The organism is Jutongia huaianensis (assembly GCF_014384985.1).
GTDB classification, from domain to species: domain Bacteria; phylum Bacillota; class Clostridia; order Lachnospirales; family Lachnospiraceae; genus Jutongia; species Jutongia huaianensis.
Genome location: NZ_JACRSX010000014.1, coordinates 1 through 57,671 on the forward strand (window position 1 = coordinate 1; position 57,671 = coordinate 57,671).

A 57,671-nucleotide genomic window follows, 5' to 3' on the forward strand; every position below is an offset into this window, starting at 1 on the left:
AAAAAGATTTTTAGATGCAAAGTTGATTACACCATATAATTTTCAATGGTTATTGGAAAGGTTATATCCAATCGGTTTTACTTGTCCTCATTCTAGTTATTTAATTAATTTGAGGTATGTAACAGAGTTTAATATAAAAAAAGAATATATATGTGTGGATGGAAAAATGTTATCAGTATCAAGGGGAAAATTAGACGAGTTTTCAAAAGATTTCACACAATATATTAATTTAAAATACAGGGAGAAACTAAAATGACTTACATAGAAGTTTATAAAATATGTATAGTAATATCATGTATGCTCGAAATTTATTTAGCATTTAACTTTTATAAAGCGTTTTATAAAATTCGATATTATTTTCAGTCAAAATATAAATTATATATTGGATATTTTATTATAGTTTTAGTTAATGTTGCGATGAATCTGCGACAAAGTAATATTATAAATATATTTATTGCAGCTTTTTTATATCTGCTGATTGTTTTGGTGTTTTTTCATGGGAAATTATGGGATAAAATAATTCATTGGTTGATGATTTTTTTTCTTGCTGCAAGTGCGGAAATGATTTTTTCATTATTGCAGAAGTTATCGGTTGATGTTCCGGTAGATAAAGCTTTTGAAAATGAGTTTTCAATGATCAGTAGTATATTGACTATAAAAATTATTTATTTCTTGATGTTGTCAATAGTGAAAGAGTTTTCTAAATACTCAACAGAAAAATTGGAAATCAAACTATTTATTCATTACATTATAGTACCTATCGCCAGCATAGGTATTATGTTTGCGATTCCGTATGTCAGAGGAGAAAAAGTAAATTCTGGAATGGATATCCTTCTTATCTTCTTTTATATTCTATTACTTATTGGAAATGTTAGTTTGTTTTATGTGTTTAGCAAATATAGTAAAATAAAGGGATATCAAATGATGCAGGAAATTAGTAAGGTGAAGTATATGGAGGTGAAGAAACACTATGAAAGTATAGAAAGACTGGATCAAAAATATAAAGAAATAATTCATGATATGAATTATTATTTGAAACAGATATGGATATATACAGAAAGTAATGAGACAGAAAAAATTAAGGATGTTTTGTTGGAATTACAGATTGAGTTTGCAAAAGGGAAGAAAGAGAGAATATGTGCCAACGATTTTTTGAATGCACTTTTGATAGAATTTAAAGAAAGATCGGCGAAAGAACAGGTAGATGTAGAGATATTTGTAGAAAATGGTTATAAGATTGAATTTTTAAAAGAAATGGAATTGACGGTTCTTTTAGGCAACTTATTTGATAATGCGTTAGAGGCCTCGAAATGTTGTAAAGTGAGAAAAGTGTATGTTACTATGTTTATGCAAAATCAAGGTCTGTTTTCTGTAATTAGAATTGAAAATACTTATGAAGGTGTACCTCATAAGAAAAATGGTTTATTGTTATCAACAAAAAAAGATATGGAAAAACCACATGGTATAGGTCTTCAAAATGTTAAAGCAATCATAGAAAAGCACAATGGATATATGCAACAGGAATATTCTGATGGGGTATTCGAGACGACAGTGATCTTCGGTCGATAATATAATATTACTGACTCAAACTTCCCACACCAGAAAATAAATTGTGCCCAGACTGTTTCGGATGTGGCACGGTTTTCAATATGATTTTTGGCTCCCAAGAAGAATGCACCCGCAAGCCGTTAGTGACAAGGCAATTTCCAGACACAGCTTCGGGTATTCAGGCTCTTAAAAGCCAAAAATCATATTCAATACCCCGGAACATCCGAAACAGTCTGGGCATATTATAGTTCTTGGTGTGGGAAGTTTGAGTTACTGATTTTATATGAAAAAATTAATAGAGTCGAATTGTTGGGCTTTGGTGATTAAAAAAGAACAAAAGATTCCTCTAAAACAACAAAAAATTCTCCTTTTGTTGCGTTTAATTATTGATTGTGTAACAATGATTAAAATATCTTAAGGGAGGTTTTATTAAATGAAGCTCATTATGAAGAAAATAAGAAAAATAGGGATTTTAAATGGACTTGCGTTATTGACTGTGCTGGTAAATGCAAATCAAGCATGTGTTTGGTTTTATCACCAACCTGAGTTTCCTGAGAAAGCAGAAAAATTCAAGAAAAATTTATAATTGAATATATGATTGAAAGATGGATAAATGATATTGTGAATTATCAGATACATAATAAGAGGATTTCAGTATCCGATAGAGAAATTTATCAATACGGATATTACATATTGTTTGAAAAAATCATTGCTGTTATTTTAACAATATGCATTGCGGCATTAATGGATGCATGGTGGGAAATCATGGGGTTTTGTATTAGTTTTATACCGTTGAGAGTGTACTCTGGGGGGGGGTCATGCGAAACGGTATGTAAACTGCATGTTACTTTCAAGTGGTTTGTTGGTCGGTGTTGTATTTTTGGTACGAGAGTCTATTTCAATTCATATAGACGGGCAATCATATATGGTAGCTTTAGAATTTATTATGTTTATTGCTTTATTAGCTCTTTCACCGGTTGAAACGCAAACTCGTAAAATTGAGAAAAAAGAAAATAAATATTTTCGTATGATGGTTTGTAGAATATATGTTATTCAAATATTCATAGAAATATTTTTTTTATTGTTTAAACTAAAAAAAATTCTTATAGCATTCATAATTGCACATGGAATTAGTTTGTTAAATGTTTTGATAGAAATATTGAGAAAAAGATTAAAGAATGGATATACATAGTGGATGGAATGCTATTCAAGAATAATTAAAATTATCTGATTAGGAGCTTCCTGTATAACCCTCTAGCGTAGGGGAGTTGTCACCCACCTCCCAAGCTGATATGATAAGTATCAGAAGGACAGGTGATTGCTATGAGTTATAACAAATATCCAAAGGAAATGAAGGAAGCCATAATAGCAAGAATGCTTGAAGGCGATGAAACAGTAACAGACATCCAGCGAGATACAGGAGTAGGGATCAATACTCTGTACAGATGGAGAGATCAGGCTAAGCATCAAAAGGGCTTATCAGCAACAACAAAATATAAGAATGCAGATAAATGGAGCAGTCAGGATAAGTTCATGGTTGTTCTTGAAACTGCAAATTTAACAGAGATAGAGTTCTCGGAGTATTGCCGTGAAAAAGGTGTTTATCCGGAGCAGGTTAAAGAATGGAAAGAGGCTTGCATAAACGCAAATGATAACGCAAGAGAAAAAAGCACAAAGGCAGGCAAAGAACTCCGTGCAGAACGGAAAGAAAAGGAGAAGTTAGAAAAAGAACTTGCAAGAAAAGAAAAGGCATTGGCTGAAGCAGCCGCATTATTAGTGCTACGAAAAAAAGCAGATGCGATTTGGGGAACGGACGAAGAGGACGAATGATCAACGCTTCAGATCGCAGACAAGCAGTAGAGTTGATCAAAGAAGCAGTAGATTTAGGAGCAGCATTGTATAAAGCATGCGCAGAGCTTGGAATCAGTAAGCGAACATATAACCGCTGGAAGAATACAGACAGTGATTATATAGACAAACGCACGATATGTGCAAGACCAGAGCCGGCGAATAAGCTGACTAAGGAAGAAAGGCAGGAGATATTGGACATATGCAATACAGAAGAGTTTGCATCAAAAACACCAAGTGAGATTGTTCCAATGCTTGCAGACAGAGGAAGCTATATAGCAAGTGAAAGTACATTTTACAAAGTGTTAAAGGAAGCAAAACAGTTGACTCACAGAGGACGGGAGCAGCGGAAACATAAGAGACCAATATCAACGCACAAAGCAACGAGAGCCAATCAGGTGTGGATGTGGGATATCACATACTTAAACGGACCGATCAAAGGAATACATTATTATTTATATATGTTTTCTGATTTATACAGCAGGAAGATTGTTGGCTGGGAAGTTTGGGAAAGTGAAGATGCAAAGCATGCGAGTGAATTGGTGAAACGAATTTATCGGGATGAAAAGATATATATCAGAAATATGGAGAAAGAACCATTGGTGCTGCATTCTGATAATGGAAGTCCGATGAAGGGAACGACAATGTTGGAAACATTGTATGCACTGGGAATTACGCCATCGAAAAGTAGACCACGGGTAAGTAATGATAATCCATATGCAGAGAGTTTATTTAAGACATTAAAATATGTGCCGAATTTTCAACCGCAAGGATTTGCCACACTGACAGAAGCAAGATTGTGGGTAAAGCGATTTGTGGAATGGTACAATAACGAACATCGTCATAGTGGGATAAACTATGTGACACCATCACAGAGACATATGGGATTGGATCAGGAAGTTTTAAGGAAGCGAAAAGAGGTTTACGAAAAAGCAAAAGAAAGACATCCGGAAAGATGGGCAAAAGGAACCAGAGCCTGGAGTTTTTCAGAAGAAGAATGGCTAAATCCAAGACAAGAAGCAGAAACAAAAAAGAGGCGAAAGTCTCTTGAAATTAAAAGAAAGGAAAATCGGGTAGGGTGACAACCACCCGAAAAAATTCCGATTAGAAAAAAGGTGGGGATTGGGTAGGTTATCTGCTAATTAAAATAAAAACGTGTAATGGAGAACCATAGGTGGTTTGATAAGAAACAAAAGAGAGGTGATTGATTTGACGGCGGGTGAACGGATTATGATACTTCGTGGGGAAAGAGGATATACTAGAGAACAGTTGGCTGAACTTGCAGATATTTCTGAAAAATTTCTCTATGAGATTGAAATGGGGAAAAAGGGATTTTCAGCAACAACCTTAATGAACATATGTGATGCCTTAGAGGTAAGTTTGGATTATATTATGACTGGTTCAGGAGTAAGAAAATATGAGGACGAGATTGTGGCAACGTTAGAGAAATTTAAACCGCATACGTTGGAAATGATAAACCATTTATTAAAGATAGCATATGATCTTTCTAAGGGAGCATAGTGAAAAAATGTATTACTATTCTTGTTTGCGGAAAATTACTGATGTTTTTTTATGTGTCGTTGACGAGTTACGTAGATGAAAAAGAAATTAATTATTTGGGGAATTTCTTGATATAGTGCGGAATTACCATATCGACAACCCTCCCCGTATGTGGTAAACTTTTACCATACAAAACAACGACAACAGAGGTGATATACAACAATGATAGCTATAATAGACTATGATGCAGGTAATTTAAAGAGCGTGGAAAAGGCACTGGTTTCTCTGGGAGAGGATTGTATTGTAACAAGAGACGCGGAAACCATTCTGGGGGCTGACAAGGTGATCCTGCCGGGTGTCGGTGCATTTGGTGATGCCATGGAGAAGCTTCACCGGTTTGGACTGGTAGAGGTGATCCGGAAAGTGGCGGCAGCAGGCACACCGTTTTTGGGGATCTGTCTGGGACTGCAGCTTCTGTTCCGCAGCAGTGATGAGTCTCCGGGAGTGGAGGGCATAGGTCTTCTGGATGGAGAGATTGTATCCATTCCGCCCAAGGAAGGCTACAAGATTCCTCATATGGGATGGAATTCCATTGAGATCAAAGAGGGCGCCGGATTGTTCCGGGGCATCGAGAATCAGTCATATGTATATTTTGTTCATTCCTATTATCTCAAGGCGGACCATCCGGAGGATGTGGCGGCTACCACGGATTATATTGTGCCGATTCATGCCTCTGTGGAGCACGGAAATGTATTTGCGTGTCAGTTTCATCCGGAAAAGAGCGGTGACGTGGGACTGCAGATCCTGAGAAATTTTTGTGATCTGTAGGCAGTATGACATCAAAGGAAATGACGTAGGATGCCATAGGCGTGGCATCAGAATGGAGGATATATGTTTACAAAGAGAGTAATCCCATGTCTGGATGTTCATGAGGGACGAGTGGTAAAAGGTGTAAATTTTGTGGATCTGAAGGATGCCGGAGATCCGGTAGAGGTTGGCGCAGCATATGGTCGGGAAGGCGCAGATGAACTGGTATTTCTGGATATTACCGCTTCCTCGGATGCCAGAGCAACCAAGATTGATATGGTACGACGGGTGGCAGAGACCGTTTTTATTCCGTTTACCGTGGGCGGAGGAATCCGTACAGTGGAGGATTTTAAGGTGATTCTCAGAGAGGGTGCGGATAAAGTATCGGTGAACACAGCAGCCATTATGAATCCGACGTTGATCTCGGAAGCGGCAATGAAGTTTGGCAGTCAGTGTGTGGTGGTTGCCATTGATGCAAAACGCCGGGAGGACGGAAGCGGATGGAATATATATAAAAACGGCGGCAGAGTCGATATGGGGATCGATGCGGTAGAATGGGCTATGAAGGCAGCTGAGCTTGGAGCGGGTGAGATCCTTTTGACAAGCATGGATTGTGATGGCACAAAGGCGGGATATGATAATGAACTGACCCGGATCATTTCGGATAATGTACCGATTCCGGTGATCGCCTCCGGTGGAGCCGGAAAGCTGGAGCATTTTAAGGATGCTTTTACCGAGGGACATGCAGAGGCAGTGCTTGCCGCATCATTATTTCACTATAAGGAGCTGACGATCCGTCAGGTGAAAGAATATCTCCGGGATGAGGGGATTTCCGTACGTCTGTAATCCTATGGTGAAATCAACAAAGATAAACGAGATAAATGCCACAATAAATAAATTTTTGCAAAAAGAAAGAGTTATTTATCAGACATTTGTAATAAGATTTCAAACATAGAAAAGAGGAACAGAGAATGGCAATGATCACGAATGATTGGCTGGATGCGATCCGGGGAGAGTTTTCCAAGCCATACTACAGAGATTTATTTGATTTTGTGAAAGAGGAGTATAGCCGTGTTGTAGTTTATCCGCCGGCAGATGATATTTTTAATGCATTTCATTTTACACCGTTATCAAAGGTTAAAGTCCTGATTTTGGGACAGGATCCTTATCATAATGTTCATCAGGCTCATGGATTGTCTTTTTCGGTACCGGAGGATCAAAAAGAGATTCCTCCTTCTCTGCAAAATATTTACAAAGAGCTTCATGACGATCTGGGATGCGACATTCCCAATAACGGTTATCTGAAGAAGTGGGCAGATCAGGGTGTTCTGTTGTTAAACACGGTTCTGACCGTGCGGGCACATCAGGCAGCTTCCCATCAGGGGAAAGGCTGGGAGCAGTTTACTGACGCTGTGATCCAGGCAGTCAATGCGCAGGACCGGCCGATTGTTTATATGCTCTGGGGCAGACCGGCACAAAGCAAGATCCCGATGCTGACGAATCCAAAGCATCTGATCCTGAAGGCACCTCATCCAAGTCCGTTGTCGGCATATCGTGGTTTCTTTGGCTGTAAGCATTTCAGTCAGGCCAACGATTTTCTGAAGGCAAATGGAGTGGAGCCGATCGACTGGCAGATTGATAATGTGTAAGATTGTGTATTATATGATTTCAAATATAATAAGTAACGCAAACTTCCCACACCAAGAATTAAACTCAACAGAAAAAGCCATATCTTCTCAAAAGCTGGAAGATATGGCTTTTTAAAATATAGGAAAACTTTTCGTAATATTACAGCTTCTCTGCAATATCATAAATAAGACGCTCAGACTCATCCCAGCCCAGGCAGGCATCTGTGATGGATTTTCCGTAGATATGTTCGGAAATCTTCTGATTGCCCGGTTCAATGTAGCTCTCGATCATGACGCCCTTCACAAGCTTCTTGATATCATCAGAAACATTACGGCTGTGGAGAACTTCAGATACGATACGAGGCTGCTCATAATACTGCTTGTTGGAATTTGCATGGTTTGCATCCACGATGCAGGCAGGATTCTTCAGATTAAGCTCCTGATACATTTCATTCAGCAGTACCAGATCCTCATAATGATAGTTTGGCATAGACTGGTCATGTTTATTGACTGCACCACGCAGGATTGTGTGAGCCAGCGGATTTCCGTCTGTTTTGACCTCCCACTGACGATACATAAAGGTGTGGCTGCTCTGTGCTGCGATGCAGGAGTTAAGCATAATGCTTAAAGTACCGCTGGTAGGGTTTTTCATACCACATGGAATATCAAAGCCGCTGACAGTCAGACGATGCTGCTGATCCTCTACGGAACGTGCGCCGACAGCAACATAGGACAGAATATCTGAGATGTAAGGCCAGTTCTCCGGGTAGAGCATCTCGTCGGCTGCAAATAAATGTGTTTCTGCAATGGCGCGAAGATGCATTTTTCTCATAGCGATGAGACCATCATGAAGGTCAGGCTCTTTCTCTGGATCCGGCTGATGAACGATTCCCTTGTAGCCCTGTCCGGTAGTACGTGGTTTGTTGGTATAGATACGAGGGATGATCAGAATCTTGTCAGAAACCTTATCCTGTACCTTGGCAAGACGATTTATATAATCGCAGACGGAATCTTCGTTATCTGCAGAACATGGTCCGATGATGACCAAAAACTTATCGGATTCACCGGTAAAGACCTTTTTGATCTCGGCATCACGCGCTTCTTTTAATTTCTTGTGCTCTGCTGGAAGTGGGTATGCTTCCAGTAATTCCTCTGGTGACATTACTTCTTTTACATAGGTTACACCCATCTTTATCCTCATTTCTGTGCTACGGGTCTAGTCGCAGGTATGATCCGGACAAAACAGCAGGTTATGCAGATCATACCAGACTGTTTTGTGCAGCACGACAAAACAGTTGTTATGATGCAGGCCTCAGTGCCCACAGTTTTCTATTATAACTATAAATGGACAAAATGGGTAGGGGTTAATTGAAAAAAATGTCATTTTAAGGAAGGTTTAGTCAACGATCACAATGCCGGCATGGTATTCATCAGGAATTACAGTCCCGTTTTTTTGCAGCAGTGTCTGGCGGTAAAGATCAGCGGCAAACAGATCAATGGAAAGAAAATCCTTTGCGTAAGGATATGGGGAATCAGACAAAATATCCCAGGCGTCCGCCATTTTTGTGAGGATGGGGAGTTCTGTGATCCGGCGAAGATAGCCGCTGCTTTGACGGCGCATACCCAGGAGCCGCAGATAGGGAACAGGATGAGAGGTGCCTTTTACAAATTCTGCTGGGATCTCCAACAGAAGCTGGAACAGACAGCGGCAGATCCGGGAATAGGTGATATTCTTTCTTTTTAAAGAAAGGATAAAGGTATCTGCGGTCTGATAGTCTGCGAGAGATTTTATAATCCGGTTGGCAAGCTCCTCATGGATGTCTCCGTAATGGGTCAGAGTGCCTTTTTGGACGGCCCGGCGCAGCGCATAGTAAAGCAAAGCATCAAAATCGGCAGTGTCCATGCCGAGGTGTCCGGATCGTTTTTTCAGCAGGGTCATGATCTCCTCAGGAAGGGCATGGGAAATGTCATTTAGAGAATCCGTATCTTTATAAGAAAAACGGATGGCTGAAGCGGAGGAAAATGTTTCGCCGGAAAGCTCTGTGCTGTGATATCCGGAATCTGTGCGCAGAATGGGAACCGGTGTCATGGTACTGTGTGTGCTTCTTAATGCTTTCAGGTATTCCAATGCCAGAATGTTATTGGCGCCGGAAAGAAAATCCGGTGGGAGCTCAGGCATACTTTGACGCAGGGCGGCTTCTCTGGCGGCAGGATAGGATGCTCCGGATTTTAAATGCTGTTGCAGTGTCTGGCGGTAGTCGTCCGGTTCTTTTTGCAATAATTCCGCAGCAGAATCCAGTAATGGCAGGGACGGGGTTTCACATCCAAAACAGACGCTGTCCATATGAAGTGCATTTAATAAAGAAATTCCTCCAAACGCAAAGTGCTCTGCGCTGGATAATGTATAGACGGTGGGCAGTTCAAATACCAGATCAGCTCCCTGGGAGAGTGCCATTTGTGTCCGGGTATATTTATCAGTCCAGGCAGGTGCTCCCCGCTGGACGAAATCGCCGCTCATTGCCACGGCGATCACCCCGGTACCCAGAGAACGCAGATGTTCGATCTGATGCTTATGGCCATTATGAAATGGATTGTATTCTGCAATGATTCCGGTAAATTTTATCATCTAGCCGCTCCTTTACTGATAAAGATTGTTTCGCTCCGTTTGTGTATCAGTATACCACAGTTACATCATAAAATGCACTAGACAAAGAGGAGGGAATCCATTATACTTAAATCAATTGGGCGATTTTTGATTTATGCCATAGATCGAAGGCAGAAATGGAGGATATCATGAAGTTTATTGACGAGATTAAAGCAAGAGCAAAACAGGATGTAAAGACAATTGTATTGCCGGAAACAAGAGATAAGAGAACCCTTATCGCAGCGGCACAGGTGTTAAAGGAAGGTACCGCCAAAATTGTCATGGTGGGAGACGAGGAGAAGATCAAAGATGGTGCTCACTGGCTGGATGTAGAGCTGGACGGGATTACGGTAGTAAATCCGGAGACATCTCCAAAGCTTGATGAGTATGTAAATCTTTTATATGAGCTTCGTAAGAAAAAGGGAATGACATTAGAGTCTGCAAGAGAGCAGCTTTTGAATAACTATATAATGTTTGGTGTAATGATGGTAAAATGTAAGGATGCCGACGGTATGGTAGCAGGCTGCTGTCATGCCACAGCAGATGTGCTTCGTCCATCCCTGCAGATTTTAAAGACTGCACCGGGCACAGAGTTGGTATCCGGTTTCTTTATTCTGGATGTGCCAAACTGTGAGTATGGTGAGCATGGAACCTTCCTCTTTGCAGACTGCGGTCTGAATCAGGATCCAAATGCTGAGGAGATGGCAGCAATTGCACATTCCAGTTCCAAGAGCTTCCGTAATCTGGTGGGTGGTAATCCGATCATTGCAATGCTTTCCCATTCTACCAAGGGAAGTGCAAAGCATCCATTGGTGGACAAGGTGGTTGAGGCTACCCGGATCGCACATGAGAAGTATCCACAGTTAGTTATTGACGGTGAGCTTCAGACAGATGCAGCGATCGTACCGGAGGTTGCAAAGTCTAAGGCACCGGGCAGTGAAGTGGCAGGTAAGGCAAATGTACTTGTATTTCCGAACCTGGATTGTGGCAATATTTCATATAAGCTGGTACAGCGTCTTGCAAAGGCTGAGGCATACGGACCGATGCTGCAGGGACTTTCCAGTCCTGTAAATGATCTGTCCCGTGGCTGTTCTGCAGAGGATATCACAGGTGTTATTGCTCTGACAGCAGTACAGGCCCAGTTACAGTAAGGTGCGCAGATAAAACGAGCATAATGGCGCACAACGGCTTTTGGTCAAGGATCAATTGCCGTTGTGCGTTATTGTATGAATATACCCCGTAAGCGGGAGATGGAGCTTTGTGCTTCCAAAGTAATATATAATGGAGGAAATATGTTATGAAAATTCTTGTAGTAAACTGTGGTAGTTCATCTTTAAAGTATCAGCTGATCGATTCGGAGTCAGAGGAGGTCAGTGCTTCCGGTCAGTGTGAGAGAATCGGACTTGACGGTATTTTTTCGATTAAGGTGAAGGGCGAGAAACTGGAGAAATCCGTAGACATTCCGGATCATTCCGTAGCGATGAAGACCGTTCTTGATGCTTTGGTAGCTCCGGAGCATGGAATACTGAAATCTCTGGATGAGATCGAAGCCATTGGCCATCGTGTGGTACATGGCGGTGAGAAGTTTTCTTCATCTGTATTGATCGATGAGAATGTGATCAGTGAGATTGAGGAGTGCAGTGCATTAGCACCACTGCATAATCCGGCCAATATTCTTGGCATCCGTGCCTGCCAGAAGATCATGCCGGGTGTACCGAATGTTGCTGTATTTGATACGGCATTCCATCAGACAATGCCTCCAAAGGCATATTTGTATGGAATTCCAAAGAAATATTATGAGCAGTACGGCATCCGTCGTTATGGTTTCCATGGTACAAGTCACAGCTTCGTTTCTGAAAGACTGGCACAGTTAGCAGGTCTTGATATTAACAATTCCAAAATGATCATCTGTCATATTGGAAGCGGTGCGAGTATTTCAGCTGTTGTCAATGGAAAGTCTGTCGATACAAGTATGGGTATGACTCCGCTGGAGGGGCTTGTAATGGGTACCCGTTCCGGTGATATTGATCCGGCGATCGTAGAATTTATTTGTAATAAGGAAAACAAATCAGTCAGTGATGTTCTGACGATGTTAAATAAAGAGTCCGGTGTTCTCGGTATTTCCGGTCTGTCTAACGATTACAGAGATCTTCTGGAAGAGGAGGATGCGGGCAACGAGGCAGCGCACAATGCGTTAGAGGTGCTGGTATACAGAGTGATCAAATATATTGGTGCATATCATACAGCCATCGGTGGTGCCGATGCCATTGCCCTGACGGCAGGTGCCGGCGAGAACAATCTGGTGGTACGTGGACGGATTGTTGAGGGTCTTTCTGCACTGGGCATTAAGCTCAACAAAGAGGCAAATACGGTCAGAGGAGAAGAACTTCTTCTTTCTACGGCTGACAGCAGCATTCCGGTATGGGTTGTTCCAACGAATGAGGAATTAAAAATTGCCAGAGAAACGGCTGCAGTTGTTGAAAAATAATGGTTGACAAACAATACAGCAATTGATATAATCGAGAAAGTGTTGTAAAAAGCAAAGTAGGATAACAGTAGGAGGTGTAAGAAAATGTCTATCTGTCCAAAGAATAAATCTTCTAAGGGAAGAAGAGATCGTAGAAGAGCAAACTGGAAAATGACTGCTCCAAATCTTGTAAAGTGCAGCAAGTGTGGTGCTTTAATGATGCCACATAGAGTATGCAAGGCATGCGGAAGCTACAACAAGAAAGAGATTCTTGCAAACGCAGAATAATATCATTTTCACGAACATAAAAAGGCATCGCCCTCAGGGCGGTGTCTTTTTTGCATGAAAGCAAAGATTTCCCGCATCCTGATCATATGATAAAAGTTCGATATGACAAAATAATTACAAGTTATTAGACATTTGGGGCGGTGTGCATATAATGAAAAAAGTGGCAAAAATATGGCAAAGGTCAGGGAAGGAAGTGAGTACTACGGAGGAATTAACAAAGGAGCTGTTATCGGAATTAAATTGCAATACAGCATTTAAGATTCCTGTATCCGGTGGGATCGCAGTTCCGGAATCGGTCGTTGTAACATGGCTGATCATGGCAGTTTTGATCATTGTCTCCATATTATTAACAAGAAATCTGAGTGTTGAACATCCGGGAAAGGTACAGCTTGCGTTGGAAGCGGGATATCAGACAGCACAAAATTTCTTTGGAGAATTGCTGGGAGAAAAGGGAACAGCCTATCTGCCATATCTGATCAGTGTGCTGCTCTACATAGCCGTTGCAAATCTGATCGGTCTTGTGGGACTGAAGCCGCCAACGAAGGATATGGGTGTGACAGCAGGAATGGCGATCATGAGTATTCTGATCGTAGAGTTTGCAGGAATTCGTGCAAAAGGAGGAAAAGGCTGGCTGAAAGGTTTTGCCGAGCCTATCTGGATCGTTGCACCGATCAATCTGCTGGAGGTGTTTACCAGACCATTATCGCTTTGTATGCGATTGTTTGGTAATGTGCTTGGTTCCTATGTGGTAATGGAGCTGATCAAGCTTGTTGTTCCGGCGGTGCTGCCGGCAGTATTTAGTTGTTACTTTGATATATTTGATGGTCTGATACAGGCATTTGTCTTTGTATTTCTGACTTCCTTATATATTGGAGAAGCAACAGCAGTGGAATGATAAAAGAGAAAGAAAATAAGAGAAAAGAGGAGAATAATTATGACACAGTTAATCGCAATTGGAGCAGGAATCGCAGTTTTGACAGGTATTGGAGCAGGAATCGGTATTGGACTGGCTACATCAAAGGCAGTGGATGCGATTGCAAGACAGCCGGAGGCTGAGCCAAAGATTAAGATCAACCTGGTACTTGGTTGTGCATTGGCAGAGGCAACTGCTATTTACGGTTTTGTTATCGCATTGCTGATCATTTTATTATTAAAGTAATTAGTAATAACCGGTACTGCAGGCCGAAATCATTCACAGAGGCTGCAGTACACAAAATCAGAGAAAGGCTGGCGATGTGATATGTTACGTTTAGACGGAATCGTCTTTACATTGATCAACCTGCTGATACTTTATGTGGCATTGCGTCATTTTCTGATCGGTCCGATCCAGTCGGTATTGGAGCAGAGGAAACAGTTGATCGACGGACAGTTTGCTTCAGCGGCAGGCAAAGAAGAACAGGCACTGCAGTTGAAGGAACAGTATGAAGGACTGCTGGCAGACGCAAAGGATCAGTCCCGGAAGATATTAGAGGACTCCAGGGTACGTGCCCAGAAGGAATATGAAAGCAGAGTGATGGAAGCAGAAAAGCAGGCGGGTCATATTATGGAAAAAGCCCGGAAGGATGTAGAGACAGAAAAAGAAAGGGCGATGGATGGTATGCAGAAACAGGTGGCGCAGGTGGCCATGGCAGCGGCAGAAAAAATCCTTACCCAGAATGCCACAGCTGCATCCAATGGATCCATTTATGACAGTTACATAGCAGGAGCAGGTGAGTCCCATGAATCAGACAGCAATTAATTATGGAAAGGTATTATTTCTATTGGGCGTAGACCGGCAGATCGTAGCAGAGGCGGCAGATATATGGGAGGAGTCAGAGCCTTTGCGGGAAGCGATGGAGAGTCCGGTTGTCGGAGCCGGAGAGAAGCACAGACTCATCGAGAGGATTTTTCCAAAGGAGATACAGGCGTTTCTGAAGGTAGTATGTGACAACCGGGAGGTGGACCTGCTGCCGGATATGTTTCAGGCATATGGAAAATGGTATGATGAGAGTGAGAAGATCCGGAGGGGCATTTTGTATTATGTAGAAAAGCCCGCAGAGGAACAGCTTACCCGGATAGAAAAGAAATTATGCAGTCAGTTGAAATGCAATGAGGTGAAGCTTGCATTGGAGCCGTTGCCGGAGCTGATCGGAGGCTTTGTGATCCGTATCGGCGATCTGGAGATTGACCGGAGCCTGCGGGGCAGTATCAACTGTATGAAAGAAAAATTAGTTACTGGTACGCCAAAGGTGTAAGCAGTAAAAGGCTAGGAGATGATAATGTGAGTGCGATCAGCTCAGAAAATATAATTTCAATATTAAAAAGTGAGATTGAAAACTATGAGACAGAAAGCCGGGAACACGAAGTAGGAACCGTGATCTGGGTTGGTGACGGGATTGCAACGATCTATGGGATGGAGCATGCCATGTACGGTGAGATTGTGATCTTTGAAAACGGGATCAAGGGAATGGTTCAGGATATACAGCGTACCCAGATTGGCTGTATTGTGCTGGGAAAGGACAATGGAATCCGTGAGGGGATGAAAGTGACCCGTACTAAAAAACGTGCCGGTATTCCCGTAGGAGAAAAGTATCTGGGACGTGTGGTAAATGCTCTGGGAGCACCTATCGACGGAAAAGGAGATATCGAGGCTTCCGGTTATCGTGCGATCGAGTGTGAAGCACCGGGGATTATTGACCGAAAATCGGTTACAGAGCCGTTAGAGACCGGTATTCTCGCAATTGACTCGATGTTTCCCATCGGACGCGGGCAGCGTGAATTGATCATTGGAGACCGGCAGACCGGTAAAACCTCTATCGCTATGGATGCGATATTGAACCAGAAAGGCAAGGATGTGATCTGCATCTATGTGGCCATTGGACAGAAGGCTTCTACTGTGGCGAAGCTGGTAAACACTTTAGAGAAAAATGATGCGATGGAATATTCTATCGTGCTGTCGGCAACGGCAAGTGAATCGGCATCTCTGGAATATATTGCGCCATACTCAGGAACAGCGCTGGCAGAGTATTTTATGTATCAGGGAAAGGATGTATTGATCGTATATGATGATCTGTCAAAGCATGCGGTGGCATACCGTGCTCTTTCCCTGTTGTTAGAGCGTTCACCGGGACGTGAGGCTTATCCGGGAGATGTGTTCTATCTGCATTCCCGTCTGCTGGAGCGTTCCAGCAGGCTCAGTGATGAACTGGGTGGAGGCTCTATCACGGCACTTCCGATTATTGAGACACAGGCAGGAGATGTATCTGCGTATATTCCGACGAATGTAATTTCTATTACGGACGGTCAGATTTTTCTGGAAAGTGATCTGTTCTTCTCCGGTATGCGTCCGGCAGTTAATGTTGGTCTTTCCGTATCCCGTGTGGGTGGAGCGGCACAGACGAAGGCTATGAAGAAGGCGTCCGGCACGATCCGTATTGATCTGGCACAGTTCCGTGAGATGGAAGTGTTTACACAGTTTAGTTCAGACCTGGATGACGAGACAAAGAAACAGCTTGCATATGGTAATGGCCTGATGGAGCTTCTGAAGCAGCCGTTGGGTCATCCGATGTCTCTGGCAGAGCAGGTGATCACACTGGTTGTGGCGACAGGAAAGTTGTTTCTCGATATTCCGAAGGAGCAGATTAAGGAGACACAGGGAAAGCTTTTGGCGTATTTTCATGATCTGCATCCGGAGATTGCAGAAAAGATCCAGACAGACAAGGTGCTGGAGGATGATCTGAGAGAACAGATCCTGTCTGTGGCAGAGGAGTTCCTTGGACAGAATAAATAGCAGCAGGTCTGTGTCTGGCCGGTAATGTCCGGTGGGAGGCACAGAGAATGGAGACGAGCATGGCAAATACGAAGGAAATACAGAAGCGTATGAAAAGTATCAAGGATACCATGAAGATCACGAATGCGATGTATATGATCTCTTCTACAAAGCTGCAGAAGGCAAAGAAAAAACTGGCAGATACCGAACCGTATTTTTATACGCTGCAGCAGGCATTCCAGCGTATTCTTCGTCATACGCCTGATCTGGAAAGCATTTATTTCCGCGATACAGAGCATATTCCTGTATCGGAAAAGAAAGTCGGTTACATTGTGGTAACGGCAGACAAAGGGCTTGCCGGTGCCTATAACCATAATATATTTAAAATAGCACATTCCCTGTTTGAACAGGGGGGGAAGAACAGTCTCTTTGTGCTTGGAGAACTGGGCAGACAGTATTTTGCCAGAGAGGGACTCCGGGTGCATAAGCATTTTAAGTATACGGTGCAGGACCCAAGCCTGCACAGAGCCCGGATGATCACGGATGATATTGTTGAAAGATATCAGAGGGGAGAACTGGATGAGGTGTATATTTTATACACACGTATGGAAAATGCTGTGACTGCAGAGGCGGAGATGAGAAAGCTTCTGCCTCTGGAAAAGGATAAATTTGCAGCAAAGCTTCCTGTGGATGTGTATCAGGAGACACTGACACCACAGCCGTCATGGGAAAAGATATTAAATCATCTGGTGCCTAATTACGTCAATGGATTTATCTATGGTGCGTTGGTGGAATCCTATGCCAGTGAGCATAATGCCAGAATGATGGCGATGCAGTCGGCAACGGATAGTGCCAGACAGATTCTGGCACAGCTCTCCATTGAATATAACCGTGTGCGTCAGGCGGCGATCACACAGGAAATTACAGAGGTTATCAGTGGTGCAAAGGCACAGAAACGTAAAAAATAGTACATAATGTGCAGAAAGGCATGGTTATGATAATGAAAAAAGGAAAGATAGTTCAGATATCCGGTCCTGTCATTGATGTGGAATTTGAGGACAGCGATCTTCCATATATTAAAGATGCGCTGGAAGTGGACAATGACGGAAAACGCTGTGTGATGGAGGTGGCGCAGCACATTGGGAATAATACGGTGCGCTGTATTATGCTGGCGTCCAGCGAAGGCCTTCACAAAGATATGGAGGTAACAGCTACTGGCAGCGGAATTAAGGTGCCCGTTGGGGAGAAGACTTTGGGACGTTTGTTTAACGTGCTGGGAGATACCATTGACAAGGGAGAAGATCTGAAGGAAGAAAAGCATTGGTGTATTCACCGGGATGCACCGGGATTTGAAGAGCAGAGTCCGGCAGTTGAAGTGCTGGAAACGGGTATTAAGGTCATTGATCTTCTTGCACCGTATGCTAAGGGTGGTAAGATCGGACTTTTTGGAGGTGCCGGTGTTGGTAAAACGGTGCTGATCCAGGAGCTGATCCAGAATGTTGCTACGGAGCATGGCGGCTATTCTATTTTTACCGGTGTTGGTGAGCGTTCCCGTGAGGGAAATGATCTCTGGTCTGAGATGAAGGAATCCGGTGTGCTGAATAAAACCGCGTTAGTGTTCGGGCAGATGAATGAGCCGCCGGGAGCCCGTATGAGAGTGGCCGAGACAGGTCTTACCATGGCAGAATATTTCAGGGATGAAGAGCATCAGGATGTACTTCTGTTTATTGATAATATTTTCCGTTTTGTGCAGGCAGGCTCTGAGGTGTCGGCGTTGTTAGGACGTATGCCTTCAGCGGTAGGTTATCAGCCGACCCTTGCCAATGAGGTTGGTGAGCTGCAGGAGAGAATTGCATCTACGAAAAACGGTTCTGTTACTTCTGTACAGGCTGTCTATGTACCGGCAGATGATCTGACCGATCCTGCCCCGGCAACGACCTTTGCGCATCTGGATGCAACAACGGTGCTTTCCAGAAAGATTGTTGAGCAGGGTATTTATCCGGCAGTAGATCCGCTGGAGTCAAACTCCCGTATTCTGGAGGAGGATATCGTAGGAAAAGAGCATTATGAGACTGCCAGAAGAGTACAGGAGATCCTGCAGAAGTATACAGAGCTTCAGGATATTATTGCAATTCTTGGTATGGAGGAGCTTTCGGAGGAAGATAAGATCACGGTGTACCGTGCCAGAAAGATACAGCGTTTCCTGTCACAGCCGTTCCATGTGGCAGAAACCTTTACCGGTGTGCCGGGAAAATATGTACCTTTAAAGGAAACGGTACGGGGATTTAAGATGATCATTGACGGCGAGATGGATGACTATCCGGAGCAGGCATTTTTTAATGTGGGAACCATCGATGAGGTAATTGAAAAAGGCAGAAAATAGTTTCGATGGCATAAGTGAGGGTTAATTATGGATAATACATTTTTATTAAATGTGACTGCCTGTGACCGTGTGTTCTTTGAAGGACGCTGCCGGCAGGTGGTGATCCCGCTGGAGGATGGCGAAAAGGAGATTCAGGCACATCACGAAAATATGGTCTTTGCAGTGGAAGTGGGAGAACTGCGGATTCAGACAGAGGATGGAGAATGGATCGTTGGAGTTGTTGGAACAGGGTTCGCCCAGGTGATCAATAACCGTGTCAGCATTCTGGTGGACACGGCGGAACATCCGGAGGAGATTGATGTGCGCCGGGCCAGGGAAGCTAAGGAGCGCGCCAGAGAGCAGCTTCGCCAGAAACAGAGTATTCAGGAATATTATATGTCCAAGGCATCTCTTGCGCGGGCAATGTCAAGACTGCGTTACAGCAGTAAGGACGATATGCGTGTCTGAGATTGATATGACAGAGAGGATTTTCGGTGATATAACCACCGAGGTGGTTTTTGGAATATGAAAAGAGCCTGTTATCTGATGGTCACTCAGATAACAGGTTCTTTTGAATCCAGTCGGTAAGATATGTATGAAATTCCATAATTGCCGGATTTTGGGCAGAAGCCTTCGGAATGGAGGCAATCACCTGACGACTGCAGTCAGGATTATTAATGGAAAGCAGCCTGACCTGATCCGGTGACGGTTTTTTCCAGCAGTACTGCGGCCAGAATCCCACGCCGAGCCCGGCGGCGATCAGATCCCGTACGGTTTCGGGATTGTCACTTTCATATACAATATTCGGAGTAAAATGAATGGACTGGCAGAATAGATCGCAAATGGCACGCAGAGGCCGGTTGCTTTCCAGGCTGACATAGGATTCCTTGGCGGTTTTTTCAAGCTTAATGGAGGAGAGGGAGGCCATGCGGGAATTTGCAGGGACTGCCAGATAGAAATCTTCCTGAAACAGAAGGTGTTGTGATGGCAGAAGCTCTGTATCACTCCGAACAGCAGAAATGATATAATCAGCAGTAGGATCATCCGGTTTCTGGGAAAGCTTAAATTTGATTTCCGGATGGATATTACGGTAGGCGATAATGCAATTGGTGATGATCGCAGAAGCTGACCGGAGATTCATATGGATCACAGGCTGTTTCAGGGAAGCTTCTTTGATCTCCTCCGGAAGTCTGTCCAGAGAAGACATAATGGGTAACAACTTGCTCTGCAGCAGTTTTCCGCTGCTGTTTAATGATATATGATGGTTCTCACGGTCAAAAAGAGTCACATCCAGCTCCTCCTCCAAATGACGGATGGCCTGGGATACAGCGGGCTGTGCCACATGCAGACTTTCGGCAGCCTTTGTGACGTGTTCAAACTGAGCAACTGCGAGAAAGTATCTTAATTGAAACAGTTCCATAATTTTCCCCTTTTCATTTGTTGTTTCATCTTAAATCAATAATTTCATATATTACAGTATTCTCCTGTGAAATTCAAGTCGGCATCTCAAAAATTACATATTTCACGAAAAACATAGTCTGTCAAAAAGGAGTCCATTGTCCCGGATTCGGTGTCCGGAAGTAAATAGAACGCAGGTTTTGTTTTGTGGGCATAATAGAAGCAGTCTTCTTTCAGAGCGGGCTCTTTGGTGGAAAGAGAAGGAAGGAAAACGCCCTCCTTTTTGGTGTAACAGTTGGCAGCAGTTGCTTTCTGACGGCAGGAAGTATCTACAAACTGTGCGACACTTTTATGAATCGCCGTATCTTCCTGAGGCAGGTAGTAGTAATCCTTATGATCCGGAAAGAAATATTTGAGAGATCCGCGATACAGAGGGAGTGACAGGGTGGCAGCAGTTTTGTCCAACGTAAGGATTGCATTCTCCGGTTGAGGTCCCGCTGCATCTGTCATCGAAAAGCTGTGTTGCAAAGTGATTTTTCTGGGAATCCGAACCGGCAACTCTAAAGTCAGATTGGTGGAGGTAAGATGCGTAACGGTGACCGGTGCCGGTTCAGTTGGAGAGAAAAAATCCTGATATGCCAGCATACTGCATACATGGATCATACCGGCAATATCATCATGATTGTGGAGCAGGAGCAGCTTTTTCAGCTCGGTTCCTTTTTCTTTGTGAAGGATTTTTTGCTGCATATATTCCGAATAGACCTTGATCAACTGACCGCCATTATAGATATCCTCCCGGTTTAGTCCGACCCAGCGTTCCAGATAGGATTGGTTTGCTTTTTCCAGCCCCAGTCTTTTTTTGAGGGGACGGATTTCCTTTAGCAGATCAATATTAGCCGGGGCGGGTTCTGACGACCGGCTGGAGATGACATTTTTCAGCATGTCAGAAATCTCCTGGGACGGAAGGATTCCGTGTTTTTTGCATTTGGCAGTTATAAATGGAATATCAAATGTGCATCCGTTGAAATGATATAAATAAGAAAAGTCTTTCAAATAAGATAAAAAGGCTTCTAAAATATCAGGCTCGCTCTGATAGTCGTCCGCAAACCATTGTGTCAGTTCCCAGCTGCCCGTCGGACAGTTATAATGCATGGCACCAATGAGATAGATGGATGCTGTTTTGGAGGAAAGACCGGTTGTTTCTATATCAAAAAATGTAATCTGATCTACAGGCTGGTGAAAAATATAACGGCCGGAAGGATCAGGCAAAGTATTATGTATTGTTTTCATATTACAAGCCTCATTTCTAGTGATTGATGTTTGTATTTTATGTTAGGATATCATATAATAGAGGAAATGTGAATTTTTGGAGTTGCTTAGAAAAGGAGTGCGGACAGATGGAGATCGGAGAAAAGAAAATATTCGATAAAGATGCCGCGTATGAGAGATGGGATCAGAAGAATCAACGACGTGGAAATGATAAATATTTTTATGAGGAGGAGAGGGAGGAGAGTTATCTCCGGGAATTAAAGGGAAGGATACAAAATAATACCAGTGGATTTTTGAAGGTAGTGCTGACTGCTCTGATCGTTCTGGCACAGGTATGTATTGTAATGTTTTTTTCGTTACAGGTTATCAAGAATGGAACAACCTGGTACTATATGATTCAGGTTTTTTCGATCGTTGCGATCGTAGCACTTATCAATCGGAATCAGAGTCCGTCTTATCGGATTGCATGGATCTCGATCATTACGCTGCTTCCGGTTACCGGATATCTGCTGTATTTTTTGTGGGGGCGTTCCAGTAAACAAAAAAAGGAACTGGATACCCATATTATGCGGCAGATCAGCTATGGAAATAAATATCTGGTGCAGGATGATGACCTGTGGGTGGATTATGCGGAGGACAATCCTGTTTCCGGCCGGATGGTCAAGTTTATGCTTTCCGAGAATTTTCTGCTGACCCAGGGAAATCAGGTGGAATATTTTCCTATGGGAGAAGACGCCTTTGAATCCATTTTCCGTGAGTTAGAGAAAGCGGAAAAGTTTATTCTGATCGACTTTTTTATTGTGGCAGAGGGTGCTTTGTGGGATAAAATGCATGAAATTCTTAAGCGTAAGATTGAAGAAGGTGTTGAAGTCAAATTCATGTATGACGATTTTGGAGCTGCGATCCGCACCAGAAAGTATTTTAAACAGATTCTGGAGCATGAAGGCTTTGAAGTGCGGGTGTTCAACCCCATTATGAAATATACCAGCCAGTTGTATATGAATTTCCGTTCTCACCAGAAGATTATGGTCATAGACGGAAAAGTTGGTTATACCGGAGGCTTTAATCTTGCGGATGAATATGCCAATCTTGTGGAACGATTTGGTGTCTGGAAGGATACCGGAATCCGGGTACAGGGAGATGCAGTGTGGGGCCTTACGGTAGTGTTCCTGCAGATGTGGGAGGCATGTGGCCATGACAAGGAGCATGTGGATTATCTCAAATATAAAGTGATGTCTGATGTGAATGGAGATACCTGGTGTCAGGTGATCTCGGACGGTCCGGCCAATAATCCCAAGAATCCGATTGAAAGTATTTATAATCAGATGATCATGTACTCGGATCAGTATCTTTATATTACAACGCCGTATCTGATCATTGAGGATTATATGCAGCAGTCTCTGATCGAAGCGGTACGCCGTGGGGTGGATGTGCGCATTGTGACGCCGAATATCCCGGATAAGAAGTATGCCAAGATGCTGACAAACTATAATTACGGAAGTCTGTTGAAGGGCGGTGTGCGGATTTTCGAGTACACACCGGGGTTTATTCATGCCAAGCAGATCCTGACGGAGGATGCGGCCATTGTGGGTACGATCAATATGGATTACCGGAGTTTTTATCTTCATTATGAGAATGGTGTGTGGATGTCCGGAGAAAAAATTCAGAATGATATTCACAAGGATTTTGAAAAGATGTTTGAGGAAAGCAGAGAGATCAAATATGAGGAGTGGTTGAACCGTCCGGTGAGCTGGAAGCTCATCCAGCCGTTATTAAATCTGTTTGCGACACTCTTCTAAAGGAGAAACGAGGATAATCATGTACACAAATGTATGTAAACATTGTCACAAGGTGTTTCATTCCAAGATCAGAACCTGGTGCTGTAAGGAGTGCCGCAATATAGATGATGATCAGTTGGATGACATTGTAAGATATCTCCGGGAATATCCCAACAGTAATGCTTTGCAGATTTCGGAGGAGCTGGGGATCCATCCTTATGTGATCCTGAAATATATGGAAGAGGGATGGCTTGGAAAATCTACGGGTCATTTCAGCAGACTGCCCGACTGGGAGACGGGAGCTGCTATGGATGGCGACAAAATAAAGGACTGAAGTTTTTATAACAGAATGGAGAAATAATGATTCGATATATTAAGGGAACGCTGGAAATGATCGAAGAGGATGCGGTGATCCTGGACAATCAGGGAATCGGCTACCGGATTCTTGTGTCACCGGCGATGATGGACAGACTGCCGGTGATGGGCGGTGAGATGAAGCTTTATACATATCTGAATGTCAGAGAAGATGCTATGCAGCTTTTTGGTTTTGGCAATGTGGACGAGCTGGAGATATTCCAGATGCTGATCACGGTCAGCGGTATTGGCCCGAAAGCGGGATTAAGCATTCTGGGGACTCTGTCAGCGGATGATATCCGGTTTGCGGTTCTCGCAGACGATGCGGCAGCGATCGCCAAGGCTCCCGGAGTGGGAGCCAAGACTGCCAAAAAGGTGATCGTAGAGCTTAAAGATAAGATTGCGGCAAAGGAAACAGTGAATGCTGTGCTGGAAAAGGCGGCCGGAAAAGGTGCCGTGAAAGAAGAAAACGCAGGAGTATCCAAGGCTTCTGCAGAAGCTGTGGAGGCGCTGGCTGCATTGGGATATTCTGCGGCTGAGGCGTTGAAGGCAGTAAAGCAGATCGAAAATGCAGGGGAGCTTACGACAGAGGAGCTGTTAAAACAGGCGTTGAAGCTTATGTAAAGAGTGAAACCTTTAAGGAAGTGGACTAAATTAAGGAGAGATAGATGGAATATGGCAAAAAGGACGATCAGTACAGAATTTACAGAGGAGGATGCAAGACTGGAGCCAACTCTGCGGCCCCAGCATTTATCGGATTATATCGGTCAGCAGAAGATCAAGGATAATCTGTCTGTATATATTCAGGCGGCAAAGCAGAGAGGAGATGCGCTGGATCATGTGCTTTTATATGGACCGCCGGGACTGGGTAAAACCACACTTGCCGGGATTATTGCCAACGAAATGGGCGTGAATATGAAGATTACGGCAGGACCGGCCATTGAGAAGCCGGGAGAAATGGCAGCCATTCTGACGAAGCTGCAGGACGGGGATGTTTTGTTTGTGGATGAGATCCATCGCCTGAACCGTCAGGTGGAGGAAGTGCTTTATCCGGCTATGGAGGATTATGTCATTGACATTGTCATAGGGAAAGGACCTTCTGCAAGGTCGGTCAGACTGGATCTGCCGAAGTTTACCCTGATCGGGGCCACAACCCGCGCTGGTATGCTGTCGGCACCTCTCAGAGACCGCTTTGGCGTGGTGAACCGGATGGAGTTTTATACACCGGAGGAGCTGGCTGATATTGTGGAGCATTCTGCAAGAATCCTTGATGTGGAGATTGATGAGGAAGGAGCCATGGAACTGGCACGCAGATCCAGAGGAACGCCGCGTCTTGCAAACCGTCTGCTGAAACGTGTCCGGGACTTTGCCCAGATCAAATATGATGGCAAGATTGACAAGAAAGTAACAGACTTTGCTCTGGATCTTCTGGAAGTAGACAAATTGGGGCTGGATAACACAGACCGTCAGATCATTGAGACCATGATACACCATTTTGGTGGAGGTCCGGTGGGACTGGAAACCCTTGCGGTTTCCATTGGAGAAGATGCCGGAACTCTGGAAGATGTGTATGAACCGTATCTGGTGCAGAATGGTCTTATCCTGCGAACCCCAAGAGGACGGATGGCATCCGATCTGGCATACCGCCATTTCGGAATCGAAAAGCCGGAAGATTAAAAAACACAATGCATTAAGTATACAATATCAATAGAAATGAGAAAAAACGGTTGCCCTTTACAAAGAATACTGTAGAGGGCAACCATTTTCATTTTGTTCAAATTTTTCAAACAATTTATATATGTGTCCGCTTAGAAGGCTCAACGAACAAAAGTGGGGCGTATTCCCAAAGATATGTCGTAAATTGTGACACAAGTGTGACAAAAATTTTAATAAATTGTGAGAAAAGGGTTGATAAATTCCCAAAAAGCGGTTAAAATAAATTTGAAAGTGGTGAGAAGTGGGGGGAAGTGTCAGAACAAACCCAAAATGTGGAGAGGTGGTGATAGCTATGTTCATGGGTCAGTATGAACATTCGATCGACGCAAAGGGCAGAGCTATCGTACCGGCAAAGTATCGCGAGGAACTGGGCGATGTATTTTATGTCACCTGGGGCGTGGACGGATGCCTGTATCTATATCCACAGCATGACTGGGAGGAGCTGGCACGGAAACTGCAGAGTCTGCCGTCCAATCAGCAGAGCCGTTTGATCCAGAGACAGTTAATGGCATCGGCATCGGAGCTGACCTTGGATAAGCAGGGTAGGATACTGATTCCCGCAAAACTTCGAAAAAGTGCCAGACTGGAAAAGGATCTTGTCTTTGTTGGAATGATCAACCGTGTGGAGATCTGGGACAAGGAGACCTTTGAAGCGCAGACAATGGGTAATGAGATGTCTATGGAAGAGGCAATGGATGCCCTTGGCATTTCGCTGTAAAACCGGTAAGGGGTATAACGGTTTCACAGCCGGAAGGAGACAGACGATATGGAATTTGCTCACAAGTCAGTGCTGTTACAGGAAGTGATTGATTCTTTGAATGTGCAGCCGGATGGAATTTATGTAGATGGCACACTGGGAGGAGCCGGACACGCCTATGAGGTATGCCGCAGACTGGGGCCGGATGGCAGGATGATCGGGATCGATCAGGATGAGGATGCCATTGCGGCGGCGACAAAGAGGCTGGCTGATTTTAAGGATCAGGTTACCATTGTTCGAAGCAATTATGAGGCGATGAAGGATGTTCTTCATGATCTTGGAATTGAAAGAGTCAATGGCATCACATTGGATCTGGGAGTATCCTCTTATCAGCTGGATGCAGCAGAGAGAGGCTTTTCTTATCGGGAAGATGCCCCACTTGATATGCGGATGGATAACCGCCAGGAGGTAACGGCAGCCACTGTTGTAAATGAGTACACAGAAAGCGAATTATTTCAGGTAATTCGCAAGTATGGGGAAGATAAATTTGCCAAAAATATTGCAAAGCATATTGTGCAGGAGCGTCAGAAGGAACCGGTGCTGACCACCGGCAGACTGGCAGAGATTGTAGATCAGTCGATTCCGATGAAGTTTAAGAAACAGGGCGGTCATCCTGCTAAAAGGACATTTCAGGCCATTCGTATTGAGGTGAACCGGGAACTGACGGTACTGGAGGATCATATCAGTGAGATGATCGACCTGCTGGCACCGGGCGGACGTTTTTGTATTATTACGTTCCATTCCCTGGAGGATCGCATTGTGAAAAACGCATTTCGGACGGCGCAGGATCCATGTACCTGTCCACCGGATTTTCCGGTGTGCGTCTGTGGCAAAAAGTCCAAAGGAAAAGTGCTTACGAGAAAACCTGTTCTTCCATCAGAAAAGGAACTGGAGGAAAATTCCCGTTCCAAGAGTGCGAAGCTCAGGGTATTTGAACATATATAAGCCGAATAGTTCGGCACGACAAATTCTTGCGGATTGGGGGATTCGCAGTTTGTTGAATAAGGTCGACGGTGCGGATTACGGGCACCGTCAGAATATTACACAGAAAAATCTGTGATACGATATCCGTTATGCCACAGGGGTATGGCGGCAAAAGAAAGCAGGGAGGAGTGGCAAATTATGGCAGCATCACCAAATTATCGCAGTTCAAACCGTACGGGCGGTTCTTATCGAAGCGGACGCTATCCGAGGGAGAACTACCGACAGGGAAGAAATGGGTATGTGTATGGCAATCTGGCGCATCAGCTGGAGGAGGTGCCGGAGAGAAGAACTCAGCCGGTCAGGAGAAGAAAAGCCAAGGTGTATCCACAGCAGAAGCCGGTGGCACTGCCAGCGTCTATGGAATTGTCCTCTTTTCTGTTCCTTGCGGCGGCAGCAATTGTTGTTGTCGTGGCGGCATTTATCTATCTTCAGGTACAGTCAGGAATTACGCAGATGAAAAATGATGTGATCGCGCTGCAGTCAGAAATTGCTGAAACGAAACAGGAAAACGAGGACACATATCAGAAAATTATGGATTCTGTCGATCTGTCCCAGGTTTATGAGATTGCTACAGGAGAGCTGGGGATGATCCAGCCGGTTGACAATCAGGTTTATAAATATGATAATAAAAAAAGCGATATGGTGAAACAGTATGGAGATATTCCCGGCAGCTCTAAATAACCAATGCTCCGGAAAATAAGGACAGGGATTTGTAATGGCAAAGAGAAGAGCAAGAGATACGCGTTATAAAAATAAACCAAGCACCCGTTCAATGCGAGTACGCATTTTAGTGGTGTTTGGTTTTGTTATTTTAGGATGTATAGGACTGACTTACCAGATTGTCCGTCTGAATAAAGTCAAAGGAGACAACTATACGAAAAGGATGCTGGCACAGCAGAGCCACAGCAGTAATGCGATTCCTTATAAAAGAGGCGACATTTTGGATGTTAACGGCAATAAGCTTGCTACAAGTGTCAAGGTGTATAATCTGTTTCTGGATCCGGCAGCAATCTGTAAAGAAAAGAAATATATCCAGCCCACAAAGGATGCTTTGGAAAATGTATTTGGAATATCAGGAAGCGACGTGGATAAGATTCTTAAAGAAAATCCTGCTTCGAGATATTATCAGATGAAGGACTTTAAAGAACTGGATAAGGAATATGTCAAAAAACTGGAAAAGCTGCAGGACAAGGATGAGAATATCCGGGGGATCCATTTTGAAGAGGAGTACAAGAGAGAATATCCGTATTCTACAATAGCATGTGATGTGATCGGCTTCTGCACCGATACCAATACCGGTACCTGGGGCATAGAAAATACTTATAATGATATGTTAAATGGTACCAATGGACGTCAGTTTGGTTATTATGACTCAGAACTGAATCTGGTCAAAACCATTAAAGCGGCTACAAATGGCTATACAGTCAAATCAACGATCGATGTCAATGTACAGGGTATTATGGAACAGCATATTCAGAAATTTATGAAAAATATGGGAGCCAAAAAAGTGGCTTGTCTTTTAATGAATCCCAATACCGGCGGTATTGTTGCCATGGGTTCCAATGCGCAATACGATCTGAATAATCCAAGAGATCTGACGGTAGCATATACACAGGATGAGATTAATTCCATGTCGGAGGAAGATCAGCTTACTGCATTAAATGAATTATGGAGAAACTACTGCATTAGTGACTCGTATGAGCCGGGATCTACATTTAAGCCGATTACGATCGCGGCATGTCTTGACGAGGGAAAAGCAAGTGCAAACAGCACCTACGTCTGTGATGGTGGACAGCAGGTGGCAGACCGTTATATTAAATGTGTGGCAAATAAATACGGTGGACACGGTGCGCTCTCTCTGGGGCAGGCATTGATGGTATCCTGCAATGATGTTATGATGCAGATCAGCGCAAAGCTTGGAAAAGAAAAATTTCTTGATTATATGGATGCATTTGGACTTGGCAGAAAGACCGGGATCGACCTTCCGGGTGAGGCAACCGGTACGGTATTTAATAACGACACAATGCATTCCACACAGTTGGCGACTTCCAGCTTTGGACAGAGCCAGACAGTAACCATGGTACAGATGGCGGCAGCGTTTTCCGCAATAGTAAATGGAGGAAATTATTATCGCCCCCATGTAGTAGAAGAAGTTTCCAGCGAGTCCGGAGCGGTGATCCAATCGGAGGATGACGCAGTGGAAAGCAAGGTGATCACGGAAAAGACAAGCAGGCTTCTCCGGAAATTCCTTTTGGCGACAGTAGAAGAAGGAACGGCGAATCCGGCATCTGTAAAGGGTTATAAGGTGGCAGGTAAAACAGGTACTGCGGAGAAGATTCCCCGTGGCCATGGAAAATATCTGGTATCCTTTATTGGGTGTGTGCCGGCCAATAATCCCCAGCTGGTGGTTTATGTGGTTATTGATGAGCCAAATGTAGAGGATCAGGCCCACAGTACCTATGCAACAGAGTTTGCAAGCAGTCTGATGAAGGATATTCTGCCGATGCTTGAGATTTATCCTACCGGAAAAAAATCAGACATTACCAAAGCAAGTAAACTTAAACTTCCGTCTACCACGAAAAGCAATCTGGGTCAGGAAGTGCCGGATGGCGGTTATTCCGACAGCAGTTATGGAGTTGCCAAAAACGCAGCGGATAACGAAGAAGGTGATACCGGAATGAATAATTAAGCTGTTTTGCTAATAGATATTAAGGAATGTCAGAAGAAACGGAGTGATCCGGCAGATGACGGAATATCTGAAGCAGAGCAGAACATTACAAAGACAAAAACTGTTGTTTGTCTATGGCATGGTGGTACTTTTTATGATAGGGCTTGCCGGAAGATTGTTATATCTGATGGTAAACAGGGCAGACTATTATGGAGAAAAGGCAAAAGAGGTACATCAGAGGCAGAGAACTGTCAAGGCGGCGAGAGGTATTATCTACGACAGAAATGGTGTGGCGATTGCCTCCAATAAGCCGGTATCCACGATTTCCGTGATTCACAACCAGGTTCAGAATCCCGAAAAGGTGATCCATGTTTTGTCGGAGCTTTTGGAGCTTCCGGAGGAAAAGGTCCGGAAAAGAGTGGAAAAGGTTTCTTCTATCGAAAAGATCAAGTCGAATGTAGATAAGGACATCTCAGACCGGATCCGTGATATGGAGCTTGCAGGCGTGATGGTGGACGAGGACTACAAAAGGTACTATCCTTATTCTGAGTTTGCCTCGAAGGTGATAGGATTTACCGGGGCGGATAATCAGGGAATCATAGGGATGGAGGTGGCTTATGACAAATATCTTCAGGGACAGGATGGAAGCATTCTGACGATGACCACAGCCAGAGGTCTGGAGATTGACGGAAAAGCGGAAGAGCGTATCGAACCCATTGCGGGAACAAATCTTTATACCAGCCTGGATGTCAATATACAGTCTTTTGCACAACAGGCAGCCGGAAAGGTTATGAAGGCGAAGAAGGCTAAAAGTGTCCGGATTGTGATGATGAATCCGCAAAATGGAGAAATCTATGCAATGGTAAATGTTCCGGAGTTTGATCTGAATGATCCGTATACGCTGAATACAACTTCTTCAAAGAATATGTCGGACAAGAAAAAGCAGGAGGCATTGAATGGAATGTGGAGAAATGCCTGCGTCAGTGATACTTATGAGCCGGGTTCCACGTTTAAGGTGATTGTTGCTGCCTCAGCGTTGGAGGCAGGGGTGGTAAAGCTGGAGGATACCTTTCACTGTCCGGGGTTTAAAGTGGTAGAGGATCGCAGGATACGATGCCACAAAACCACAGGCCACGGTTCAGAAACCTTTGTGCAGGGAGTGCAGAATTCCTGTAATCCGGTTTTTATGGAGGTTGGAGCAAGGCTGGGAGTGGATAACATGTTTCACTATCTGCAGCAGCTCGGCATTATGAGCAAGACGGGGATCGATGTACCCGGTGAGGCCTCGACGATCATGCATCGGAAGGAGAATGTAGGTGCAGTGGAGCTTGCAACTATGTCCTTTGGCCAGTCTTTTCAGTTGACGCCGGTCCGCCTTCTTTCTTCTATTAGTATGATACTCAATGGTGGAACCCGGATCACACCTCATTTGGGGGTGGAGCTGGAAAGCAGCGATGGAACCGCTGTGAAAAAGCTGACGTATCCTGCGCAGGAAAATATCATATCTTCCCAGACCTCCGAGACCATGCGGATGATCCTGGAATCTGTTGTATCGGAAGGCTCCGGTAAAAAAGCATATGTGGAAGGATATCAGGTGGGAGCAAAGACGGGAACCTCAGAAAAACTTCCCCGTCACAGTAATAAATATATTGCTTCCTGCATGGGATTCGCTCCGGCAGATCATCCTGTGGTAGCGGCGCTGGTGCTGATTGATGAACCGCAGGGAATTTATTACGGAGGGACGATTGCAGCTCCTGTGATCTCAGAACTGCTGGACAATGCACTGCCATATCTGGGTGTCGAAAGAGGGGAGACCGTGACAGCAGAGCCGGGTTGATTTCTCGTATGGATTGGATTACAATATTCATTACGAATGACAAAATCTCCTATTGAGTATCAAGGTACCGAAAGAATCCGAAATAAGCAAGAGGAGGAATAGCCATGGATTACTTCGATACCGTAATACCGGTACTGCTTTCATTTTCCATCAGCATCATACTCTGTCCGGTGGTGATACCGTTTTTGAAACGGCTCAAATTTGGACAGTATGTGAGAGAGGATGGACCGAGAAGTCATCTGAAAAAGGCAGGAACCCCTACAATGGGAGGACTGATCATACTGATCTCTGTGGCGGTGACATCGTCACTGTATCTGCGGGATTATCCGGAAATTCTTCCGATTCTGTTTTCAACCGTGGGATTTGGATTGATCGGATTTCTGGATGATTATATTAAGGTGGTTATGAGGCGGTCGCTGGGACTTCGTGCGTGGCAGAAGCTGGTATTGCAGTTTGGGGTAACGGTGATATTTGCTTATTATTATACCGAACAGCTGCATTATGAGATGCAGATGCTGATTCCCTTTACCGGTGGGATTGCCACGGGAAGATATATCAGTCTTCCCATAGGACTGTTTCTTCCGTTTTTGTTTTTTGTCATGGTTGGTACGGTGAATGGCACTAATTTTACAGATGGACTGGATGGTCTTGCGTCCAGCGTGACATTATTGGTTGCTGTATTTTTTACGGTAGTGGCGATCGGAACCGGCAGTACGGCAGCTCCGGTGTGTGCGGCGGTAGCAGGAGCGCTTATGGGTTTTCTGGTATTTAACGTATATCCAGCCAGTGTATTTATGGGGGATACCGGATCATTAGCATTAGGAGGTTTTGTTGCATCGACAGCATTATTGTTGAAGATGCCGTTATATATACTGATCGTGGGTGCAATCTATCTGATTGAGGTGTTATCTGTCATTCTTCAGGTAGGATATTTTAAGATCACCCATGGAAAAAGGATTTTTAAAATGGCACCGATCCATCATCATTTCGAACAGAGTGGATGGTCGGAAACCAAGGTGGTAGCTGTTTTTTCGATCGTGACAGCATTGTTCTGTCTGATCGCATTAGCTGCACTGTAAATAAAGGTACAGATGAGATAGGAGGCAATCATGGATTTTACAGACAAAAGAGTTCTTGTAGTGGGAACTGGAGTGAGTGGTGTTGCAGCGATACGGCTTTTGGCTGCCAAGGGAGCAAAGCCGGTGGTATTGGAAGGAAACGAGAAAGCGGACCGGGAGCAGATCCGTGCGAAGATTCCGGAATCGATCACATATGATCTGATCATCGGAAATCTTCCGGAGGAAGTAATGGATACATTGGATCTGGCAGTTTTAAGTCCCGGTGTACCAACAGACCTTCCGTTTGTGATCAAGCTTCAGGACAAAAAGATTCCGGTATGGGGCGAAATTGAGCTGGCCTATGTCTGTGGAAAGGGACGTCTGGCTGCCATTACGGGAACCAATGGCAAAACAACAACGACGGCATTAACCGGTGCGATTATGAGAGAATACTACGACAGTGTATTTGTCGTGGGAAATATCGGTTTACCTTATACAGAGTATGCGCTGGAGATGAAGGATTCTTCTGTGACAGTAGCTGAAGTCAGCAGCTTTCAGTTGGAAACGATTCATTCCTTCCGGCCGGAGGTTAGTGCTATTTTAAATATTACGCCGGATCATCTGAACCGTCATCATACGATGCAGTGTTATATAGATACGAAGGCAAGAATTGCGGAAAACCAGACGAAGGATCAGATCTGTGTGCTGAATTATGAGGATTCGGAGCTGAAAAAGCTGGCAGATAAGATACCTGCGGATATTTTCTGGTTTAGCAGTGCCCGTCCGTTGGAGAGAGGGATCTGGCTTGATGGAGAGGATATTATCTATAAGGATACCGAAGAGATCAAAATATGTACGATCCATGATATGCAGCTTTTAGGAGTACATAATTATGAAAATGTCATGGCGGCAGTTGCCATCACAATGCATATGGGAGTGCCGGTAGAATGTATCCGCAAGGCAATCGCTGAATTTAAGGCGGTGGAGCACCGGATCGAATTTGTCCGGGAAGTTCACGGAGTCAGGTATTATAATGATTCCAAGGGTACCAATCCGGATGCAGCCATCAAAGCAGTGCAGGCAATGGTAACACCGACGGTTGTGATCGGCGGAGGATATGATAAACAGTCCTCCTATGAAGAATGGATTGATTCTTTTGGAGATACTGTAAAATGTCTGGTGCTTCTGGGGGCAACAGCAGACAAGATTGAGGCAACAGCCAGAAAAGCAGGTTTTACCAATATTATCCGTGTGGCGTCGCTGGAGGAAGCTGTTAAGGTCAGTGCAGCACAGGCTCAGAGTGGAGAAGCCGTGCTTTTATCGCCGGCCTGTGCAAGCTGGGATATGTTTAAAAGCTATGAGCAGAGGGGTACCCTGTTTAAAGAATATGTCAATCAATTATAATAAGTCCGGAAGGCATGGGTTTTAATATGGCAAAAGTGCAAAAAAGCAGACAGAAGAGAGAACATTATTATTATCAGTTTGATTATATGCTTTTATTTATGACGGTGGCGATCGCTCTTTTTGGAATATTGATGATCTATAGTGCGAGCTCCTATACCGCATCCACCAGCAGATTCAGTAATCCCTACCGTTTCGTGTCAAGGCAGGCTGTGGGAATGGCCGGTGGCGTTGTGTGCATGCTTTTGATGGCACGGATTGATTACCGGGAGCTGTATCTGAAAAAGATCAATCTGGTTTATGTTTTTTATGCGGTCTGTCTGATCCTGCAGACCATTGTATTGATACCGGGGATTGGTATTGAGCACAATGGAGCAAGAAGATGGCTGAAGATTGGAATGGAGTTTCAGCCGTCCGAGTTTACGAAAATTGGTGTGATCATGTTTGTGGCATATGCCGTCTATTTGTCCCGTAAGCGTCTTGATACCTTTAAGGGATTTTTGAAGGTTATGATGTATATCGCACCGGCGATTCTTTTGATCGCAAAAGAAAATTTAAGTACTGCAATTATTGTGACGGTAATCGCAGTGGGAATGAGCTTTGTGGCAAGTAAGCGTAAACGATACTTTGTTGTCTGTGGTCTGGCAGGCTTCGGACTGGCTGCGGCATATGCCATGATCGGTGGGGGTTTCCGTGCCGGGCGTATCACATCCTGGCTGGATATAGAAAATTCGCCGGGAGGCTTTCAGATTCTTCAGGGGCTTTATGCAATCGCCTCCGGAGGGATCACAGGAAGCGGTCTGGGAGAGAGTATGCAGAAGCTGGGATATATTCCGGAGGCCTACAATGATATGATCTTTGCGGTAATCTGCGAGGAGCTTGGCATTGTCGGTGCTGTACTGGTTATGATCGCATTTTTGGTGCTGCTGTGGCGCATTGTGATCATTGCCTGCAATGCTCCCGATATTTTTGGAAGCATGATCTGTGTAGGAGTAATGATACATATTGCGATTCAAGTGCTTTTCAATATTGCTGTTGTGACTAACACCATTCCATCAACCGGTGTGCCGCTTCCGTTGATCAGTTACGGTGGTACAGCGTGCCTGATCATGATGATGGAATTTGGACTGGTTTTGAGTGTGTCCGCAAGGATAAAGCGCAAATAGGAGGAATTTTTTGAAACACATAAAGATAATTGGTGGAGTGATCCTTGGTCTCTTTTTGATCATCGCCGGTGTATTCTGGTTTTTAAGGATAACAGATGTGACGGTGGAGGGCGGAGAGATTTACTCGGAACAGGAGATCATTTCTTCTGCCATGTCAGACAAATATGATTATCATACTCTTTATTTTCTGGCAAAAAGCAAGCTGGGCCGTGTCTCGTGTCTGCCTTTTGTGCAGGAGATCGATGTGGAATGGAAAAGTCCGTCTGCCGTTGTTCTGCATGTATATGACAAAACAATCAGTGGCTGTGTGAAATATATGGGACAATATATTTATTTCGATAAAGACGGAGTTGTGTTGCAGAGTCTGGCAGAGCCCATGGATGGTGTGCCTGTAGTGACAGGAATCAAATTTGGTAAATTCACGTTGAACGAAGCTTTTGAAGTGAAGGATTCTTCTCTGTTTGAGACGATCATGAACCTGTCCCGTCTGATCAGGCATTATAAAGTACAGGTGGATCAGATCAAGTTTGATGGCAAGAATGTTACACTGTATTCCGGTAAGGTAGAGGTTTATCTGGGACAGAAAGATTTTTATGATGATGATATGGCGGCCCTCGCCAGTGTGTTGAAAAAGACCAACAAAAAGGGACTGGCAGGGACGATCGACATGGAAAATTTCAATTCCGGTGACCGCATTATACTGAAAACTACCGGGGAGGATGCGGATGCGTCGTCAGATACCGGTACAGTGGAACCCTCCGGAGAGGCTGGCACGTCACCGGACGAGGGGAGCGCAGATGACGCTTCCGGAACAGACAGTACCGTATCAGATGATAGTACAGATGCAGATCAGCAGGTAGAACAGTAGGGAGAAAAGAAACAGAAAAAACAAACGTTCTCCTTGATTATTCTACGCATTCTTAGTATTATATAGAGTAGGTTTAGATTGCTGATTTGTTTTCGACAGATTTAGAGGCTTTAGAGATAGGAATTCACTGACAATGACAGAAAAGATAAATTATTTTCAGAAAGAGGAGGAGCAGTCGTGTTAGAGATTAAGACAAGTGAGTCAGATTCATCTGCAAAGATTATAGTAATAGGTGTCGGCGGTGGCGGTAATAATGCAGTTAACCGTATGATCGAGGAAGGAATTCAGGGAGTTGAATTCGTCTGTGTCAATACAGATAAACAGCATTTATTAAACTGTAAGGCACCAAATTGTCTGCAGATTGGTGAGAAGCTGACAAAGGGACTTGGAGCAGGAGCATCTCCGGATATTGGACAGGCGGCTGCAGAGGAGAGTAAGGAAGAGCTTACGGATATTATCCGTGGTGCAGATATGGTATTTGTTACATGTGGAATGGGTGGCGGAACCGGTACGGGTGCAGCACCTGTCGTAGCACAGCTTGCAAAGGACATGGGTATCCTGACTGTTGGTATCGTAACAAAGCCATTTTCCTTTGAGGCCCGTACCAGAATGAACAATGCACAGTCTGGTATCGAGCGGTTAAAGGAGCATGTGGATACATTGATCGTAATTCCGAATGATAAACTGTTACAGATCGTAGACCGCAGAACATCTATGGAGGATGCATTAAAGAAGGCTGATGAGGTGCTTCAGCAGGGTGTTCAGGGTATTACGGATCTGATCAATGTTCCGGGACTGATCAATCTGGACTTTGCAGATGTTCAGACAGTTATGAAGGATAAGGGCATTGCCCATATTGGTATCGGTGTTGGTGAGGGCGATGAGAAGTGCCTGGATGCCGTGAAGCAGGCTATTTCCAGTCCGCTTCTTGAGACTACCATTGAGGGTGCATCTCATGTTATTATCAATATTTCCGGTGATATTACGTTATTTGATGCAAATGACGCAGCTTCTTATATTGAGGAGCTCACAGGTGAGAATTGTAATACGATTTTTGGTGCCGTAGTTGATCCTTCTATGGAAGAAAAAGTCAAGATCACCGTTATCGCTACAGGTCTGGATGAGGAGAAAAATGTCGTTCCTTCCTTTACGAAGACTGCTGTACCGAAGACCAATTTTGCTACGAAGGAAGGTCAGGTTGCATCTTCTGTACAGAAGACAGTTTCCGCACCGTCTATGCAAAAGCCGGCAACCCCTGTTTCTCCGGGAGCAGGAGCCTATAACAGGCAGGCATCTGACAATGGTGAGATTAAGATACCGGTATTTTTACAGAGAAAGAAATAATACATATCTATTGGGGCTGTCGGCGGGCAGCCCCAGTTTTAGTTATATGGGAAATATTTGTAACAAGTGGAAATGAAGGGTAAAATGTTTATATTACCTTTTTATCATATCAGGGAGGAAGCAAGAGATGGATAAGCAGGAAAAAGAAATGGGGCAGGAGGATCGTTTGGAACGGAGAACTGTGACAGATCAGAAAAAGCCGGCTGATATGGATTCTTTGGCGGATCAGGCAGCCGGCAGTGTGACTGCCGAAGCGTTGAAGAAGCTGAGAGTATCTGCAGTGTTTAAGGCACTGATGATATTGCTGGGAGCATTTGTTGTTCAGTTTGTGGCATCCATGCTTTGTATGATCACCGTGGGAGTCTATGTATTGTTTGTGCAGGGAGGAACCAGGAAAGATCTGTCCATGTTGCTGCTGCAGTCTATCAATGATTATTCTATGATCATTTCTCTGGTGTACGCTGTGATTGCTATTGGCTGGTGCGGTACATTATATTACCGATGGCAGTGGAGGGAAAGATCATTTTCCTATAGGGAACGATTGGGTGGTGCGAGAATTGCCGGTGCTTTGGCATTGGGCTTTGGTGCATGTATTGTGCTGACTGTGATCGTGGGGATGGCAGCGCAGCTGTTTCCGTCTGCCTTTTCTTCTTATGAAAAGCTGATGGATACACTGGATATTACGGCCAGCGTCCTTGCGGTTCCTTATGTTATGCTGGTGGGACCTGTGGCAGAGGAATTCATATTCCGCGGTGTGATTTTGGACAGATTGAAACCGGCATTTTCCTTTTGGACGGCAAATGTCATACAGGCGGCATTGTTTGGAATTTTTCATATGAATGTCATACAGGGATTATATGCGTTTGCATTGGGTATCCTATTGGGAATGGTAGTGCAGGTTACGGGAACAATCCTTGCATCCATGATCATGCATATTACATTTAACTCAACCTCCATTGGCCTGAGTCTGTTGGAAACTCATGCACCGGAAGCATATAGCCGGGGATCTGTGTTGATCGTGGCCGGTGCTGCAGTTTGTTTCATTATTGGATTGAGATATTATGCGGGACAGTACAGAAAAAGGGACAGAGCGTGACAGAGGATGGAATATGTAGTATAATAAAGCGTAGAAACAAAGGAAGGCGAAGCAGAAAATAGGAGATGCCTATAATGAGTAATAGAGCACATACAAATACAAAATCAAATATAATCGGTGTTTGTGTTTCACAGCTTCAGAATAAGGAAAATGCAAGTCTGATGCATACGATCTACCAGAGTGCCAGAGAAAACGGATATCGGATCATGGTTTTTGGATGCTTTGATAAGATGGATTTTCCAACACCACATTCCAATGGTGAAGCATCCATTTTTGAGAATATCCCAATGAAAGATCTGGCAGCGTTGATCCTGATGGGACAGACGATCCTTCATAAGGAGCTTTTGTTAAAGCTGCGGGATCAGGCATTGGAAGTGAATACTCCTGTTATTACAGTAGATTATGAGATGGAGGGATGCTTTAATATCTGCCTGGATTATCTGTCATGCTTTAAACGTCTGGTGCGTCATGTCATTGAGGGACATCACAGACATAATCCTTTTTTTATGGCAGGATTTAAAGGCAACTCATTTTCGGAGGAACGCTTGGATGCGTTCCGGGAAGTATTGCAGGAAAATGGAATGCCGGTGAAACCGGAGCATATTGCATATGGAGATTTTTGGAACGGGCCGGCTCGCCGGATCTGTGAAAAATGGCTGGAAAATACAGAGGATTTTCCGGATGCGATCATCTGCGCCAATGATACTATGGCATTAACGGTGATCAATGTTCTGGAAGAGAGGGGATATCACGTGCCGCAGGATGTTATTGTAACAGGCTTTGACGGGATTGATCTGATCCAGTACTGCATTCCACGTCTGACGACGGGACGGGTGGATCAGAAGAAGATTGCAGAACAGATTATCTCTATCATACAGGAAACGGAGGCTGATCCGGAAGCAGCTCCGAGATTCATGCCGGTGCCGTTTCATATTATCAATGGTGAGTCCTGTGGCTGCAAAAAGATACATTTTCAGACTTCAAACCAGCATATCCTTGATGTTTATACCCGCATGCAAATAAAGCAGGCACATATTGAACGGATCTTTCATATGATGACGGAGATGACAGAAGGGCACTCCATGATGAACATTATCAAAAGATTTCCGGAATGTATTCCGGATATGATGACCGGGGACTGCCGGGTTTTTGTCAACAGGGAGTTTTGTATGCATACAGATATTCCATTGCCAAAGGGATTTGAAGAGGATCACGTTCTTCTTCTCATTGAGAGAAAGGATGGGCATATGACCATTCCTTTGCAGGAAATGGAAAATCACAGTATTGACATGATTCCGGATAAAATGCTGGAGAGAAGCAGGTATGTTCTTTATCTTCCGTTGCACTGGCAGGAGGAGGTATACGGATATCTTTTGCTGGAGTGTGGAGATCAGGAGCTGGATTATGAGCGGATGAAGGATTTTATGATGGCAATGGCACAGATCCTTGGTACGGTTAAAAACCAGTCCAAGCTGTATGAGATGTATATTCGTGATGCGCTGACGGGACTTTATAACCGTCGGGGATTTTACGGAGAGTTTGCCCGTCGGATGAGGGAGCTGGAAGGACAAGAACGTCGGATCTTTATGGCTTCTGTTGATCTGGACCATTTGAAAATGATAAATGACACTTATGGACACAGCGAGGGCGATGTGGCGATCAGGGCGATCGCCGATGCATTATCCGAAGCCGCAGGGGAAAAAGGAATCTGCGCCCGGTTTGGTGGAGATGAATATGTTGCGCTGTGCCTTTGGAGTGCTGAGGCGGCACCGGAAGATTTTGTGAAGATTTTTGAAAAGCGGCTTCATTTCTGGATCGATCAGTGGAATGCCACAGAGCAGAAGGCGTATGAGTTGGGAGCAAGCACCGGAATCATTATGGAATCCATACAGAATGTTAATGAGATCGATGAATTGATGAAGAAAGCGGATGACAATATGTATGACTGTAAGGTACGGCATCACAGCATCCGTGCAAGCCGCAGGGAATAGTGTGAGAAACTTGTTAAAGTAACAGATAAATAGCATGAAAGATGGAAAGGATGGTAAATATATGGGAGAAAACATACTCAGCGATGATATGCATATGTATGGCACGGTCTTTTCTGTACTTGGAAAATGTACCGATGATTATCTGTTTGTTCTTGATATCAAAAATGATAAATATGTAATTTCTGATAGTGCGGCAGATGTATTTCCTTTTGAAAAAACGGAACTTTCAGATGCATTTACAGCACTGAAAAGTATAGTATATCCCCAGGATTATCCATTGCTGGTGGCAAATCTGAATCAGATCATTACCGGACAGTCCAAAGAGCATGATATGGAATACCGATGGGTTGGACGGGATGGGAAGCCGGTCTGGATTTCATGCCGCGGACAGGTTGTGGAGGATTCTGACGGAAAGCCTGCATTTTTGGTCGGAAGAATTTCTGACATTGGGAAAAAGAGCAAGATTGATGGAGTGACCGGATTATACAGAGAGCAGATCCTTCAGAAATATATGCGGAGACTTCTGGATGAGGATTGCTTTGAAGGATATTTACTGCAGCTTGGCATTGACAATTTTAAAGAGATCAATGAAAAGTACGGCAATGAGTTTGGAAATGAAATCTTATTAAATCTGGCAGAATGTCTTCGGAGTATCGTGCAGGATAAGGGAAGAGTGTTCCGGATGGGCGGAGATGAGATGATGCTTCTTGTTAAAGGAAACTTCAATGAAAAGAAGGAAGATCCGGCAAAGGAGTTATATAGACAGATTCGGGGAAAAATCGATCATTTGATTTCGCAAAGCGGTCATGTAACGTACTATACGGTATCTGCGGGATGTGTTTATTTTCATAAAGGGGAGCAGGATATTGGAAAGATCATAGAAAGTGCTGGCTTTGCCCTGCATCAGGCAAAGATCGGTGGGAAAAATAACTGTATCAGGTATTCTCATGCGGTATATGAAGAATATGTACATACCCTGGATGTGCAGGAGGAGCTTCGGAAAGACATTGAGAATGATTTTCATGGTTTTGAGTTATACTACCAGCCGGTAGTAAATATTGGCCAAAAGAAGATTCTTGGGGCAGAGGCATTGATCCGCTGGCACAGCTCCAAATTTGGCTTTATGTCTCCGGGACAGTTTATTCCGATGCTGGAGGAAACCGGTTTGATCATTCCGCTGGGAAGATGGATCACCAAAACAGCCATAGAGCAGTGTGTAAAGTGGCAGAAGGTGGTGCCGGGATTCCGGATGAATGTGAATCTGTCCTTTGTGCAGATTAAGAAGAGCAATGCACTGCAGGATATTCTGTTTCTGATCCATACACTGAATGTAGATAAAAATGTTTTGATGATCGAGGTGACAGAGAGCGGGGAGATTGAGAGCAGCGTGGCGGCCAAAGTGCTTCGTTCCTTTAAGGACGAGTCTATTCCGCTGGCAATTGATGATTTCGGTACAGGGTATTCCAATTTGCGGTATGTCAAGGATATGACCTTTGATCTGGTGAAGATTGATCAGTCCTTTATCCGGAATATTATCAATAGCAAGTATGATTATCTGGTGGTAAAGCAGTTTACAGAACTGGCACATTCCTTAAATCTGACGGTTTGTTATGAGGGTGTAGAGGACGAGGAGGTTTTTCGCTGTGTGCTGGATCTGAAGCCGGATTATATTCAGGGATATTATTTTTCAAAACCGGTACCGGCAGCAGAGTTTGAGGAAAAATGTCTGAATCAACAGGTGGAGTTTTGAGTATTGTGTCAAATTGGCAGATCAGCCTGGAACAGATAAAAGACCAGATACAGAATAAAAGCGTAAAGCGCAGAAAGAGGAAAAATATGGCTTGGTATGATAGTGCAGTATTTTATCACATATATCCGTTGGGATTATGTGGATGCAGTAAGGAAAATACAGGAATAGCAGAGGCGCATTTTGATCAGTTGAAGCAGTGGGCAAAGCATGCCTGTGATATGGGATTTACGGCGATTTATATTGGACCGTTATTTGAGTCTGTGGGACATGGTTATGAGACAACAGATTATAAAAAAGTAGATATCCGTCTTGGAACCAATGAAGATTTCCGTGATTTTGTGGATTACTGTCACGGGATGGGTGTGAAGGTAGTTGTAGACGGAGTATTTAATCATGTGGGACGTCGTTTTTTTGCATTTGAGGATTTGCAGAAAAACAGAGAAGGCTCGCCATACCGTGACTGGTTCTGCAACGTGAATTTTGGTGCCAACAATGAATATAATGATGGATTTTCCTATGAAAACTGGGGAGGATATAATCTGTTAGTAAAATTAAATCAAAGAAATCCGGAGGTGATGCAGTATCTTTTTGATGTGATCCGTTTCTGGATCGATACCTTTGATATTGATGGAATCCGTCTGGATGCAGCAGATGTACTTGATTTTGATTTTATGAAACGGATGCGCTATGAGACCTCCCGGATGAAAGAGGATTTCTGGCTTATGGGTGAGGTGATCCATGGAGATTACAGCAGATGGGTCAACGATGAGACACTTCATTGTGTAACCAATTATGAGCTTCATAAGGGACTTTATTCCGGGCACAATGACCACAATTATTTTGAAATCGCCCATACGATCCGCCGCTTAAATGATATCTGCAGGGGAAGACGTCTGTACACCTTTGCGGACAATCATGATGTGGAAAGGATTTATACCAAACTGAATCAGAAGGAGCACTTAAAGCTTGTTACTCTGCTTGTATATACCTTATATGGCATTCCATCGGTTTATTATGGATCGGAGTTTGGAATTGAAGGGAATAAGGAACAGGGCTCTGACTGGAATCTTCGTCCATATCTGGATCTGTCCGATTTTGCGGACGCAGAAAAGACGAATCCGGTGACGGCACTTTGTGCCAGACTTGGTGCCCTGAAAAAGGAATATCCGGAGCTTACCTATGGAGAATATAAAGAACTTCATCTGACAAATCGCCAGTTTGCTTATGGCAGAGTTTTGGACGGAAATTGCATAGTGACAGCGTTAAACTGTGATGATGCGCCGGCGGACCTGGAGTTTGGTGTACCGGCAGATGGCAATGTAACGGATCTGCTGGGATGCAGTGAAAATGTCCGTTATGAAAATGGAAGAATAAGTGTAACACTTCCTGCAAATACTGGAACTGTACTATATATTGGACAGAAGAAGGTGGAGGAGCCTGAGGATACAGCCTGGAAGGAGCAGACCATGGAAGCTGAGCCGGATACTCCGGATATGCAGGCTGCCGGAATTTCAGAACAAGAGCTTTCACAGACTGCGGAAGAAGCAGAGAAGCCGGAAGCTGCGGAGCAGACGGTTTCGAGTGAGTCCGTAAAATCGGACAGTATAAAGCCGCGGATATCAGGTATTGTTTTAATGACCGAGGATATGGGCAGAATGATTGAATTTTACCGGAATGCGCTGGAATTTAATCTGGAGATGCAGGGCAGCAGAGCATATTTTGAAAAGGACGGCATCATTTTGACTATGGCAGGGCGCAGGGATTATGAACGGCTGACATGCCGTGGATATGGATACGGTGGAGGTGTTACCAATCATTTTCATCTTCGGATTACGGTGAATGATGTGGATACTATGCTCCAGAAATGTCTCGGATGTGGGGCGCAGCAGGTGACAGCTCCGGGAAATAATGAATGGGGTGAGTATACATCCTGTGTGGCTGATCCCGATGGTAATATTATTGAGTTGGTAAAGGAGAACGACCGTGGCTAGAAGAGATAAAGTAAATTATTATCTGGATCTTGCAGATGTGGTGTCAAAGCGGGGAACCTGCCTGCGGAGACATTATGGTGCTGTTATCGTGAAAAATGATGAGGTGATCTCTACCGGATATGTAGGAGCCCCGAGAGGACGGAAAAACTGCAGTGATCTGGGGCGATGCATCCGGCAGGAAATGGAAATACCGCGGGGAGAGAGGTATGAGCTCTGTCGTAGTGTTCATGCTGAGGCTAATGCCATTATCAGTGCAGAACGGGAAAAGATGATCGGAAGTACCCTTTACCTGTCCGGCAGGGAAGTGGCAACAGGGCAGTATGTGAAGAATTCCAACAGCTGTTCCATGTGTAAAAAGATGATCATCAATGCAGGCATCGAAAAAGTTGTGATCCGCGATACAGAGGAGGATTACCGGGAGATTCTGGTGCAGGAGTGGATCGATCATGATGATTCTCTGGAGGGAGTCCGGGGATATTAGAAAAAATCGTAAGCCAAAAATCGCATCTTTGTTTCATGTATCAAAGATGCGATTTTTGATCTGTAGTAATTTTTATTTTAGTTTAAATAAAATACAGCAGCCCCATGTTTTTTCAGGGATACATTGATGGTTTCTGCAATTTCTGATGTCTGTCCGCTCCAAAGTTCGGTGGAGTGTACCGGATGGTAGATTTCCAGATCCTGCAATGGGATACGGACGGAGCTGTCCTGTTCGCCGGTGTTAAAAATAACGGCATACTGGCCGCCCTCGCTGCTGACAGCTGTCCAAAGGATATGCTCGGTGCCATCTATGTCCTTCTGCCATACCGGATGGGAATGGCGGGCATTGCGGTGCATTTTCAGAATATCTTCATTTGTGATCAATCCCATCGTGAAATCGTCAAATTTCGTCATTTCCCCACCGATGATCAGAGGAGAACGGAAAATACTCCACAGAGACATCATGGTAATCTGCTCGTCCTGTGTGAATTCGGTACTGAGGGAAGGATCATAATCCTGCTTGATCGGTCCGATCGGCAACATGTCTGCATCCGGCCAGCATCCGTTACCGGCATGGATACACCATTCTCTGGCACGGTCAAACATCTCATAAAGCTGTGGCCAGGAGTCCCAGAAATCATCAGTGATACGCCACATATTGGATGTCTGTTTGTAAAGCTCTGCTTTTTCTAACAGGGCCGGACCCGGAGAAAGACTCAGGATCATATCCCGCCCACAGTCCTGCAGGGACCGGGACAGAAGGATCAGCTCGGTTTCCTCATGAGGAAGCTCTCTGGCGATATCATCACATTTGATAAAATCAACGCCCCAGGAAGCATAAAGTGTAAAAAGACTGTCATAGTATGCTTTGGCTCCCTCTGCCTCAGGATTTACACCATACATATCGGTGTTCCAGTGACAGATACTGTCGGTTTTGGCAATCTGGCGGGCTGTTTGTGTGCTTCCAAGGATCGGGGTATTCTGATGGACAGCCTGACGGGGAATGCCTCTCATAATATGGATGCCAAATTTCAGCCCAAGAGAGTGGACATATTCTGCCAGCGGCGCAAAGCCTTTTCCATCTGCTGAGGAAGGAAAACGGTTGACTGCCGGGATCAGACGGGAGTATTCATCCATACAAAGTTCTGTAAATGGGTGATACTCATGATTTTCGGCTGTCGGTTCCGCCCACTGAATATCTACGGTGATGTATTCCCAGCCGTATTGTTTCAGATGCTCTGCCATAAAAGCTGCATTCTGGCGGACAATATCCTCTGTGACAGCGGCACCATAGCAGTCCCAGCTGTTCCACCCCATCGGTGCGGTTTGTGTTTTATACATAAATTCCTCCATTAATATTTCTATTGACAAAGGCTTGATACGACCTGATTGATGATCTTGCCATCTGCCTTGCCTTTAAGTTCACCCATAACAGCCTTCATGATCTGTCCTTTATTTTTGGTTGCGATCACATCGGCAAATTTCTCATTGATAATGCTGCGGATCTCTTCCTCCGATAACTGCTTTGGTGCATATTCCTCCATAACAGAAAGAGTGAAAGTATATTCATCCTTCAGATCGGTACGGTCAGCGGGACATGTATCAATCTGTTCCTTGACGCTTTTAATCTCTTTTAAGATTGCGCGGTCTACCAGTTCCTCCGGAATATCCTCACGGCATCCCTCATCGATTGCCAGCTTCTTTGTGGCGGATACCAGTACAGAGATTGCTTCCTTACGTTCCTTTTCTCTTGCTTTCATAGCGGCGATCATCGCCTTTTGTAATGTTTCAAACTGCATAATAAAAACCTCCTTAATTAAGACTCTACTTAAGAGTATACCATAAAATCGTTATGTAGATAGAAAATTTGTATATGAAATTTGATAATTTGGATACGGATGTGTAGATTCTTAAAAGATATCATGATATATAAATGAAACGAATTCACTTACGAAATGAATGAAATTAAACATTTTCGCTTTACAATTATCGACATCCATATATAATAGTTAATGTTGCATCATTTTTTCAGTAATGAGGCAAATGTGATAAAGTTTATTATTTATGTGGAAAGGTTTGGTTATCAACATGAAAAATGGAATTGAGATCAGATGGCATGGCCGTGGTGGTCAGGGAGCAAAGACAGCAGCACTTCTGTTAGCTGATGTTGCATTCAAGACAGGACAGAATGTACAGGGATTTCCGGAATATGGTCCGGAGCGAATGGGAGCCCCGATCACAGCATATAACCGGATCAGCTCGGATACGATTCGAGTTCATTCCAATATATATCATCCGGATTATGTAGTAGTGGTTGATGAGACATTGCTGGCGTCTGTGGACGTTACAGCAGGATTGAAAAAGACCGGTGCTATCATTATCAATACGCCGAAGTCCAAAGAAGAAGTGATGGATGAGCTGGAAGATTATGAGGGCAGAGTTTATACTGTAGATGCCAGAAAGATTTCGGTGGAGACATTGGGAAAGAACTTCCCGAACTCGCCAATGCTTGCTGCTGCCGTTGCCGTCAGCAACATTATGCCGCGAGACAAGTTTATTCACGAGATGAGAGCATCTTATGAGCATAAATTTGCCAAAAAGCCGGAGGTTATCGACGGCAACATGAAGGCTTTGGAGCGTGCTTATGATGTGGTGGAGGAAGCCATTGAGGAGTATAACCAGATGTCTGCATAATATGATGCCGGGCTCAAAGGCAGATAGCGATGCATGTATCAACTATAGAAATGGAAACGGAGAATACAATGAGAACAGATATTACCAAGATTAATGAGAAATCTCCACATACCGAACTCACGGAAGGGTTGATGGTATTTGCCGGTGGAACATCCAGGCTGTTTCACACAGGGGAGTGGAGAACAAATACACCGGTTTTTCATGAGGATTTATGTAAACAATGTCTTTTATGCGCACCGGTCTGCCCGGATGGAAGTATTCCGGTAAAGGACAGTAAGCGTGGGGCATTTGATTATGATCACTGTAAGGGCTGCGGAATCTGCGAGAGAGTATGCCCGTTTGGTGCGATCGAGATGAAGGAGGGAAATACGAATGGCAATTAAAGAGCGTATGTCAGGAAATGAGGCGGTTGCTTATGCGATTCGTCAGGTGAACCCGGATGTTATGCCGGCATTCCCGATCACACCATCGACAGAGATTCCACAGATGGTATCTACATATATTGCAAACGGAGAGATGGATACAGAGTTTATCCCGGTAGAGAGCGAACATTCTTCCATGAGTGCTGCGATAGGAGCAGAGGCAGCAGGTGCGAGAAGTCTGACCGCTACATCTTCCGCAGGATTGGCATTGATGTGGGAGGAGCTTCTGCTTGCCGCATCAAACCGTATGCCGCTGGCTTTAACACTGGTAAACCGTACTCTTTCCGGACCGATCAATATCAACTGCGATCATTCGGATGGTATGGGAGCCAGAGATACGGGATGGATCCAAATCTATGCAGAGAACAATCAGGAAGCCTATGATAACTTTATTCAGGCATATCCGATCGCTGAGGATGCCAGAGTGCATCTGCCGATCATGGTTTGTCAGGATGGCTTTATTACCAGTCACGCGGTAGAGAATATTGAGCTTCTGGAGGATGAGCTGGTAAAAGATTTTGTTGGAGAATATGAGCCGGAGGAGTATCTTCTGAATCCGGGGAAACCGATCGCAGTGGGACCATATTCCATTTCCAACTATGCTATGGAAGCCAAAAAGAACCAGGAGATTGCTTTGGAGAACTCTAAGGAGGTTATCCTGGAGGTGGCAGAGAAGTTTAAAAAGCTTTCCGGCAGAGGCTTTGGTCTTTTTGAGGAATACCGCACAGAGGATGCCGATTATATTATGCTTCTGATGGGGTCCGCTGCGGGAACTGCAAAACAGGCAGTGGATGAGATGAGAGAGCAGGGCAAAAAGGTGGGAGTATTAAAGCTTCGCGTGTTCCGTCCGTTCCCTGCCAAAGAGATTGCGGAAGCGTTAAAGAACTGCAAAGCAGTAGCAATCATGGATCGTTGTGAGAGCTACAATGGCAATGGTGGACCTTTGGGAAGCGAAGTGACCGCCGGTCTGTTCCGTCATAAGGTAATGATCGAGGCAGTCAATTATATTTATGGTCTGGCAGGACGTGATTTTACTGTCAGCGATGCCGTTCATGTCTTTGAGGAGCTTGCGGATGCTGTAGAGAATGGCAAAGAGGTTGAGCAGTTCCAGTACATCCGTTTACGGTAAGAAGAGCCATCAGATTAAGGAGAGAAAATATGAGCGATTACAGTTTAAAAAATATAATGAATAAGCCGGAACGTCTGGCACCGGGACATCGTATGTGCGCCGGATGTGGTGCTACCATTGCAGTGCGTGCTGTGCTTCGTGCCCTGCATGAGGATGACCATGCCGTGATCGGCAATGCGACAGGATGCCTGGAGGTTTCTTCCTTTATGTATCCGTATACGGCTTGGGAGGACAGCTATATTCATAATGCCTTCGAGAATGCAGGAGCTACGTTAAGCGGCGTGGAGACGGCTTATAATGCCCTTAAAAAGAGAGGAAAGCTTCCAGAGGATGAGAATTTTAAATTTATTACCTTTGGTGGAGACGGAGGTACCTATGATATTGGTTTCCAGTCGCTTTCCGGAGCAATGGAGCGTGGCCATGATATGGTTTATGTCTGTTATGACAATGGTGCTTATATGAATACCGGTATCCAGCGTTCGTCTGCAACACCAATGTATGCGGATACCACAACAACACCGGTAGGAAAGCAGTCCGATGGTAAAATGCAGAATCGTAAGGATCTGGCAAGTATTATTGCAGATCATGATGTGGCATATGTGGGACAAACCACATTTACATCTGATTTTAAGGATCTTCACAGTAAGGCAAATAAGGCAATCTACACCGAGGGACCTTGCTTTTTAAATATTATGACACCATGTCCGAGAGGCTGGAGATATGATACGCCGGATATTATGAAGATCTGCAAGCTGGCGATCGACACATGCTACTGGCCAATGTTTGAGGTGGATCATGGAAAGTGGAAACTGACCTATGAGCCGAAAAAGAAGCTGCCGATTGAGGATTTTCTTCGTCCGCAGGGAAGATTTAAGCACCTGTTTAAGAAAGGAAACGAGGATCTGATCGTACAGTTTCAGGAGGAAGTAGACAGACGCTGGGAAGATCTGTTATATAAATGTGCGAGATAGAGAGGTAAACAATGACACTTCTGACATATCAGGTATTTAAGACGGTGGCCGAGCAAGGGAGCTTCCGTAAGGCGGCAGATATCCTTGGGCTGACGCCGTCAGCAATCAGTCATGCGGTTTCTGCCATGGAAGGAGAACTGGGATTCACGGTGCTGAACCGCAGCAAAAATGGCGTTACATTGACAAATTACGGAGAGCATTTACTGCCTTATGTCAATGCCGTATTAAACAGTGATGAAAGTCTGCAGCAGGCGATTTCGGAGTTTAACGGATTAAAGCGTGGTAAGGTGAAGCTTGGCTGTTTTTCCAGTGTATGTACCAACTGGCTGCCGGACATTATGCGTTCCTTTCAAAAGAAATACCCGGACATTGAGATTGAGGTATTTCAAGGGACTTATGATGATGTGACCTATTGGTTGAAAAACGGTGTGGTGGATCTGGGTTTTTTATCTACCTCCAGTGCGAAGGATATTCCGATTGAGCCGTTGTGGAGGGATCCTCTTCTATGCATTGTTCCGAAAGGAATGAAAAAGGAGAAGGATACAGATTATATGGATATCGGGGAGATCAGGAATCATCAGTTTGTGACCCAGAGAGAGTCTACCGATGCGGATATCCAGAATTTTCTAAAGGAGAATTCCATCAATATCCAGTCTAATTATCATGTGGTAGATGATCTGTCGACGGTCGCTATGGTGGCAAATGGGTTTGGAATCTGTCTGATGCCTCAGATGGTTATGCGGGATATTCCCTATGAGGTCGACTGCTATCCGGTACAGCCTTATGCGGAGCGCGTGATCGGTCTGGCAACCCTTCATCCGGAGTTTTTGGCGCCGGCAGTACGTTCCATGTACAATCACATATTAGAAAATTACAAAGAAGACTTTTAATGCAAAACACAAAAGTCAGATATATAATAAAATAATAGCTTTGCCAGGAAAAATTTTCCTTAATATAAAATGGCAGGTGTCCATATTTTCGGACACCTGCCGTTTTGCTTTTTCAAACCTATCATTCATTATTTTACGAGGATCTGCGATTTCATTGGTTTATCATTTCGTTTGCGCAGTTTGATCCTTTTTACATTATATTTTTTGCCGTCAAATACTTTGATGTCAGTGTCCGGTTGAACCAATGCACCATGCAGCACCTCATCATTGTCGGCAAGGGTAATACCCTTGAGGCCACGGCTTGTCTTTTTGAACTCATTTACTTCTGCAAGTGGGAAGCCCAGTGACATTCCCTTTTTCGTGATCATAATTACCTTGCGGTCGCCAAAGATTGCATCCTCCGGCATCACCTGCTCAACGGCAACTAACAGATCGTCTGCATCCAGCTTGGAAGCACTGACCATATAACGGCTTGTTTCAAATTCGATGCCGGATACCTGTTTTACATAGCCCTTTTTGGTGATAAAGAGGAGCTGTGAGTTGAAAAGTTCTTCGAAGGAGATCATCAAAAGACCGTTCTCCTCATTGTTCATTTTGCAGAGATTGTGAATTAACATTCCCTTGTCGCGGGCTTTTCCCTTCGGAATATCTTTTGCCTTGATCTGGTACATATTACCCTGATCCGTGAAGACACAGAGCTTGTCCGTATTCTTCATCATAACTGTATGCGGAATCTCCTGCAGCGTTTCCGGTGCCAGACGGCCGTAAGCGGCACTGTCCATAGATTTTGCATATCCAAAGCGGTCGATCAGTACATAGATATCTTCTTCCTTGACCTCCTCAACATAATTGGTCACTGTAAGATTGCAAAGCTCTGTACGTCTTGGTCTGCCAAACTGCTTTTTATATGTGGTTAAGCGTTTCTTGATCACTTTATGAAGCTTTGTGATACTGCCGAGAATGTCTTCGTATTCGGCGATATTGGCAAGGAGTGTTTCGTTTTCCTGGTGCAGCTTCATCAGTTCCAGACCAACGAGACGGCTCAGTGGCATAGCAAGGATCGCGTCTGCCTGGCGTTCCGTGAAGGTCAGGGTCTGAGCTTCGTATTCGGAGTCCGGATTGCGGAAGCTGATGCCGTCGGTAATGCCAAGAGTCAGACACAGTTTTGCCTGTTTAACGGAATTACTTCCACGGAGAATCTCGATGATCAGATCGATCACATCTGTGGCAACGATCAGACCGGTAACAATTTCCTGACGATCCTTGGCCTTGGCAAGGAGATGTTCATATTCCTTTGTGTACAGTTCCTCCTGAAAGTGAACGAATTCGTCGATCACGCCCTTTAATGTGAATGTAAACGGCTGTTTATCTTTGACTGCAAGGAAATTGACACCGTAGGTATCCTCCAGAGCTGTCTTTTTGTAAAGTCCGTTGAGAAGGTTTTCCACATTACGGTCCTTTTTGACCTCCACCACCAGACGGATGCCCTCCTTGGAGGACTCATCCCGCACATCATAGATCTCATCAAATACTTTATCCTTGGTAAGGGTAAGGAGAGACTCTAGGAGCTTTTGTTTGTTGCCTGCTACCGTATAAGGAATTTCTGTAATTACAATGTTTTTGCGGCCATAATCACTGTCCTCAATGACGGTTTTTGCACGGAGCTTTAATTTTCCCTCGCCGGTTTCATAAATGGTGCGGATATCATCTGCATTTGTGATCATAGCGCCGGTTGGAAAATCCGGTCCCTTAATATACTGCATCAATTCATAAGTTGAGATATCGGGATCATCCATATAGGCGATCACACCGTCAATCACTTCGGAAGGATTGTGCGGCGGAATATTGGTTGCCATACCAACAGCAATACCTGTGGTGCCGTTTAATAAAAGATTTGGGAGGGTTGCCGGCAGTACCAGCGGCTCCTTTTCGCTTTCATCGAAGTTTGGTCCAAAAGGAACAAGTCCTTTGTCCAGATTATCTAACATCGTCATGGCACCGGAGGAAAGACGTGCCTCTGTGTATCGCATGGCTGCAGCACTGTCACCATCGATGGAACCAAAGTTTCCGTGACCGTCTACCAGTGGGATTGACAGGGAATAATCCTCTGTCATATGTACCAGGGCATCGTAAATCGAGCTGTCACCGTGTGGATGGTATTTACCCATGGTGTCACCGACGATACGTGCACTCTTACGATGTGGCTTGTCCGGAGCCAGTCCCAGCTCCTTCATGGCGTAGAGGATACGTCTCTGCACCGGCTTCAAGCCGTCCCGGATATCCGGCAGGGCACGGGCAATGATAACGCTCACGGCGTAGTCGCGGTAGGAATTACGCATTTCCTCAGAAAAATCTAATTGTATAATGGATGAATCCGTTGTTTTCATAATCATAACCTCATTTTCAAATGGATAGAAACTTTATTTTGCTTTGTTTAAATATCAAGATTGGCATACTTTGCCTCTGACATAATAAACTCACGTCTCGGAGGAACATTGCTGCTCATCAGCGTGGTCGTGACTTCGTCGGCATCTACGGTATCACTGATGGAGATCTGTGCCAGAATACGGCTTTCCGGATCCAGAGTGGTTTCCCAGAGCTGCTCGGCGTCCATTTCACCAAGTCCTTTGTAGCGCTGGATGCCTGTAATCTTGTAGGATTTATTCTTACGGAATTTTTCCAGCTCAAAATCATTAAATACATAGCGGGATAATTTCTTTTTGCCCTTTTTCTTTTTGGAAACGGGTTCTTCCGGTTCCTCGTCCGGAGAGATAAGCCCCAAAGCGATATCCTCCTCCCGCTGCTTGGCTGCCTGGCTCACGGTTTCATAATCTACCTTATAAAGAGGAGGCAGACCGCGGTAGATCTTGCCGGCGTAGATCAGCTCCGGCATAAACCGGTAGAAAAACGTCAGCAGGAGAGTACTGATATGGGCGCCGTCTACGTCGGCATCGGTCAATATAATGATCTTATCATAGCGGAGTTTGCTGATATCAAAATCATCCCCGATTCCACAGCCGAAAGCTGCGATCATAGATTTGATCTCGTTATTTAACAGAATCTTTTCCAGAGTTGCCTTTTCTACGTTCAATATCTTTCCACGAAGAGGAAGCACGGCCTGTGTCTTTCGGTTGCGGGCTGTCTTTACGGTACCGCCGGCGGAATCACCCTCGACGATATATACCTCGCATTCCTCCGGCTTGCGGGAGGTGCAGGAGGCAAGTTTGCTTTTGGTGTCCACATCATTGAGCTGCTTCAATACAGCCGTTCTTGCTTTATCGCTTGCTTTACGGGCGTTGTAGGATTTCATGGAATTTTCCAGAATGGCCCGCAGGATCTCTACATTTTTATCGAAGTAACGCTGGACTTCCGTACTAAACACATCGTCTACCGCTGTTTTGGCATCGGTATTGCCAAGCTTTGTCTTGGTCTGGCCTTCAAACTGTGGGTCCGGGTGTTTGATGGAGATAATGGCAACCAGACCGTTTCGGATATCCTTACCGTCAAAATTTTCATCCTTGTCCTTCAGGATGCCAAGCTCTCTGGCGTACTGGTTCATAACGCGGGTCAGTGCGGTTTTAAAGCCTGTTACAAGTGTACCGCCGTCCACGACATTGATGCGGTTGCAGTATGGATTGATCTGCTCGGAAAAGCTGTTGGTATACTGAAATGCAACCTCAACCTCGATATCGCCACTGGTGCCTTCAATATAGATCGGTGTCGGATGAAGTGTGACTGCTTCCCGGTTAATGTAGCTGACAAAACTCTGAATACCAAACTCTTCCTGATATGTAATGGTTTCATTTTCGTTTTCGTTTTTGTAGATCAGCTTGAGATTTTTATTGAGGAAGGCAATTTCCTTTAATTTCTTTTTGATAACCTCCGGCTTGAAGGTGATGGTTTCAAAAATTTCGGCATCCGGATAGAAGGTTACTTTGGTACCGGTATTGGATTTTGTACATTTTCCGATCACCGGGAGCTGGCCGTTTTCCAGCTTCGTTACCGGATGCCCGCCATTTTCATATTCGTCCCGGTAAACCTGTCCGTTACGCCGCACCTCGACGATCATGTGAGAGGAGAGGGCGTTGACTACAGAGGAGCCAACGCCGTGGAGACCGCCGGATACTTTATAAACAGTACTGTTGAACTTACCACCTGCGTGGAGAACGGTATAGACAACACGAACCGTCGGTATCTTCTGAGTCGGATGGATATCCACCGGCACACCACGGCCGTTATCCTCAATGCAGACGCCACCGTCTTTCTGGAGGGTGATATGGATTTCGCTGCAAAAGCCGGCGAGCTGCTCATCAATGGCATTGTCCAGAATCTCCCATATTAAATGATGAAGTCCACGGGAACCTGTGGAACCAATATACATGCCGGGACGCTTCCGGACTGCTTCCAGTCCTTCCAATACTACAATTTCTTTTCCGGTATATTCACTCATACTGCTCTCCCTTTCTGATTTCGTACAAACATATATTCGTCATCCACCATACCATAAATAATAAAGAAATGCAAATAACCACCCTTGAAACTATCCTTCGTTTTTGGTATCCTATCAAAGATGAGTCACTCAAGCTTTTCGCCTGAGAATATTATCGACAGATTCTGTTGTTTCAGGGGAAAGCCGGAGTAAATAAACTTTGAAAACAATATCAATTAAGGAAGGAAGTTTTACGGATGAAAAAGATACCATTTGTAACCAAGGAACAGGTCGAGGAGATCACAAAGACATATCCGACCCCTTTCCACATCTATGATGAGAAGGGCATCAGAGAGAATGCAAGACGTCTGAAGGCTGCATTTTCCTGGAATAAAGGATATCGGGAGTATTTTGCGGTAAAGGCAACGCCCAATCCATTTATTCTGAAGATCCTTCAGGAAGAGGGCTGTGGTGTTGACTGTTCATCCCTGACAGAGCTGATGATGTCTGAGAAGTGTGGCTTCTCGGGCAGTGACATAATGTTTTCTTCCAATGTGACACCGGCAGAGGAGTATGTAAAGGCAAAAGAGCTGGGAGCATTTATCAATCTGGATGATATTACCCACATTGATTTTCTGAAGGACTGCGCAGGTATTCCGGAGACAATCTGCTGTCGTTACAATCCGGGAGGAGTATTCCAGCTTGGTACGGATATCATGGATAATCCGGGAGATGCCAAGTATGGTATGACCAAGGAGCAGATGATCGAGGCGTTCAAGAGATTGAAAGAACTCGGTGCAAAGCGTTTTGGCATCCATTCTTTCCTTGCCAGCAACACTGTGTCTAATGAGTATTATCCGACTCTGGCAGGTATTCTGTTTGAACTTGCCGTGGAGTTAAAAGAAAAGACAGGTGTGGAGATTGCATTTATTAATCTTTCCGGCGGAGTTGGCATTCCATATACACCGGATAAGGAGCCAAACAATATCGAGATCATCGGTGACGGTGTTCGTCAGAAATTTGAGGAGATCATGGTTCCGGCAGGTATGGGTGATGTTGCAATCTTTACAGAGCTTGGACGTTTTATGCTGGCTCCGTATGGCGGTCTGGTGACAAAGGCAATTCACGAGAAGCATATTTATAAAGAATACATTGGTGTGGATGCCTGTGCGGCAAATCTGATGCGTCCGGCAATGTACGGTGCTTATCATCATATTACCGTGCTTGGTAAGGAGGATGCGCCTTGTGATCACAAGTATGATGTGACGGGCTCTCTCTGTGAAAATAATGATAAATTTGCCATTGACCGTATGCTTCCGAAGATTGATATGGGAGATTACCTGTTTATTCATGATGCGGGTGCCCACGGTTTTTCTATGGGATACAATTACAATGGACGTCTTCGTTCCTCAGAGCTTCTTTTGCAGGAGGACGGCAGCGTGAAGATGATCCGTCGTGCAGAGACTCCGGCAGATTATTTTGCCACATTTGATTTCTGTGATATCCTGAAATAACGATGGAAAATCATAAGATAAAAGCAGTCATTATATCAATAAAATAGCGTAAAATTGAAATTTAACACCTTTTTGTAAAAGAAGGTGTTAAATTTTTTACAGATATTTCCGATACATATATAGAGAAAATGAAAATGCAGAATATTTAGGTGGTGATTATTATGAGAATCGATGCATACAATCAGATCAGTCAGTTATATCAGGCAAGCAAGCCAAAGAAGATCACAAAGAAAAGTGAAGCCACTGTAAAAGAGCAGTATACCGTATCCAGCAAGGGTCAGGATTATCAGGCGGCGAAGAAAGCACTTGCAGCAGCACCGGATATCCGCGAGGAAAAGGTTGCAGCACTGAAGGAGCAGATTGCATCCGGCAGTTATAATGTATCTGCACAGGAGATTGCGGATTCTGTTGTGAGCAAGTTTTTTGATTCAAGTATCTGATAAGGAAATGAGGTAGTCCATTGGCCAGTTTGATGGAGGAGTTGATCACGGTCCTTAGCAGGGAGAAGGAGATTTATGAGAAGCTGATTCCTATCTCTGAGAGGAAGACCGTTGTGCTGATCCGGGAGGACCTTCAGGAACTTCAGAAGGTTACCGATGAGGAGCAGCAGCTTTTGGATGCTGCGTATGCGGCAGATAAGAAAAGAGAAAAGATCATTGAAAATATCGGAATCGTTTTAAATCGTGATCCGAAGGAGCTTGATCTTACCACATTGGCGAGACTTATGGCGAGACAGCCGGCGGAGAAAAAACAGCTCAGTGAGCTTCATGATTCGTTGAAGCTTGTGATGGACAGACTTGTCAATGTAAATCAAAAAAATAAAGAATTGATTGAAAATTCCCTAGAAATGATTGAATTCAATATGAATTTTATTCA

At 44.4% G+C, this 57,671-nt stretch carries 55 protein-coding genes and 1 pseudogene (1 of these 56 running past the window's edge); 48 read left to right on the forward strand and 8 right to left on the reverse strand.

What is annotated here, in order from left to right:
- From H8704_RS09950 to H8704_RS09990, 10 genes and pseudogenes are all read left to right on the forward strand, one after another.
- Positions 1-256, forward strand: a 256-nt coding sequence (locus H8704_RS09950) for a LytTR family transcriptional regulator DNA-binding domain-containing protein (RefSeq protein ID WP_249298184.1), incomplete at its 5' end; no start/stop codon positions are given.
- Positions 253-1,569 carry a sensor histidine kinase gene (locus tag H8704_RS09955; RefSeq protein ID WP_249298185.1) on the forward strand — a complete coding sequence of 439 codons (1,317 nt, stop codon included), beginning with the start codon at positions 253-255 and terminating at the stop codon, positions 1,567-1,569. The genes H8704_RS09950 and H8704_RS09955, both read left to right, overlap by 4 nt.
- Positions 1,570-1,981: 412 nt before the next feature.
- Complete coding sequence (locus H8704_RS09960; RefSeq protein ID WP_243102201.1) at positions 1,982-2,134, forward strand: cyclic lactone autoinducer peptide; 153 nt, start codon at positions 1,982-1,984, stop codon at positions 2,132-2,134.
- An 8-nt stretch (positions 2,135-2,142) separates the two neighbouring features.
- Positions 2,143-2,340 (forward strand): annotated as a pseudogene (locus H8704_RS14540) (accessory gene regulator B family protein); the annotation flags it as partial.
- A 13-nt stretch (positions 2,341-2,353) separates the two neighbouring features.
- Positions 2,354-2,740, forward strand: a complete 387-nt coding sequence (locus tag H8704_RS14130) for an accessory gene regulator B family protein (RefSeq protein WP_283241983.1) — start codon at positions 2,354-2,356, stop codon at positions 2,738-2,740.
- Positions 2,741-2,871: 131 nt separating this feature from the next.
- Positions 2,872-4,478 (forward strand): IS3 family transposase gene (locus tag H8704_RS09970; RefSeq protein ID WP_408611199.1). Its coding sequence is split into 2 segments (ribosomal slippage): positions 2,872-3,331 and positions 3,331-4,478, totalling 1,608 coding nucleotides; the frame shifts between segments, so codons are not numbered across the junction.
- Between the two features lie 97 nt (positions 4,479-4,575).
- Entirely contained in the window at positions 4,576-4,917 is a 342-nt protein-coding gene (locus H8704_RS09975) for a helix-turn-helix domain-containing protein (RefSeq protein WP_249298187.1), read from the forward strand.
- A 201-nt stretch (positions 4,918-5,118) separates the two neighbouring features.
- A complete protein-coding gene (hisH, locus tag H8704_RS09980; protein ID WP_022464645.1) occupies positions 5,119-5,724 on the forward strand; it encodes an imidazole glycerol phosphate synthase subunit HisH in 606 nt (201 codons plus the stop codon).
- Positions 5,725-5,787: 63 nt separating this feature from the next.
- Positions 5,788-6,549 (forward strand): imidazole glycerol phosphate synthase subunit HisF, encoded by a 762-nt coding sequence (gene hisF, locus H8704_RS09985; protein ID WP_022464646.1) that lies wholly within the window; start codon positions 5,788-5,790, stop codon positions 6,547-6,549.
- Positions 6,550-6,674: 125 nt separating this feature from the next.
- Positions 6,675-7,352 (forward strand): uracil-DNA glycosylase, encoded by a 678-nt coding sequence (locus tag H8704_RS09990; protein ID WP_022464647.1) that lies wholly within the window; start codon positions 6,675-6,677, stop codon positions 7,350-7,352.
- 139 nt (positions 7,353-7,491) lie between these two features.
- Here the strand turns inward: H8704_RS09990 and H8704_RS09995 are convergent, their stop codons facing one another.
- Both H8704_RS09995 and H8704_RS10000 read right to left on the reverse strand, forming a co-directional pair.
- Positions 7,492-8,520, reverse strand: coding sequence for a 3-deoxy-7-phosphoheptulonate synthase (locus tag H8704_RS09995; protein ID WP_249298188.1), 1,029 nt, complete (start codon positions 8,518-8,520; stop codon positions 7,492-7,494).
- A 207-nt stretch (positions 8,521-8,727) separates the two neighbouring features.
- Positions 8,728-9,957 carry a tRNA(Met) cytidine acetate ligase gene (locus H8704_RS10000; protein ID WP_249298189.1) on the reverse strand — a complete coding sequence of 410 codons (1,230 nt, stop codon included), beginning with the start codon at positions 9,955-9,957 and terminating at the stop codon, positions 8,728-8,730.
- A 167-nt stretch (positions 9,958-10,124) separates the two neighbouring features.
- Here H8704_RS10000 and pta point away from each other — a divergent pair, with 167 nt between their 5' ends.
- The 11 genes from pta (at position 10,125) to atpC (ending at position 19,308) form a co-directional block, all read left to right on the forward strand.
- A complete protein-coding gene (gene pta / locus H8704_RS10005; protein WP_022464650.1) occupies positions 10,125-11,126 on the forward strand; it encodes a phosphate acetyltransferase in 1,002 nt (333 codons plus the stop codon).
- Between the two features lie 146 nt (positions 11,127-11,272).
- Positions 11,273-12,463: an acetate/propionate family kinase gene (locus H8704_RS10010; protein ID WP_022464651.1), complete on the forward strand. Its 1,191-nt coding sequence runs from the start codon at positions 11,273-11,275 to the stop codon at positions 12,461-12,463.
- 84 nt (positions 12,464-12,547) lie between these two features.
- Positions 12,548-12,730, forward strand: coding sequence for a 50S ribosomal protein L32 (gene rpmF, locus H8704_RS10015; protein WP_022306662.1), 183 nt, complete (start codon positions 12,548-12,550; stop codon positions 12,728-12,730).
- Positions 12,731-12,923: 193 nt separating this feature from the next.
- On the forward strand, positions 12,924-13,625 hold the full coding sequence (locus H8704_RS10020; protein ID WP_249298190.1) for a F0F1 ATP synthase subunit A: 702 nt from the start codon (positions 12,924-12,926) through the stop codon (positions 13,623-13,625).
- Positions 13,626-13,664: 39 nt separating this feature from the next.
- Positions 13,665-13,889, forward strand: coding sequence for an ATP synthase F0 subunit C (gene atpE / locus H8704_RS10025; protein WP_022306660.1), 225 nt, complete (start codon positions 13,665-13,667; stop codon positions 13,887-13,889).
- Between the two features lie 81 nt (positions 13,890-13,970).
- Positions 13,971-14,468, forward strand: coding sequence for a F0F1 ATP synthase subunit B (atpF, locus tag H8704_RS10030; RefSeq protein ID WP_118678735.1), 498 nt, complete (start codon positions 13,971-13,973; stop codon positions 14,466-14,468).
- Positions 14,449-14,964 (forward strand): ATP synthase F1 subunit delta, encoded by a 516-nt coding sequence (gene atpH / locus H8704_RS10035; protein WP_249298191.1) that lies wholly within the window; start codon positions 14,449-14,451, stop codon positions 14,962-14,964. The genes atpF and atpH overlap by 20 nt, the downstream gene beginning before the upstream one ends.
- A gap of 26 nt (positions 14,965-14,990) precedes the next feature.
- Positions 14,991-16,499, forward strand: a complete 1,509-nt coding sequence (gene atpA / locus H8704_RS10040; RefSeq protein WP_249298192.1) for a F0F1 ATP synthase subunit alpha — start codon at positions 14,991-14,993, stop codon at positions 16,497-16,499.
- Positions 16,500-16,558: 59 nt separating this feature from the next.
- A complete protein-coding gene (gene atpG, locus H8704_RS10045) occupies positions 16,559-17,446 on the forward strand; it encodes an ATP synthase F1 subunit gamma (RefSeq protein ID WP_118678779.1) in 888 nt (295 codons plus the stop codon).
- A gap of 32 nt (positions 17,447-17,478) precedes the next feature.
- Complete coding sequence (atpD, locus tag H8704_RS10050; RefSeq protein WP_249298226.1) at positions 17,479-18,861, forward strand: F0F1 ATP synthase subunit beta; 1,383 nt, start codon at positions 17,479-17,481, stop codon at positions 18,859-18,861.
- Positions 18,862-18,888: 27 nt separating this feature from the next.
- On the forward strand, positions 18,889-19,308 hold the full coding sequence (atpC, locus tag H8704_RS10055; RefSeq protein ID WP_022464658.1) for an ATP synthase F1 subunit epsilon: 420 nt from the start codon (positions 18,889-18,891) through the stop codon (positions 19,306-19,308).
- Positions 19,309-19,390: 82 nt separating this feature from the next.
- On the opposite strand, the gene H8704_RS10060 is transcribed toward atpC, so the two are convergent.
- Complete coding sequence (locus H8704_RS10060) at positions 19,391-20,260, reverse strand: LysR family transcriptional regulator (RefSeq protein WP_022464659.1); 870 nt, start codon at positions 20,258-20,260, stop codon at positions 19,391-19,393.
- A gap of 86 nt (positions 20,261-20,346) precedes the next feature.
- On the reverse strand, positions 20,347-21,528 hold the full coding sequence (locus H8704_RS10065) for a ribonuclease H-like domain-containing protein (protein WP_249298193.1): 1,182 nt from the start codon (positions 21,526-21,528) through the stop codon (positions 20,347-20,349).
- Between the two features lie 107 nt (positions 21,529-21,635).
- Between H8704_RS10065 and cls the strand changes: the two genes are divergently transcribed.
- The 19 genes from cls to H8704_RS10160 all read left to right on the forward strand — a co-directional run bounded on the left by cls (position 21,636) and on the right by H8704_RS10160 (position 44,747).
- Positions 21,636-23,306, forward strand: coding sequence for a cardiolipin synthase (gene cls / locus H8704_RS10070; RefSeq protein WP_249298194.1), 1,671 nt, complete (start codon positions 21,636-21,638; stop codon positions 23,304-23,306).
- 19 nt (positions 23,307-23,325) lie between these two features.
- Complete coding sequence (locus tag H8704_RS10075; protein ID WP_022464662.1) at positions 23,326-23,619, forward strand: MerR family transcriptional regulator; 294 nt, start codon at positions 23,326-23,328, stop codon at positions 23,617-23,619.
- Between the two features lie 26 nt (positions 23,620-23,645).
- Positions 23,646-24,263 carry a Holliday junction branch migration protein RuvA gene (ruvA, locus tag H8704_RS10080; RefSeq protein ID WP_249298195.1) on the forward strand — a complete coding sequence of 206 codons (618 nt, stop codon included), beginning with the start codon at positions 23,646-23,648 and terminating at the stop codon, positions 24,261-24,263.
- 51 nt (positions 24,264-24,314) lie between these two features.
- The gene (gene ruvB, locus H8704_RS10085; protein ID WP_118678749.1) at positions 24,315-25,316 is read left to right on the forward strand and encodes a Holliday junction branch migration DNA helicase RuvB; all 1,002 of its coding nucleotides are present in this window, start codon (positions 24,315-24,317) and stop codon (positions 25,314-25,316) included.
- A gap of 331 nt (positions 25,317-25,647) precedes the next feature.
- Positions 25,648-26,073, forward strand: coding sequence for a division/cell wall cluster transcriptional repressor MraZ (gene mraZ, locus H8704_RS10090; protein ID WP_022464666.1), 426 nt, complete (start codon positions 25,648-25,650; stop codon positions 26,071-26,073).
- A 48-nt stretch (positions 26,074-26,121) separates the two neighbouring features.
- Complete coding sequence (rsmH, locus tag H8704_RS10095) at positions 26,122-27,057, forward strand: 16S rRNA (cytosine(1402)-N(4))-methyltransferase RsmH (protein ID WP_022464667.1); 936 nt, start codon at positions 26,122-26,124, stop codon at positions 27,055-27,057.
- Positions 27,058-27,234: 177 nt separating this feature from the next.
- Positions 27,235-27,777 (forward strand): septum formation initiator family protein, encoded by a 543-nt coding sequence (locus tag H8704_RS10100; protein ID WP_249298196.1) that lies wholly within the window; start codon positions 27,235-27,237, stop codon positions 27,775-27,777.
- Between the two features lie 34 nt (positions 27,778-27,811).
- Positions 27,812-29,785, forward strand: coding sequence for a peptidoglycan D,D-transpeptidase FtsI family protein (locus H8704_RS10105; RefSeq protein WP_249298197.1), 1,974 nt, complete (start codon positions 27,812-27,814; stop codon positions 29,783-29,785).
- A 55-nt stretch (positions 29,786-29,840) separates the two neighbouring features.
- On the forward strand, positions 29,841-31,601 hold the full coding sequence (locus tag H8704_RS10110) for a peptidoglycan D,D-transpeptidase FtsI family protein (RefSeq protein ID WP_249298227.1): 1,761 nt from the start codon (positions 29,841-29,843) through the stop codon (positions 31,599-31,601).
- Between the two features lie 104 nt (positions 31,602-31,705).
- A complete protein-coding gene (mraY, locus tag H8704_RS10115; RefSeq protein ID WP_118678757.1) occupies positions 31,706-32,680 on the forward strand; it encodes a phospho-N-acetylmuramoyl-pentapeptide-transferase in 975 nt (324 codons plus the stop codon).
- Positions 32,681-32,710: 30 nt separating this feature from the next.
- On the forward strand, positions 32,711-34,063 hold the full coding sequence (gene murD, locus H8704_RS10120) for a UDP-N-acetylmuramoyl-L-alanine--D-glutamate ligase (protein ID WP_022464672.1): 1,353 nt from the start codon (positions 32,711-32,713) through the stop codon (positions 34,061-34,063).
- Between the two features lie 26 nt (positions 34,064-34,089).
- Positions 34,090-35,226 (forward strand): FtsW/RodA/SpoVE family cell cycle protein, encoded by a 1,137-nt coding sequence (locus H8704_RS10125; protein ID WP_249298198.1) that lies wholly within the window; start codon positions 34,090-34,092, stop codon positions 35,224-35,226.
- Between the two features lie 10 nt (positions 35,227-35,236).
- Positions 35,237-36,094, forward strand: a complete 858-nt coding sequence (locus tag H8704_RS10130; RefSeq protein WP_249298199.1) for a cell division protein FtsQ/DivIB — start codon at positions 35,237-35,239, stop codon at positions 36,092-36,094.
- A gap of 177 nt (positions 36,095-36,271) precedes the next feature.
- Entirely contained in the window at positions 36,272-37,438 is a 1,167-nt protein-coding gene (gene ftsZ, locus H8704_RS10135) for a cell division protein FtsZ (RefSeq protein WP_249298200.1), read from the forward strand.
- 127 nt (positions 37,439-37,565) lie between these two features.
- Positions 37,566-38,534 (forward strand): type II CAAX endopeptidase family protein, encoded by a 969-nt coding sequence (locus tag H8704_RS10140; RefSeq protein WP_249298201.1) that lies wholly within the window; start codon positions 37,566-37,568, stop codon positions 38,532-38,534.
- A 74-nt stretch (positions 38,535-38,608) separates the two neighbouring features.
- Complete coding sequence (locus H8704_RS10145) at positions 38,609-40,525, forward strand: GGDEF domain-containing protein (protein WP_249298202.1); 1,917 nt, start codon at positions 38,609-38,611, stop codon at positions 40,523-40,525.
- A gap of 34 nt (positions 40,526-40,559) precedes the next feature.
- Complete coding sequence (locus tag H8704_RS10150) at positions 40,560-42,275, forward strand: bifunctional diguanylate cyclase/phosphodiesterase (RefSeq protein WP_118678767.1); 1,716 nt, start codon at positions 40,560-40,562, stop codon at positions 42,273-42,275.
- An 86-nt stretch (positions 42,276-42,361) separates the two neighbouring features.
- Positions 42,362-44,266, forward strand: coding sequence for an alpha-amylase family glycosyl hydrolase (locus tag H8704_RS10155; protein ID WP_249298203.1), 1,905 nt, complete (start codon positions 42,362-42,364; stop codon positions 44,264-44,266).
- Positions 44,259-44,747 carry a deoxycytidylate deaminase gene (locus H8704_RS10160; RefSeq protein WP_022464680.1) on the forward strand — a complete coding sequence of 163 codons (489 nt, stop codon included), beginning with the start codon at positions 44,259-44,261 and terminating at the stop codon, positions 44,745-44,747. Before H8704_RS10155 ends, H8704_RS10160 begins: the two co-directional genes overlap by 8 nt.
- Before the next feature lie 77 nt (positions 44,748-44,824).
- Here H8704_RS10160 and H8704_RS10165 read toward each other — a convergent pair whose 3' ends face one another.
- Together H8704_RS10165 and H8704_RS10170 are read right to left on the reverse strand one after the other, a co-directional pair.
- Entirely contained in the window at positions 44,825-46,087 is a 1,263-nt protein-coding gene (locus H8704_RS10165) for a glycoside hydrolase family 27 protein (RefSeq protein WP_249298204.1), read from the reverse strand.
- 20 nt (positions 46,088-46,107) lie between these two features.
- Complete coding sequence (locus tag H8704_RS10170; RefSeq protein WP_249298205.1) at positions 46,108-46,545, reverse strand: GatB/YqeY domain-containing protein; 438 nt, start codon at positions 46,543-46,545, stop codon at positions 46,108-46,110.
- Positions 46,546-46,834: 289 nt separating this feature from the next.
- On the opposite strand from H8704_RS10170, the gene H8704_RS10175 reads away from it, so the two are divergent.
- The 5 genes from H8704_RS10175 to H8704_RS10195 all read left to right on the forward strand — a co-directional run bounded on the left by H8704_RS10175 (position 46,835) and on the right by H8704_RS10195 (position 50,852).
- Entirely contained in the window at positions 46,835-47,440 is a 606-nt protein-coding gene (locus tag H8704_RS10175) for a 2-oxoacid:acceptor oxidoreductase family protein (RefSeq protein WP_249298206.1), read from the forward strand.
- 68 nt (positions 47,441-47,508) lie between these two features.
- The gene (locus H8704_RS10180) at positions 47,509-47,823 is read left to right on the forward strand and encodes a 4Fe-4S binding protein (protein ID WP_118678783.1); all 315 of its coding nucleotides are present in this window, start codon (positions 47,509-47,511) and stop codon (positions 47,821-47,823) included.
- Positions 47,813-48,991 (forward strand): pyruvate ferredoxin oxidoreductase, encoded by a 1,179-nt coding sequence (gene porA / locus H8704_RS10185; protein WP_118689588.1) that lies wholly within the window; start codon positions 47,813-47,815, stop codon positions 48,989-48,991. Before H8704_RS10180 ends, porA begins: the two co-directional genes overlap by 11 nt.
- 29 nt (positions 48,992-49,020) lie before the next feature.
- Complete coding sequence (locus H8704_RS10190) at positions 49,021-49,962, forward strand: thiamine pyrophosphate-dependent enzyme (protein WP_118678771.1); 942 nt, start codon at positions 49,021-49,023, stop codon at positions 49,960-49,962.
- An 11-nt stretch (positions 49,963-49,973) separates the two neighbouring features.
- Positions 49,974-50,852: a LysR family transcriptional regulator gene (locus H8704_RS10195; protein WP_249298207.1), complete on the forward strand. Its 879-nt coding sequence runs from the start codon at positions 49,974-49,976 to the stop codon at positions 50,850-50,852.
- A 128-nt stretch (positions 50,853-50,980) separates the two neighbouring features.
- Here the strand turns inward: H8704_RS10195 and H8704_RS10200 are convergent, their stop codons facing one another.
- Both H8704_RS10200 and H8704_RS10205 read right to left on the reverse strand, forming a co-directional pair.
- A complete protein-coding gene (locus H8704_RS10200) occupies positions 50,981-53,239 on the reverse strand; it encodes a DNA gyrase/topoisomerase IV subunit A (protein WP_249298208.1) in 2,259 nt (752 codons plus the stop codon).
- A gap of 47 nt (positions 53,240-53,286) precedes the next feature.
- On the reverse strand, positions 53,287-55,302 hold the full coding sequence (locus H8704_RS10205) for a DNA gyrase/topoisomerase IV subunit B (RefSeq protein ID WP_249298209.1): 2,016 nt from the start codon (positions 55,300-55,302) through the stop codon (positions 53,287-53,289).
- Between the two features lie 236 nt (positions 55,303-55,538).
- Between H8704_RS10205 and H8704_RS10210 the strand changes: the two genes are divergently transcribed.
- The 3 genes from H8704_RS10210 to H8704_RS10220 all read left to right on the forward strand — a co-directional run.
- The gene (locus H8704_RS10210) at positions 55,539-56,795 is read left to right on the forward strand and encodes a diaminopimelate decarboxylase (RefSeq protein ID WP_118678777.1); all 1,257 of its coding nucleotides are present in this window, start codon (positions 55,539-55,541) and stop codon (positions 56,793-56,795) included.
- Positions 56,796-56,956: 161 nt separating this feature from the next.
- Positions 56,957-57,235 carry a flagellar biosynthesis anti-sigma factor FlgM gene (gene flgM / locus H8704_RS10215; protein ID WP_249298210.1) on the forward strand — a complete coding sequence of 93 codons (279 nt, stop codon included), beginning with the start codon at positions 56,957-56,959 and terminating at the stop codon, positions 57,233-57,235.
- A gap of 20 nt (positions 57,236-57,255) precedes the next feature.
- Positions 57,256-57,671, forward strand: partial view of a flagellar protein FlgN gene (locus tag H8704_RS10220; RefSeq protein WP_022464692.1) — the 5' portion only. The gene runs 100 nt beyond the window's last position; the window shows 416 of its 516 coding nt (coding positions 1-416); the start codon lies at positions 57,256-57,258; the stop codon falls past the right edge of the window.

Coding starts and splice junctions, on each gene's coding strand:
- H8704_RS09955 (WP_249298185.1), top strand. CDS start 253: ATGACTTACATAGAAGTTTATAAAATATGTATAGTAATATCATGTATG.
- H8704_RS09960 (WP_243102201.1), top strand. CDS start 1,982: ATGAAGCTCATTATGAAGAAAATAAGAAAAATAGGGATTTTAAATGGA.
- hisH (WP_022464645.1), top strand. CDS start 5,119: ATGATAGCTATAATAGACTATGATGCAGGTAATTTAAAGAGCGTGGAA.
- hisF (WP_022464646.1), top strand. CDS start 5,788: ATGTTTACAAAGAGAGTAATCCCATGTCTGGATGTTCATGAGGGACGA.
- H8704_RS09990 (WP_022464647.1), top strand. CDS start 6,675: ATGGCAATGATCACGAATGATTGGCTGGATGCGATCCGGGGAGAGTTT.
- H8704_RS09995 (WP_249298188.1), bottom strand. CDS start 8,520: ATGGGTGTAACCTATGTAAAAGAAGTAATGTCACCAGAGGAATTACTG.
- H8704_RS10000 (WP_249298189.1), bottom strand. CDS start 9,957: ATGATAAAATTTACCGGAATCATTGCAGAATACAATCCATTTCATAAT.
- pta (WP_022464650.1), top strand. CDS start 10,125: ATGAAGTTTATTGACGAGATTAAAGCAAGAGCAAAACAGGATGTAAAG.
- H8704_RS10010 (WP_022464651.1), top strand. CDS start 11,273: ATGAAAATTCTTGTAGTAAACTGTGGTAGTTCATCTTTAAAGTATCAG.
- rpmF (WP_022306662.1), top strand. CDS start 12,548: ATGTCTATCTGTCCAAAGAATAAATCTTCTAAGGGAAGAAGAGATCGT.
- atpE (WP_022306660.1), top strand. CDS start 13,665: ATGACACAGTTAATCGCAATTGGAGCAGGAATCGCAGTTTTGACAGGT.
- atpF (WP_118678735.1), top strand. CDS start 13,971: ATGTTACGTTTAGACGGAATCGTCTTTACATTGATCAACCTGCTGATA.
- atpH (WP_249298191.1), top strand. CDS start 14,449: ATGAATCAGACAGCAATTAATTATGGAAAGGTATTATTTCTATTGGGC.
- atpG (WP_118678779.1), top strand. CDS start 16,559: ATGGCAAATACGAAGGAAATACAGAAGCGTATGAAAAGTATCAAGGAT.
- atpD (WP_249298226.1), top strand. CDS start 17,479: ATGAAAAAAGGAAAGATAGTTCAGATATCCGGTCCTGTCATTGATGTG.
- atpC (WP_022464658.1), top strand. CDS start 18,889: ATGGATAATACATTTTTATTAAATGTGACTGCCTGTGACCGTGTGTTC.
- H8704_RS10060 (WP_022464659.1), bottom strand. CDS start 20,260: ATGGAACTGTTTCAATTAAGATACTTTCTCGCAGTTGCTCAGTTTGAA.
- H8704_RS10065 (WP_249298193.1), bottom strand. CDS start 21,528: ATGAAAACAATACATAATACTTTGCCTGATCCTTCCGGCCGTTATATT.
- cls (WP_249298194.1), top strand. CDS start 21,636: ATGGAGATCGGAGAAAAGAAAATATTCGATAAAGATGCCGCGTATGAG.
- H8704_RS10075 (WP_022464662.1), top strand. CDS start 23,326: ATGTACACAAATGTATGTAAACATTGTCACAAGGTGTTTCATTCCAAG.
- ruvA (WP_249298195.1), top strand. CDS start 23,646: ATGATTCGATATATTAAGGGAACGCTGGAAATGATCGAAGAGGATGCG.
- ruvB (WP_118678749.1), top strand. CDS start 24,315: ATGGCAAAAAGGACGATCAGTACAGAATTTACAGAGGAGGATGCAAGA.
- mraZ (WP_022464666.1), top strand. CDS start 25,648: ATGTTCATGGGTCAGTATGAACATTCGATCGACGCAAAGGGCAGAGCT.
- rsmH (WP_022464667.1), top strand. CDS start 26,122: ATGGAATTTGCTCACAAGTCAGTGCTGTTACAGGAAGTGATTGATTCT.
- H8704_RS10100 (WP_249298196.1), top strand. CDS start 27,235: ATGGCAGCATCACCAAATTATCGCAGTTCAAACCGTACGGGCGGTTCT.
- H8704_RS10105 (WP_249298197.1), top strand. CDS start 27,812: ATGGCAAAGAGAAGAGCAAGAGATACGCGTTATAAAAATAAACCAAGC.
- H8704_RS10110 (WP_249298227.1), top strand. CDS start 29,841: ATGACGGAATATCTGAAGCAGAGCAGAACATTACAAAGACAAAAACTG.
- mraY (WP_118678757.1), top strand. CDS start 31,706: ATGGATTACTTCGATACCGTAATACCGGTACTGCTTTCATTTTCCATC.
- murD (WP_022464672.1), top strand. CDS start 32,711: ATGGATTTTACAGACAAAAGAGTTCTTGTAGTGGGAACTGGAGTGAGT.
- H8704_RS10125 (WP_249298198.1), top strand. CDS start 34,090: ATGGCAAAAGTGCAAAAAAGCAGACAGAAGAGAGAACATTATTATTAT.
- H8704_RS10140 (WP_249298201.1), top strand. CDS start 37,566: ATGGATAAGCAGGAAAAAGAAATGGGGCAGGAGGATCGTTTGGAACGG.
- H8704_RS10145 (WP_249298202.1), top strand. CDS start 38,609: ATGAGTAATAGAGCACATACAAATACAAAATCAAATATAATCGGTGTT.
- H8704_RS10150 (WP_118678767.1), top strand. CDS start 40,560: ATGAAAGATGGAAAGGATGGTAAATATATGGGAGAAAACATACTCAGC.
- H8704_RS10155 (WP_249298203.1), top strand. CDS start 42,362: ATGGCTTGGTATGATAGTGCAGTATTTTATCACATATATCCGTTGGGA.
- H8704_RS10165 (WP_249298204.1), bottom strand. CDS start 46,087: ATGTATAAAACACAAACCGCACCGATGGGGTGGAACAGCTGGGACTGC.
- H8704_RS10170 (WP_249298205.1), bottom strand. CDS start 46,545: ATGCAGTTTGAAACATTACAAAAGGCGATGATCGCCGCTATGAAAGCA.
- H8704_RS10175 (WP_249298206.1), top strand. CDS start 46,835: ATGAAAAATGGAATTGAGATCAGATGGCATGGCCGTGGTGGTCAGGGA.
- H8704_RS10180 (WP_118678783.1), top strand. CDS start 47,509: ATGAGAACAGATATTACCAAGATTAATGAGAAATCTCCACATACCGAA.
- porA (WP_118689588.1), top strand. CDS start 47,813: ATGGCAATTAAAGAGCGTATGTCAGGAAATGAGGCGGTTGCTTATGCG.
- H8704_RS10190 (WP_118678771.1), top strand. CDS start 49,021: ATGAGCGATTACAGTTTAAAAAATATAATGAATAAGCCGGAACGTCTG.
- H8704_RS10195 (WP_249298207.1), top strand. CDS start 49,974: ATGACACTTCTGACATATCAGGTATTTAAGACGGTGGCCGAGCAAGGG.
- H8704_RS10200 (WP_249298208.1), bottom strand. CDS start 53,239: ATGAAAACAACGGATTCATCCATTATACAATTAGATTTTTCTGAGGAA.
- H8704_RS10205 (WP_249298209.1), bottom strand. CDS start 55,302: ATGAGTGAATATACCGGAAAAGAAATTGTAGTATTGGAAGGACTGGAA.
- H8704_RS10210 (WP_118678777.1), top strand. CDS start 55,539: ATGAAAAAGATACCATTTGTAACCAAGGAACAGGTCGAGGAGATCACA.
- flgM (WP_249298210.1), top strand. CDS start 56,957: ATGAGAATCGATGCATACAATCAGATCAGTCAGTTATATCAGGCAAGC.